Here is a 50,606-nt window from a genome sequence, read left to right as displayed (position 1 = left end):
GGGCGGAGGGCCTGGGGTGGGGTGGGTACAAGGTCCCGGAGAGGACAGGGGGTTCGGCCCTGACCGGGGGCGTCCATGATCGCGCACGATATTGCTCGACACACCGACGCGCCCCTTACGCCCCCTCGGGAGATACCAGATGAAGCGCCGCACCCTCGACCTGCTGCTCAGCATCGGCGGGCTGGGCCTGACCGTCCTGCTGCTCGTCGCCGGCATCGTGCTCACCACGAACGCCAACTTCGCCAACGACTACGTGCGTGACCAGCTGGGCGCGCAGCACATCTCCTTCACACCGGCCGACAAGCTCAGCGACGAGGAGAAGAAGGCCGACTGCCTGGTCGAGTACGCCGGCCAGACGCTGACCACCGGCAAGCAGGCCGAGTGCTACGCCAACGAGTACATCGGGCTGCACCTGAAGAACATGGCCGGCGGCAAGACGTACGCCGACCTGGGTGAGCCGCAGAGCGAGCTCAAGGCGAAGGTGAAGGCCGCCACTGAGGCGAACGACCCGGCCCTGGCCGACCTGCAGAAGCAGCTCGCCGAGGTGACCGGCCAGCGGGACACCGTCTTCAAGGGCGAGACGCTGCGCGGCCTGCTGCTCACCTCGTACGGCTTCAGCGAGTTCGGCCGCAAGGCCGGGCAGGCGGCCCTGGTCACCTTCATCGCCGCCGGGCTGCTCCTGCTGCTGTCGATCGCCGGCCTGGTGCACGCCTTCCGCACCCCGGCCAGCGAGGCCTTCGCCGCCCCCGCGCCGACGAAGGACCGGCTGAACGCCTGACCGTCCCGACCCGGCCGCCCCCGCTCTCCCCGACCCCCTCGGGAGACCGGGGGCGGCCGCGTGTCCGGCCCCGGCAGGTCCGCCCGCCGCGCAGAATCGGGCTTGACCCTCACGCAGCGGGAGGCGGGAGCCTTGGTCGCGGAAGGGAGGGAACCCATGGCGTACACGGTGGGGCAGGTGGCGAAGGCGGCCCGGGTGACGGTCCGGACGCTGCACCACTACGACGAGATCGGCCTGCTGTCGCCCGGCGGTCGTACCCCGGCGGGCTACCGCCGCTACGACGACGCGGACCTGGAGCGGTTGCAGCACATCCGCTTCTACCGCGAGCTGGGGTTCCCGCTGGAGGAGATCGCGGCGATCCTCGACGACCCGGACGCGGACCCGGCGGCGCACCTGCGCCGGCAGCACGAGCTGCTCACCGACCGGATCGGCCGGCTCCGGGAGATGGTCGCGGCGATCGAGATCGCGATGGAGGCGAGACGGATGGAGATCAGGCTCACGCCGGAGGAACGCTTCGAGGTCTTCGGCGACTTCGACCCGGACGCGCACGCCGAGGAGGCGGAGCGACGATGGGGTGACAGCGACGCGTACCGGGAGTCGACCCGGCGCACGGCCGGCTACTCCAAGGAGGACTGGCTGCGCAACAAGGCCGAGAACGAGGAGTGGGGGCGGCGGTTCGTCGAGGTGATGGCCTCCGGCGTGCCGGCGGACTCGCCGGCGGCGATGGCGCTGGCCGAGGAGCACCGGCAGCTCATCACCCGCTGGTTCTACGACTGCTCGTACGAGGTCCACACCGGGCTGGCCGACCTGTACGTGGCGGACCCCCGGTTCACCGCGCACTACGAGCAGATCGCGCCCGGGATGACGGCGTACCTCGCCGAGGCGATCCACGCCAACGCGATCAGCCGCGCCTGACCGATGAGTCGGGTGCCTCCCCGACGTTTATCCTCGGGGAGGCACCCGCCTTCCGACCAGGCCCGTACCACCGGAGGTCCGCAGTGCTCATCGTCGCCGGCACCCTGTACGTCGACCCGACGGGGCGGGACGCCTACCTGGCCTCCTGCGTGGAGGTCGTCCGGCAGGCGCGGTCCGCGCCCGGCTGCGTCGACTTCGCGATCAGCGCCGACCTGGTCGAGCCGGCCCGAATCAACGTGTACGAGCGCTGGGAGAGCGACGAGCGGTTGCTCGCCTTCCGGGGTGCCGGGCCCGCCGAGGAGCAGGTGACGGCGATCCGTGGCGCGGAGGTGCACAAGTTCCGCATCTCCGGCGTCGAGGCCCCCTGAGGTGGCGTCGGTCGGACCCGGTTGCGGGCCCGACCGACGCCGGTCATGGCGTGCCGGTCCGGTGCAGGAAGGTGCGGATCAGGCCGGCGATTTCGGCGCCGTGGGTCTCCAGCGCGAAGTGGCCGAGGTCCAGCAGGTGGATCTCCGCATCCGGCAGGTCCCGGGCGCACACCTCGGCCCGGGCGACCCCGGCAGCCCCGAGCCGGCCCGCCAGGCCGCCGACGTGGCGCGCCGCCTGCTCGCGCCCGCCGCCGGTCAGGGGACCACGTAGTCGTAGACCGTGCGGGCGAGCCGGCGGACGAGATCGGCGCCGGAGGGCTCCGGGCCGGAGGTGAGGAAGGCGACGGCCGTCTCCGCGCCCGGGATCAGGTAGTAGCCGACGTCGTGCGAGGCGTCCGGCAGCTCACCCGTCTTGTGCGCGACCGGGGTGCCGGGCGGCAACGCGGCGGGGATCTTGCTGTTGAGCGTCTGCTCCCGCATGAAGCCGATCATCAGGTCGCGGGAGGCCGGGGTGAGGATCTGCGCGTCCCAGACCGCGCCGAGCAGCGAGATGACGTCGTCCGGGCTGGTGTAGTTCTCCTCGCCCCGGGCGGCGGCCTCGGTGTCGAGCATCTTGCGGGCCAGCACGGTCTGCCGCTGGTTCATCGAGTCGGCCAGCGCGTTCATCGGCGCGAACCCACCCAGGTAATTGATCAGCACGTTCGTGGCCGTGTTGTCGCTGTACTCGATCATGTACTCGGCGAGCTTGTGCAGGGTCGCCAGCTGCGGGATCTGCTCGAACTGCAACTGGCCGGTGCCGCCGACCACGTCGGCCCGGGTGACCAGCACCCGCTCGTCGAGCGACACCTGACCGCAGTCGACCCGACGCAGCAACTCGACCAGGATCCACAGCTTGATCACACTGGCCGCCTTCGGGCGCAGCGTGCCGTTGACCGCGACCTGCTGCATGCCGTACCGGCCGGAGAGGTCGCGGACCGTCGCCCCGGCCTGGTTACCGGTGGCCGGCGCGCCGGCCACCACCGACGCGAGCCGGCCGGTCAACGGGAGCAGAGCCCGGCCGGCCGCCGGATCGGTGGGCGGCATCGGGTTGGTGACCACCTCGCCGACGTGCCAGTCGAAGCGGGCGTGCGGCGGGAACACCATGAGCAGGCCCCGGGAGCGGCCGACCAGCGGCACGTCGTACCGGTAGGTCGTACCCCCGACGGTGAGCCGGCCGCTGGCGGACCCGGCGGTGACCCGCATGCCCGGGTCGGCGATCCGGCCGGTGTCGCCGTCGCAGGCCCGGTAGCGGACGGTGCGCGCGGCGGCGTCGACCGAGAAGACCCCGCCGGGGAAGGCCAGCCAGGCCACCGTCGCGGCCGGCGGGCGTGGCGCCAGCGGTCCCGGGCCGCCGTCGGCGACCGCCGGGGCGGCGACCAGCGCCACCGTCGCGGCGGCGACCAGCGCCACGAGCCCTTTCCCGGGTACGCGACGCGGTGAAGACGAGCACCGCTTGTCTGTTTTGCTCACGTTCGCACGGTAAGCGGATCGCTGTCCGGTCCACTCTCTACCGCACCGGGGTCACCCGACCGAGGGCTGTCCGCTCTTCCCTGCCGGACGTGAATCGACGCGGCGGCTCCGCCCAACGTGCGCCGATGGATCCACCGATCGGGTGAAAGATCGGCAATGCCGGTTCCGCCCACGCTGGTCCGCTGTTAACCCGTACGACACCCCGGTTGGTGGCTCGCGCGGCGGAGGAGTCGGCGTGGCAGAAACTGATTCGACGGGTTCCACCTGGCGCTACACGTGGGCGCGGAAGCAGAACGAGCGCCGGCAGCACACGTACCGCGAGGCCGAGGCGGCCTGGCGGCGGCGCGACGACGAGTTGCGCCGGCTGCGCGGCCTCGCCGCCGACCTACGCGGCTCGGTGGCGGCGGGCAGCGGGCTGCCCCTGGAACTGGTCCCCGGCGAGCTGGTCTTCCGGGCCTGGCCGGCCGCCCAACTGGTCGAGGTGCGGCACACGGCGGTGCTGCCCGCCCCGGACCTGACCGTCGAGCCGCACCCGGCGCCGCTGCGCCTGCGACCCCCCGACGGGGTCCGCCCCACCGACGCCGGGATGGCCGTGATCACCAACCGCCGTCTGGTGTTCGTCGGTGGCAGCGGCCGGCGCGACTGGGCGTACGGGCGGATGACCGGCCTGTCCCACGACCCGGCGGCCCCGGTGAGCCTGGTCCAGGTCCTCGACCGCAAGCAGACCGGCGGCCTGCTGCTGCCCGCCACCGAGGCGGCCGACTTCCGGTTCGTGCTCACCCTCGCCTTCGCCGACGCCATCGAGCAGCGCGACACCGTCCTCGCCCAGCTCGACGAGCTGATCGCCGAGCACGACCAGACCCGGCCGTTCCGCCCGGCGATCGCCACCCCCGGGCAGGCCAGGATCACCGCCCGTGTCCCCGGTGGACGCCGCACCGTCGCCGTCGCCGCCGCGCTGACCCTGGTCGTGCCGGCGGTGCTGCTCGACTCCGACCCACCGGTGCGGCCCGGCTCCGAGGTCGCCGCCGCCGCCACCCCTGCACCGCAGAGATCGGCCGCGCCGAAGCCGAAGCCCGCCGCGAAACCCCGGCCGAAGCCCGCGCCGTCGCGCAGCGCCGAACCGGCCGAGCAGCGCTGCGGCGCCCCGGCCAACCCCATGGGGTACGACTACTGCGGCGGCCAGCGGATCCGCCGGCCCGACCACCGGGTCTGCGACCACTTCGACTGCGTGCAGGAGTTCTACTCCGGGCGCGGCTACCTGGTGCTGTGCAAGGACGGGTCGGTCAGCCTCACCGGCGGGCGGCGCAACGCCTGCGCCGGCCACGAAGGGGTACGCCGCACCATCTTCACCTGACCGGCCTGCGGGTCGCCGGCCTGCGGGTCACCTCGGCCCGGGGTGCCGGCTCCGCCGGTCAGGTCGACGGCGGGACGTCGAAGTCCGGCACGGTCAGGGTGCCGTCGGCGGCGAGTGGGAAGCCCGGGTTCCAGGCGATCTCCCACACGTGCCCGTCCGGGTCGGTGAAACAGCCGGCGTACCCGCCGTAGAAGGTGTCGGCGGCGGGACGGGTGACCCGCGCCCCCGCCTCGGCGGCCGTGGCGAGGATCGCGTCGACCTCGGCCCGGGAGTGGACGTTCTGGGCGAGGGTCGCCGCGCCCGGCCCGCTGTCCGGCACCCCCGCGTCGGCGGCCAGCTTCTCCCGCCCCCACAGCACCAACGCGAGGCCGCCGGCCTGGAAGAAGACCGTCTCCTCGACCTCCTGGCCGCGCCAGCCGAGCCGCTCGTAGAAGGCGCGGGCGCGGGGCAGGTCGGCGACGCCGAGGGTGACCAGGCTGATCCGCTGCTCCATGCCTCGGACGGTACCGGTGCGCTCCGACGCGGTCAGCGCGTCCGGCCCGTGCCCCGGGCGAGCGGGAGCAGGCCGACCAGGACGAGGGCCGCACCGACCGGCAGCAGGTCCAGCTCGACCGCGATCGCCACGAACCCGACCAGGACCAGCACCGGGCTCCACGGCGGCAGCAGGCGCGGCCGGACCAGGACCGCCCGGAGCAGCAGCGTCAACAGACCCAGCTCGAAGAGCACCGGCCCGAGGAGGAAGACCGGGTCGGGGATCTCCGCCACGTCCTCCAGGCCTGGGAACAGGTCGTAGACGATCACCCAGAGGAAGGCGGCCGCGCCGAGCAGGGTGGCCGCCGTCGCGACCGCCAGCCCCGCCCGCCACCCGGCCGGCAGCAGTACGCGGCGCAGCCGCAGCGCCAGCGCGACGAAGACCAGGATCCCGAGGCCGAACGCGACGTGTCCGACGTCCCAGGCCCAGCCGTTGCCCCGGTCGCCGTCGAGCCCGTCGGCGACGCGGAACAGGCCGTAGACGAGCAGCAGCAGTGGGGCGACGAGAGCGGGCAGGCGGAGCGACGAGGTGGGGCGGGCATCGGTGAGCGTCATCAGCCCAGGCTGGCAAGACGGCCGCCGCCGGGCATCCGGGCGTACCCGTAATCGGCCCCTGAGGACGCCCCGGATTCCACCGTCCGGCCGGTGGCGGGGCTGTCGCATCATGTACGGCGTGATCAACCTCAAGCACAGGCACAAGCGACACCCTTCCAAGAAGAAGAAGCGCGACTGGTGCGACTGGTGCGACTGCGACGGCCCGGACTGCTGCGACTTCGGGCTCTTCTCCTTCATGCTCACCCTCGGCGCGACCACCGCCCAGGTCAGCCGCGCGCCGATCGTCGACCGGGCCGGCCGCGCCGCCATCCTCGGCTACCGACGCTGGCTGTCGCACCGCTGGCCCGGCCAGTGCCGCTACACCCCGACGTGCAGCGCGTACGGCCTCACCGCCGTCGAGAAGTACGGCCTGGCCATCGGCGGGCGGATGGCCGCGGACCGGCTGCGCCGCTGCAAGCCGCACGTGCCGCGCGGCACCCACGACCCGGTCCGATAACCGCTCGCCGGCCCACGCCGGTGGCACTACCGTCGGCGGGCGTGACCCGCACCGTGACCCTCGTCCTGGTCGACCCCACCGGCCGCCCCCTCGGGGCGCTACCGGAGTACCGGGTCGAGTCGCCCTGGTGGCAGGAGGTCGATCCGGTGGTGCAGGGCGCGCCCGTCGAGGTGACCGTGCTGCGACTGCTGGACGGACACGGTGACCGACCGGGCGTCGGCGGCACGGTCCGCTACCTGGCCGAGGTCGCCGAGCCGCCCGCCGTACCGCTACGTCCGGTGACGGTGGATCTGGCGCCGCATCCGCTGCGCGCCCCGTACGCCGAGCCCGGCGGCCCGGCCGCCAGCATCGCCTGGGCGCGGGCGGCGCTCGACCGCCTCGACCGGCCCGCCACCGAGGTGACGCAGCGGCGCACCTGGAACCTGTCGGCGATCTGGCGACTCGACTCCCCGCACGCGACGGCCTGGCTCAAGCAGGTGCCCGGCTTCTTCCGGCACGAGGCGGCGGTGCTGCGCCGGCTCGGTGCGGTCGCGCCCGGGCGGGTACCCGTCCTGCTGGCCGACGACGGCGACGGCCGGATGCTGCTCGACCACGTGCCGGGTGAGGATCGCTACGCCGCCGACCCCGCCGAACGCGCGGCCATCGCCGCCGACCAGCACGACCTCCAGGTACGCGCGCTCCGCCTCGTCGACGACCTGGTCGCGGACGGGGTGCCGGACCTGCGCGGGCCGGCGCTCGCCCGGTGGATCCGCGCGACGATCCCACCGTCGGCGCTGCCCACCACCGACCCGCTCGACGGGCTGGAGGAGCGGCTGGCCCAGGTGGCGGAGTGCGGCCTGCCGGACACGCTGGTCCACGGCGACCTGCACCCCGGCAACGTGCGCGGTGACGGTGTACGGCGAGTGGTCATCGACTGGGGGGACGCGTTCGTCGGGCACCCGGCGTTCGACATCCTCCGGCTGACCGAAGGACTGCCCGCGTCCTCGTCCGCCCCGCTGCTGGCGGCGTGGTGTGCGCGGTGGCGGGACAGCGTGCCCGGGTGCGACCCGGAGCGGGCGGTGGAGCTGCTGCGGCCGGTGGCGGCGCTGCGGATGGCGGCCGTGTACGCGATGTTCCTCGCTGGCATCGAACCGAGCGAACGGATCTACCACGCCGATGACGTACCCCGATGCCTGGCGGAGGCCACGCCCTTGCTCAGTGCGAGCCAAGACGCGCACCGGTCATAGGCGCTCGGGCCCTCGGACCCTCGGTTGTTGTCAGACTACGGGCGGAGTACGTCGATGATCGAACGTACTACGTGGACTTGTTGACGTAGTACGTTCTACAAAGTACTTTTGTCTCTGCATCCACAGAGGACGGAGTATGTCGTCGATGTTCTTCTCTGAGCTGGGCCTAACCCAGCACGACTCCCTCACTGCTGCTCAGCAAGCCGCGAGCGAGGCCGCCTCGGCCTCGGGCGGGCGATCCTTCACCTGTGTGGTTTTCCAGCAGGGTGGACGTCTCATGCTCACCACCGCCTTCTCGAACGCGTTCCTCGTCAAGCACGTCGTTGCTGAGCCTGCGACCAAGGGCGGGAATCCGCGCATGGCGACCAACCGGCCTATGGATACCGCGCACGTGCGCGCCATCAGCAAGTATCTTGCTGAGAACGAGCGCAACTACATCCTTCCGCCGTTGACCCTGAACGTTCGCTCGGTGCCCGCGATTCACATCCCTCGCGGCAACTTCGCGATGACGGTCGGGTTCGTCGTGATCGGTGACGAAACCAAGTTTTCAGTGACTGACGGGCAGCACAGGCTCGCCGCCATCATGAAGGCGAGCGAATCGCTGACGGACCCTGACTCGACGTTCATGAGTGACAGCGTCTCCGTCGTGATCGTCGTTGAACCCGACCTTGCTCGGATTCACCAGGACTTCGCCGACGCGGCGCAGACCAAGCAGATTCCGGCCAGCCTCCTGGCTGCCTTCAATACTCGAGAGCCGTTGAACCGTGTGTTGACTAAGATCGTGGACGGGTCAAGGTTGTTCCACGGGCGCATCGACGAGACCTCCAAGAGTTTGTCAAAGAATTCCCCGGCTATCTTCTTGCTCAACCAGGTTCGCGGCATGGTCAAGGAACTGCTGTTCCATGACTACGCGCTGAGCGAGTCCAGCATCCCCGCTCGGAGCAACCAAGTGATTGGTTCCACCGAGAGGCAGGACGCCTTCGTTGAGCGGACTCTCTCGATGATGCAGATCCTTACCGAGCACATGACCCCGTGGCGGGCGATTGCACAGCTCCCCACCTCGGGCGGCCCTGCCAACCAGGTGGTCGATTACCGCAAGCAGTACATCAACATGACTGCTACCGGGCTGGTGATCATCGGTCATGTGGCATACGAGATCGAAAAGAACCCGGACCTCACCTGGCGGACCGATCGCTACGTCGACCTTGCCACCAAGGTCGACTGGCGTCGCGACGCGGAGATTTGGCAGGGCACGATCATTTCCGGTGACAAGATCAGCACCACTCGGGCGCCGGGACGCCTGGCGGCGAAGAGGGTCATGGCGAGCATTGGCCTTCCTGTCGCCGATGTCGATAGCGCGTTGTCGGGCATGGAGCCCCTCCTGGGCGCCGGAGTCTGAGACGCCTTTGTAAGCCCGAGCGCTACATCGAGCTCGGCCTCCCTTTGGTGCAGGGAGGTCGAGCTCGATGATTGACGCCATGACGCTGGCCCGGCCTGGCACTTCACAACTGTTTACTCACTCCGGGGCGTGGCAGACCGCCTCGACGTTGTTGCCGTCCGGGTCGCGGACGAACGCGCCGAAGTAGGTCGGGTGGTACTCCGGCCAGACCCGCGGCGCGTGCAGCACCTCCGCGCCGGCCCCGACCGCCGCGTCGTGGAACGCCTGCACGGCCGCGCGGCTCGGGGCGGTGAACGCGACGTGCGTCTCGTACCCGTTCCCGGGGGAGGTCGCGGGGCTGATCCAGAAGTCGGGGTGCTCGACGCCGTAGCCGATCACGTCGCCGAACTCCATCATCCGGCGAGCGCCCAGCGTGGCCAGGACGGTGTCGTAGAAGGCGCTGCTGGCGGGGATGTCGCGGGACTGGATCCCCAGATGGTCGAGCACGTCGTGTCTCCTTCGCGTGGCGGGTCCCGGCCAGGTTAGGACCGGCCTACGACTTTTCCGGCCGCTTGTCGCCGGCACCGCCTCTACCAGGACCGAAGGTCCCGCCCCGTGGTGACCTCGCCCCCTGCCGCATCCCCGTGACGCCGCGCAGGCTGGAGGGAGACAGGACCGGCGCCACGCCCGCCGGCAGCAGGGTCGGGAGGCATCATGGCCACGCAGCTCACCACCCACCCGGCAGCACGGGCCGTCGACCGGTGCCGGCCGCTCAGTATCGCGCTCACCGCCCTCGCCCTGGCGATGGCGACCGCCTCGCTGGTCGGCCCGCTCGGGCTCGACCTGATGCGCTACCGCACCTCACCGACCACCCTGCACCAACTCCTCGGCAGCGACGCCGCGGCGCTGTTCGTGATGGTGCCGCTGGCCCTGGCCGCCGCCGTGCTCGCGTACCGCCGGCACCCGGTCGCGCCGCCGCTGGCCACCGGCGTCGCCGGGTACGCCCTCTACACGTACGCCCAGGTGATCATCGGGCAGGAGTACCTGCGGCTGCCCGGCACCGTGGAACGGTTCTTCCCGCTGCTGCTCGCCGTGTTCCTGCTCGCCGAGGCGGTGCTCGTGCTGGCCTGGCGGGCGCTGCCGTCGTCCCTGCCCGCGCCGTCGACGCGGCTGCGGCGGGCCACCGGGACGACCCTGCTCGTGGCGGCCGGGTTCCTGACGTTCGGGCTGCACCTGCCGTCCATGCTGACCGCCTGGTCGGACCCGGCCGCCATGACCGAGTACGCCTCCAGCCCCACCCCGTTCTGGATGGTCAAACTGATGGACCTCGGCATCGTCGTCCCGGCCGCCGTGGCCGTCGGCGTCGGCGTGCTGCGGCGGGCCGGCTGGGCGCAGCGGGTGGCGTACCCGTTGCTGGTCTGGCTGACCTGCCTGGCGGTGTCGGTGACCTCGATGGCGGTGGTGATGCTGGCCGACGGTGACCCGGACGCGTCGCCGGTGCTGGCGGTCGGGTTCGGCGTGGTCACCGTGGCGCTCGCCGGGCTGACGGTGGCGGCCCACCGTCCGCTGGCGGTCCGCCGTGCGGCGGCGAGCAGCGCGCTCTGCTACTGCGCCCCGGACATTCCCCGGGAACTGCTGACCCCGCCGGTGCCGGTCCAGCGCGGGACCCGCTCCCCGGCGCGCAGCGCGCGACGGTGAACCGGTCGAGGTCGTCGGTGACCGGTCATTCCGCCACCTGACCGGCGGCGCCGGCCGGCGTCCACGTTCCTTCCACCGAGTTTCCACAGGCCACCGGGATAGTCGACAACAGTCGATCCCGGCCGGTCAGAGCGGCCAGGGTGGCCCGGCAGCGGCGCACCGCCGTGCCTGGAGGAGAACGGGGAAGGACTGATCACCGTGCACCCGACATCGTCCCTGACCAGAAAGCCCCACCTGCGCAGCCTCGCCCTGGTGACCGCCGTGCTGACGGCGGTCACCCTGCCTGTCACCCCGGTCGCGGCGCATACCCACACCGCGCCGGCCCCGCCGGCCGTGACGGCCGCCCCTCCCGCATCTGCGGTGGTCCCGATCGCCGCGTCGGAGGTGCGCAACTACGCCTGGTTCAACAGCAAGGCGGAGGCGGGGGACATGCACGCAGGGGTCGGTGCCCACGTGGCCCGGCTGATCAACGCGGCGCCGGCCGGGGCGACGCTCTCGCTCACCCTCTACTTCTTCAACCGGCAGGAGGTCCTCGACGCCCTCAAGGGCGCCGCCGCCCGAGGCGTGAAGGTGCGGATCGTCATCAACGGCAGCCAGGTCTGGGACGGAGACGCCTACTACAAGGCGCTCAAGGCCACCTCGGGCATCACCGTCGTGGAGTGCGGCACCCGGCGTCCCGACAAGCAGTCGACCCGAGGCTGCATGACCCGCCGCACCGAAGCATCGCCGCTGCACAACCCGCCGCTGCTGCACAACAAGTTCATGACCATCTCCAGCGTCCGGCTGGCCGGCGGCGGGACGGCGAAGAACGTCCTCTACGTCTCCTCGGCCAACCTCGACCACTACCGCGCGTACGAGAACGCCATCACCATCAGCCACGCCGGCCTGTACGCCGACTACCTGCACTACTTCAACGCCCTGATGGCCCAGGGCCGGTCCGGGGCGAGTGACGCCAACGCCGGGCGTACCTACACGGCCGGTGGCCACCGCCTCTACACCTTCCCGCGCCGCGAGGCCGCCGGGACCAAGCCCAGAAGTGGCAGCAACGACCCGATCGTGAGCATCCTCAAGGGGCTGACCTGCTCCGGCAGCACCAGGATCGACCTGGCGAACTTCCGGATCCAGCGCCGCGCGGTGGTGAACGAACTGATCGCCGCCCGCAAGCGCGGCTGCCAGGTCCGGGTCGTCACCGGCGCCAGGACCGGCAGGCCGCACGATGTGGGCGCACCCATGGCGGCGCTGGTGACCCTCGCCAAGGCCATGCCCGTGCACCTCTGCGGCTACACCGAGGCCGGTGGCATCCCGATGCACGAGAAGTTCATCATCATCCGCCAGGCGGGCACATCGACGCTCTACCTGGGCAGCCACAACCTGACCTACCGGGCGCTGCGCCAGAACGACGAGAACATCCTGGCGTTGCGCAACCACCCGCTCGCCAAGCCGTTCCAGCAGCGGTTCGACTCGCACCACAGCACCTGCCGCGTCTACGACCCGAGCAAGGACCCCAACATCCCCGCCTCGGGTGACATCGCCGACGAGTCCACCGACTGACTACCGGCAGTGCCGGGGCCGGGGCCGACCCGAGCAGGGCCGGCCCCGGCACCGCCGCAGAAGCGTTCCCGGTCGGCGTCGCACCCGGTGAAGAGGGGGCGGGTGCGCCGTCGACCGGGGCCGCGTCAGGCGGCGGTGTCCAACAGCGCCCGGACCCGCTCCGCGTCCGGGTGTTCGACCTCGGTGAGGATGTCGAGCGCCTGCCGCCAGGACCGCCGGGCGGCGTCGACGTCACCGACGGCGTGCTCGGTCTCACCCAGGTGCCGCAGCGTGAGCCCCTCGTTGAGTCGGTCCCCGAGCTGCCGGTACAGCGTCAGGGCCTGGCGGTAGCAGGCGATCGCCGCACGGAGGTCGAGGTGGCGGTAGGCGTACCCGAGGCTGTCCCAGGCGCCGGCCATGCCGACCGGGTCACCGAGGCGTTCCAGCAGCGCCAGCGAGCGGCGACAGTGGATGATGGCCTGTTCGTGGTCGCCGAGCAGGGCGTGACACCAGCCCACCGAGTTCAGCGTGTTCGCCTCGCCCCGCTCGTGGCCGGCCCGCCGGAACAGCTCCAGCGCCCGCTGGTCGTGGCGCAGCGCCGCGCCGACGTCACCCTCCTGCTCGCAGAGCCAGCCGAGGCTGCGGCAGGTGAACCCCTCGCCGACCGGGTCGCCGAGGCCCGCGAACAGGTCGAGGGCCTGCCGGTAGTGCCCCCGCGCCTCGTCGAACTCCCGCAGCCGCACGTACGCGCCGCCCACGATCCGGTGCGCCTCCGCCTCGGCGGCCCGGTCACCGTTTCGCGCGGCGGCGGCCACCCCGGCCAGCCCGGCGCGTACCCAGTCCGACCAGTGACCGCGACGGGCGAGGAAGTTGGTGACCGCCCAGGCCAGCCGCCAGCCGTGCCCGTCCAGGCCGGCACGTGCCGCCTGCTCCAGCCCGGCCAGCAGCACCGCGTGCTCGGCGGTGAACCAGGCCAGCGCGTCGTCCCGGTCCGCGAACACCTGCGGCGTCACGCCCTCGGCGGGGGGCGGCGCTGACAGTGGGTCGCGGTGCGGCCAGAGCAGGGCGTCGGCGGCGAGCGCCGTGTGCAGGTAGTGGTCCAGCACGCGCCGTACCGCTGCGGGCCGCTCACCGTCGTCGCGCCCCAACTCGTCGGCGTACGCCCGGAGCAGGTCGTGCAGCGCGTACCGGCCGGGGGTGTGCTCGACGACCAGGTGCGCCGCCGCGAGGTCGCGCAGCGCCGGGCGTACCTGATCGGCCGGCGTGCCGGCGAGAGCGGCCGCGGCGGCGACGGTGAGGTCCGGGCCGGGGTGCGCGGCCAGCAACCGGAACAACCGGGCCGCCGGCGGGCCGAGACTCCGGTACGACCAGGAGAAGACCGCCCGGACGTCGGCGCTGCCGTCGCCCCCGGCGAACCCGTCCAGTCCACGCAGCTCCCCGGCCAGCGCGTCGAGGGTGAACTCCGGGTGGGTGGCCGCCCTGGCGGCCACGATCGCCAGCGCCAGCGGCAGCCGGCCGCAGGACTCGACGATGCGCGCCACCGCCGCCGGCTCGCCGGCCAGCCGCGCGGCCCCCACCCGCCGGGCGATCAGATCCCGGGACTCGCCCTCGTCGAGCAGGTCGAGCCGCAACGGACGAGCGCCCTCGGCGACCACCAGGCCGGGAAGCTGGTTGCGGCTCACCACCACCGTGGCGCAACCGGGCGCGCCCGGCAACAGCGGGCGGGCCTGCTCGGCGTCACGGACGTTGTCCAGCACCACCAGCACCCGCCGGTCGGCGAGCAGGCTCCGGTAGAGCCCCACCTGCGCGTCGAGGGTCGCCGGCACCCGCTCCGGCGGCACCCCGAGCGCGTCGAGGAAGCCCCGCACCGCCTCACCCGCCGTCATCGGCACGCCCGTCGGGTCGAACCCACGCATGGTGACGTAGAGCTGCCCGTGCGGGAAGTCGTCGCGCACCGTGTGCGCCAACCTGGTGGCGAAGAGGGTCTTGCCGACCCCGGCAGCCCCGCTGACCAGCACCGTCGCCGTACCGTCGGCCAGCAGCCGGCGGGCCGCTCGCAGCTCTGCGGCGCGGCCCACGAACTGCGGCGGGTCCGGCGGCAGCAGGCAGGGCCGGACCGGTTTCGCGGAATCCGCCGACCGGCGCGGCGACGGCAACCGCCGGTGCAGGATGTCCCGCTGCAACTCCTCCAGCTCCGGCGCGTCGAGACCCCGCTCCCGCAGCAGCACCAGCCCGTCCCGGCACACCTCGGCCGCCTCGTCCACCCGCCGCTCGGCGTAGAGGGCCACGGCGAGCATCCGGCGTACCCCCTCGTCGTAGGGGTCGTCCACGACCGCGCCGGCAAGCTGCGCGACCGCCTCGGCGTGCCGGCCCAGCGCGGACAGCGCCGCCGCGTGGTCGCGCCGCGCCGCCCGCCGGGCCGCGTCGAGCCGGGCCACCGTCGGCAGCACGAACGGCCGGTCCGCCACGTCGGCGAAGGCCGGGCCGCGCCACAACGCCAGTGCGTCCGCCAGCAGGGCCGCACCCCGCTCGGCCAGGTCCGGCTCGCCCGCCGCGACCAGCCGGCGGCCGTCGGCACACCAGCGCTCGAAGCGGTACGCGTCGACGGCATCCGGCGGGACATCGAGCCGGTACGCGGTCCCCACGGTAATCAGCGCCCGCTCCGCTCCCAGCGCCTGGCGCAGGTGGGAGACGTGGCTGCGGAGGGTGGCCCGCGCCCCGGGCGAGCGCTCGTCGCCCCACATCAGGTCGACGATCCGGGTCGCGGGGATCGCCGCGCCCGGCTCGACGAGGAGGATGGCCAGGAGTTCGACCTGCTTCGGGCCGAGGCGTACGGGTCGGTCGTCGCGCTCCACCTGCACCGGCCCGAGCACGTTGATCCGCAGCACCCTCACACTCCCATCCGGTCCGCCCGGTAACGGTAGTCGCCGGGATCCTCACCGAGTGTGCATCCACTGTGGTGTCCCGGATGCCGGTCCGGAGTCGGGCAGCCGATTCAGGCGGCCAGGGGCTGGCCCTTGAACACCTCACGGCGGTGCCAGGCGATGTGCTTGCCGGCCGGTAGCGGCGCGACCCTCGGCGCTTGGAGGAATTAGTCCGGGGCGAGGCCGGCGGCTGTCAGTACGTCCGGGGCGATCCCGGGCGGTGACGTCAGCCTTCATGGCAGAGCTCCCTACCGTAGTGGGGCTGACCGTGCTCTCCGGTGTCGTGAAGTATTGCCGACTCAGGGGTCCCGTCGGCAGGACCGGCGCAGGTAGGGTGCGGGGACCGCCAGTGGGGAGGTGGGTCGGATGTGCGCCAGGTCAAGGCATGTGCGGGTGGCTGAACGAGCTGAACCGCGAATAGGTGGGAATCCTCGGGCCGCTGTCCGCAGGCGGGCCGTGCGCGGAGGTCCGTCGCTCTGCCTGGCATCAGGTCGGGGCCCGAGCGCCTGAGCTGTCTCGGCGTTCCGCTTTCTCGACCTGCACACTCCCAGCCACCAAAGGTGTTGCATGCTCTCCCGCTCTACGTCCTCCATCGAATCGCCCGCCCTGATCCTCGACCGGGCCACCGCACTGGTCGAGTACCTGATGGCCGTGCGTGCCCAGATGGAGAAGCCGGCCCGGACGGTGCCCTCGGCGGACGCGTTCTGGCAGCAGGACCTGCCGGCCCACACCGACTGCGAGGTGGGAGCCTCCACCGACGGTGTCAGCTGGCTGCGGGTCGGCCTGCCCGCCGCGTCCCGACAGATCACGACACCTGCCGAGTTCGCTCCCTACCTCACCGGGGCGGTGTCTCACGCGACCGAGCCGCGGCTGGCCGGGGACGAGGCGACGGTCGACCTGCTCCGGACGCGCTTCGAGCAGTGGCGGGAGCGGGACTGGCGGCCGTGGGCCGAGCAGGCCCGACGTACCGAGCAGGTGCGGGAGCTGCACCGCAGCCTGTTCGACCTGAAGCACCGCGTCGACATGAACGCCGCCACCCACGAACTCGTCTGGGGGCACGGCGTCATCCGGACCGAGGTCGCCGGGCACCGGGTGCAGTACCCGCTGGTGGTGACCCCGGTGGCCATCGAGTTCGACGCCGACCGGTCGATGGTCCGGGTGGTGCCGCAGGGTGCCGCCCGCCTGCAGACCGACCCGCTGACCGGCCTCGACGAGCGTTACCTCAGCCAACTGCTGGCACTGGCCGGCTCAGGCGGCCAGCTCGACCTCGACGTCTGGGACGAGTTCACCCGCCGCGAGTTCTTCGAGCGGGCACTGCGCCGGCTGGGACACGACCCGGTGCTCCGGGACGCCGACGCGACCCCGCCCAGCGGGCCGTACGTCCACGACACCGGCGTGCTGTTCGTCCGGCCGCGCCAGCGGATGCTGCGTCGCTTCCTCGAAGAGCTGCGGGCCCGGCTGTTGAAGGGTGACACCGCCAGCATCGGGGCACTGGCCGCCATCCTGGCTCACGAGCCGAGCAAGCTGGAGATGCCGCAGGACCAGCCGGCCCAGTGGAAGCCGCTGGGGGAGCGGCTGCTGATGCCGCTGCCGACCAACGAGGCGCAGGAGTCCATCGCCCGGCGGCTGGCGCAGCATCGCAACGTCGCGGTGCAGGGCCCGCCCGGCACCGGCAAGACCCACACCATCCGGAACCTGATCTGCCATCTGATGGCACACGGCAAGCGGGTGCTGGTCGTCGCCCAGAAGGAGGACCCGCTGCGCGTCCTGCGCGACGGGCTGCCGCAGGAGATCCAGTCCCTCTGCCTGGCGGTTCTCGGTCGCTCCACCGATCAGCTCGTACAGTTGCAGCTCGCCGCCCGGGAACTCTCCGACCGCGGTGCCACCCTCGACAGGCGGGGCGAGCAGCAGCGGGTGGACCGGCTGCGCCGCCAACTCGAAGAGGCCGAACGGGACCTCGGCCAGGCGCTCGGTGCACTCTGCACGATGGCGGAGAACGAGTCCGCACAGTACGAGATCGACGGCATCCGGCTGTCGCCGAGCGATGTCGGTAGCTGGCTGCGGGACCGGGCCGACCGGTACGGCGACATCCCCGACGAGATCGCGCCGCACCTCGACGCCACGCTGACCGTCGAGGAGTTCACCGAACTGCTCGACATCGCCCGGCGTACCGTCCGACAGGACCGGGCCCAGGCGCTGCGGCACCTGCCCACGGTGGCCGACCTGCCGGCCGCCTCGGCCATCCTCGCCGCGCGGCGGGAACTCGCCGCCGCCCGCGGCGAACTGGAACGCCTCGCCGCCGCGGGCGTGGTCCTGCCGGAGGTACGGGCGTTCGGCCAGCCCGCACTCGGCGAGCTCGCCGGACACCTGCGGGAAGCACTCACCGTGCTCACTGCCCGTGAGGGCGCCTGGACGGACCGGCTCGCCGCACTCCTGCAAGCCGACCCGAACTGGCGGGCCATGTGGGAGGACCACGTCGGCGCCTGCCAGCGGGTGCTCACCGACCTGACCGCGACGGCCCGGATCGTCGCCGGCCACCAGGTGACCGTCCCCGAGGCCCACCTGGCCGAACCGCGTCGGCTCCTGGCCCAGCTCGGGGAACTGCGTCAACGGTTCGCCGCCGGCAAGGGCGTCAACCGCCTCTTCCAGGTCACCCTCGCCAAGCTCGCCGCCGACTGCCGCATCGACGGCGAGATCCTGCGCACCACCGACGACGTCGACATCGTGATCGCGTACGTCAACCGCCTCCGGTTGCGGCAGGAGCTGACCACCCGGTGGACCGAGTGGCGGCAACTGCTCAACCTTACGCAGGAGCTCGGTGACCAGCCGGAACTTTGGGCAGGTCGGCTGCTCGCCGACGCGGCGACCGCGCTGGACTGGGACCGCCGCCGCTGGCCCACCCTGCTCGCCACCGTCCGCCGGTTGGTGCCCCGAGCGGAGCAGACCGTCGACGTACGACGACTGACGGCGCTCCTCGACGTGGTCGACCGGTGCGCGACGGTGTTCACGCATGACCAGCTCGTGGCCGACGAACGGAACCTCGACGCGGTGCTGCAGGCCGGCATGTCCACGGCCAACGCCAGTGAGCTGTGGCGACTGCTGGACCAGACCCGCCAGCACGCGGACCTCGCCAACTGGGACGGCCTCCTGGACGAGGTACGCCGGCTCGCCGCCCTGCGCCCCGACGCGCAGCGCTTCGCCCAGCTCACCGACCTGCTCCGCCCCGCCGCTCCCGGCTGGACCGGCCAGATCGAGGACGGCACGGCAGCGGCCCTCGCCGGCACCAGCGCCGACTGCCTGCACCGATGGCAGTGGCGTCAGGCGCAGAGCTGGTTCGACACCGTCGTCGGCAGTGTCGACCCGGTCGCTCTGGGGCGCCGGATCGACCGGACGCGGGAACGGATCCGACAGCTGACGCAGGAACTCGTCGTCGCCTCCTCCTGGCTGGAGGTGTCGCTGGCGCTCGACGACCGGCGTCGGGCCGCGCTGGCGGACTGGACCACCGCACTCCGCAAGATCGGAAAGGGTACGGGCAAGAACGCCGCGCAGTGGCAGGCCCACGCCCAGCGGGCCATGACCGCCGCCGTCGACGCCGTACCCGTCTGGGTCATGTCGGTGGACCGGGCCATCGAGCAGTTCGCCGGCGGCGCCCACTTCGACGTGGTCATCGTCGACGAGGCATCCCAGGCGGACATGTTCTCGCTGCCCATCCTCAGCCTCGCCGAGCGGGCCGTGGTCGTCGGCGACGACCAGCAGATCGGCCCGCAGCTCTCCTTCGTCGGCACGGTCACCGCGCTGATCAACTCACACCTGGTCGACGTGCCGTCGGCCGAGCACTTCGACCCGGAGAGCAGCCTTTACGACCACGCCGTCCGCCGCTCGCCCGAGCGGATCCTGCTCACCGAGCACTTCCGGTCCGTCCCGGCGATCATCGGCTTCTCCAGCGACACCTACTACGGCGGGGAGATCGAACCGCTGCGCACCGACCGGCCCGCCGGCATCGGTGACCCGGTGATCGCCGTGCACGTCCCCGACGGCATCCGCCAGGACCTGCCCGCCCACGGCAACGTCAACGTCGCCGAGGCGGAGGCACTGGTTGCGCGGGTCGCCGCGATCGTCGCCGACCCCGCGTACGAGGGACGGACGATCGGCGTGGTGAGCCTGCTCAGCACCAGCGGGCAGGCCCTCTACCTGCTCGCCCGCCTCCGCGAGGAGATCGGCGAGGAAGAGATGGAACGACGCCGCCTGCGCGTCGGCGACTCGTACACCTTCCAGGGCGACGAACGGGACATCGTCCTCGTGTCCACGGTCGTCTCACCGCACAACGGTGTCGTCTCCGCCTTCACCAAACGCGACCACCACCGACGGGTCAACGTCGCCGCCTCCCGCGCCCGCGACCAACTCTGGGTCTTCCACTCCGTCCAGCCCGCCGACCTGCGCGACGACGACGCCCGAGGGCTGCTGCTGACCTACTGCCAGAACGTCAACACCGCCGAGGAGGCGTACGACGACCTGGAGAAGCGCTGCGACAGCGACTTCGAACGCGAGGTGCTGCGCCGCATCCTGCGCCGCGGGTACCGTCCCCTGCCGCAGTTCCGCATCGGCGGGTACCGGATCGACTTCGTGCTCCCCGCTCCGGACGGCCGGCGACTCGCCATCGAATGCGACGGCGATGCCTACCACGGGCCGGAGCAGTGGGAGAGCGACATGCGCCGGCAGGCGGTGTTGGAGCGGGTCGGCAACTGCGTCTTCGTGCGGATCCGGGGGAGTGTGTTCAGCCGGGACCCGGAGGCGGCGCTGGAGCCGCTGTGGCAGCGGATCGAGGAGCTGCGCATCGGCGCCAACTCCGCTGTTCCTCCGGTCGTCGACGGCTCGGTCGTCGAGTCCGCGCAGGTAGCTGTTGAGCCTGCCCGTCAGCCAACGCCCGTCGGCTCGCCGGACGTGCCCCTACCAGCCCCGTTGGTCGGCGAAGTTCACGAGCCGACGGTGCCCGCCCTGGTCCTGGACGAGCCTGAGACATCTGCTTCCACCGAGCCGGTAGCGCCGAATCCACCGCTGGAGTCCCCGGCACCGGCAGCGCCGCTGCCCGTGCCGCCGTCCCCATCGGCTCCGCCGTCCACCGCGACACCGGCCCCTACCCGGCCCTCCAGGACCGCCCCGGCGGCCCCACCGCCGCGTCCGGCCGCAGCCCAGCAGCCGGCGGTGACCGTACCGGAGGAAAAGGCCGCGCCGGTTTCCAACGCACGGTCGGGGGATGAGCCAGCGGCGGCCGACGACGGAACCGTGCCCGTGCCAGTCGGCTACCGCAACGTCGCCTGGCTGCGGCCCTACGAGGCGGTGGCCGCGATGGACAGCTACCAGCACTGCCGGGACGTGCCGATCCGGCACGAAGGCAAGGTGCTCGGCTGGGCCCGCTACTACGACAGCGCGTCACCCGAGGCCCGCAAGTACCGGGCGAACGTCCGCGTCGAACGGGCGCACCCGTCGGGCGCACGACTCGTCTGCTGGGTACGACCGCACGAGGCGAAAGCCGTGATCGGCGCCGCCTCCATGAAGCGAGACGTGCCGGTGGACGACAGTCGGGGGCGGCACACCGGCTTGGTCCAATTCTTCCCGACAGGCAGTCCGGCGGCCACCCGGTTCCGCAGCGTCACCCGGCTGTTGCGGCTCTCTGGTGGTGGCGAGCCCGCCCCCAGCGCACCGGCATCGGCACCAGCGGCGCTGGCGCCGGCGCCGCGCGAAGTGCCCGACCGCGCGGCGCTTGAGGAGTCGCTGGACCGGGCGATGGAGCGCGCCTACGCCGGGGCGGACCCCGACCCTGCGCAGGCGGACGGTCAGGCGGCGGACCGGCGGGCGCTGGAGACGGCCTTCCACCAGGCGATGGTCCGCGTCTACGAGCGAGCCCGCGACGAGGTCAACTATCAGGCGACCCTGTTCCTGCGGATGGTCACCGAAAAGGGTGGCCTGGCGACGGCCCGGCAGTTGCTGCACCACCCGGTCGTCTCCGACGGGTTCACCGCGCTGTGGGAGCGGGGGCGGGTCGACCTGACCGTGGAGGCGCTGGTGATCCGGCCGCGGTTCCGGCCGCTCTTCACCGACGAGGAGTTGGCCATCGCCAGCCGGCGGGTCGTGGACGCCTCCACGCGTACGTCCTGAGCAACGGTACGAGTCGCTGCTCGAAGTGGCGGCCAGTGATTGCTGGCCGCCACTTCGGCTGCGGATCAGGCCGCGATCGCCCGAGCAGCGGCATACATGTCCGCTGGCAGCGGCGTCTCCAACTCCCAGATGATCCGCATGGGCCGCTCACCCGAGTGGCTTCGGTACACCATCCTCCCGGCGTACAGGTACGCCGGTGCCCCCAGGTCCCGCTCCGGGATCCGCGTCTCCCGCACGAACAGGTGCACCGTCGACCCCTGCGTCTCGTGGTTGACGTACCGCTGTCCGGTCGCCGACGCCGCTGATGTCGTGCTCTGCGACTCCCACTGGAACAGCCGCTCGGTGATGGCCCGGTCGGCGTACATGGTGGTGGGGGAGTAGTGCTGCTCGGACTTGACCAGGGTGACGAAGAAGAGGTCCGCCTGGGCATCCGGCAGCCACTTCACCCCCTCCCGCAGCGACCCCGGGTTCGCCATCCCGAACGCCGCGCACGCCTCGTTGCGGCTGTAGCGAGCGTGCACCCGCAATGCCCCCAGCGGCTGTGTCACCCGGTGGATCCGGTCCCGCAGCACCTCAGCGACCTGCCGCAGCTCGATGCAGCGCGCCGTCTCCTTCCACAGCCGCGCCAGCCGTTCGTCCCGCGAGGTCAACGCCGCGTTCGGTCCCCACAGGTCGAAGTGCAGCATGTCCCACAGTCGGCCGCGCGGCGGCTGCTCGCCCGCCGCGACCCGGGCCAACAGGTCGAGCCGGTCGACGTCGTCGAGGTGCAGCATCCGCCCGATGGCACGGCCCAACTCGCGGTCATCCGGCCCGGGCAGTGAGGTCTCGATGCCCGCGAGCCGGCGCAGCCCGGTCCAGCCGCCGAGCGCCGCCGACCGGTACACGTCCTCGACGTCCAGGCCGGTCTCCCGCAGGAACTCGGCCAGGCTCACGTCCCCGAGCTGCCGCAGCTCCGCGACCAGGCCCTTGCGGGACGTTGGCATCGCCGAGCGCAGGTTGTCGAGCACGATCTCCTTGGCGACCCGGTCGAGCTGGACGTGGCAGCCGCTCGGCAGCATCGGGAAGTCCTGCTCGACGGCGTCTTTGATCGCTCGCCGGGTCACCCCGGTCAGCGCCCGCCACCGCAGGTCGAAGCGGAAGTTGGCGTGCTGGCCGCCGATGAAGTCGAGCACGGTCAGGCAGGGCTTGTCGTCGTCCAGACGCAGGCCACGGCCGAGCTGCTGAAGGAAGATCGTCGCGCTCTCGGTGGGCCGCAGCATCAGGATCGTGTCGACCATCGGCAGGTCGACACCCTCGTTGAACAGGTCCACCGTGAAGAGCACGCGGAGCTTGCCGGCCTTGAAGTCCCGCAGCAGGCCGTCCCGCGCCGCGCGGTCCGCCCGCGACGTCACCGCCGCCGACGGTACGCCGTGCCGGCGGAACCAGTCCGCCATGAACTCGGCGTGCCCGATGCTCACGCAGAACCCGAGCGCCCGCATTCGGCCCACGTCGACCGTGTCCTGGACCGCCTTGAGCACCATCCGGGCTCGCGCGCTGTTGCCGGTGTAGAGGCCGTCCAGCTCCGCGGGGTCGTACCCCTGGCCGCGCTTCCACCGCAGGTGAGACAGGTCAACGTCGTCGTGCATTCCGAAGTACTGGAACGGTGCCAGCAGTTGCCGTTCCAGGGCGTCCCACAGGTGCAACTCGACTGCGGCGCGGTCGTCGAACCATCGCCGTACGTCGCCGCCGTCCGCCCGGTCGGGAGTCGCCGTCAGCCCGAGGAGCACGCGCGGTCGCAGCCGCTCCAGCAACCGGGCGTACGTCGGTGCCTCCGCATGGTGGAACTCGTCGACGATCACCATGTCGTACGCCTCGGGGTTGATCTCCCGCCGGTGCAGCGACTGGATCGAGGCGAAGACGTGCCGCCAGTGGGTCGGCTCCTTGCCGGCCACCAGCATCTCCCCGAAGCTGCCGTCCGCCATCACCTGGCGGAACGTCGAGAGGCTCTGCTTGAGGATCTGCTCCTGATGGGCGACGAACAGCAGCGAGTCGACGCTTCCGCTGCGGTGCAGTCGTCGGTAGTCCAGCGCGGCCACCACCGTCTTGCCGGTGCCGGTCGCCATCACCACCAGGTTGCGGTGCCGGCCGTGCACCTGCCGTTCCGCGTCCAGGTCGGCCAGGATCTCCGCCTGATACGGGTACGGCCGCACATCGAGATTCGCGATCTGCGTTGGTGCGTCAGCGCTGCGTTCTCCGCTGAGTGCCTGCCTCAGCCGGTCGGCGTTCGTGGCGGGGTCGTAGTCCTCGAACGCCGGATCGTTCCAGTAGTCCTCGAAGGTGGCGGTGAACGTGTCGATGACGTGCGGCTGCTCGACGTTCGAGATCCGGACGTTCCACTCCACCCCGTCGACCAGCGCGCTCTTTGACAGGTTGCTAGAGCCGACGTATGCGGTGGTCATGCCGTTGTTGCGGCGGAACAGCCACGCCTTGGCGTGCAGGCGGGTGGTCCTGGTTTCGTAGGAGACCTTGATGTCGGCGCCCAACTCGGCGAGCCGATCGAGGGCGCGCTGGTCGGTCGCGCCCAGGTACGTCGTGGTGATAACCCGCAGCTTGCCGCCTCGGTCGACCAGGTCGCGGATGGCGGGCTCGACGATGCGCAGGCCGTGCCACTTGATGAAGGCGCAGAGCAGGTCGACGCTCTCGGCAGACGCCATCTCGTGGGTGACCTCGTGACCGATGCGGGGTTGGTGCTTGCCGTTGACCAGGAGGGCGCCGGTGGAGAGCGGCGCGGTGGGGCGTGCCGGGAAGGTCGGCTGGGCCGGTGGGGTCGGTGGGGCGGCGATGGCGTACAGGAGGTGCTTGGCGTCGGCCACCTGGTCGTCGTGGCTGGCCGCGCTTGGGTTGAGGTCTGCGATGGTGGCGGCGAGTCGGTTGGCCAGGTCCACCTGGCGGTGGAGCTTGTCATCGCCGTTGGGGACGGCTTGTAGGGCGCGGCTGATGAGGGCGGCGAGGTGACGGGACAGGATGTCATGGGAGTCGGCGGGGTCTAGGGCACGTTGCTGCACAAGGGCGGCATCGTGGTGGTGGAGCTGCCGGGCGAGCTGATGGGTGATCAGGTGCTCGTAGAGACCCTGCTCAAGATCCGTCACCCGCTTAAGGTAGCCACCCCTCCTTGCGGCGTCAGCCTGCTGAATCCGCCGTTCTGGCCGGCTGTCGGATCTCTGACACGCCTCGCACTCGCTGATCGGCATGCCGCCGGTGATCGGCGAATAGCTGCTTGATAATGAGGACCGCGTGAAAGAGCTACTCGTCGGTCGACGCTGCCCTGCTCGGCTTACGCCCCGCGATGCGTAGACGGTCCGCGACCACGCGCCAGTCCAGCTGTGCGGTCAGAGGTGTCACAACCACGCGGGCCTCCTGAAGCAGCTGAAGGTGCCGTGCATAGCTGGGGTGAGCGGCAAGCTGCGCCTTGACGTTGGGGAACGCAAACACCGGGATGTCAGCCCCAAGTGCCTCGTTGAGGATGCCGAGCGCGAGCGTGTCGTTGATTCCCAGCGCCCACTTGTTGATGGCGTTGAACGTCGCGGGCACCACCGCTACAGCAGTCGCCGGCGGGTGCGGCTCCGGATCACCGGGCATTCGCCACTCGACCCGCACCGGATATCCGGTCTGCCGTGCCAACGCCTCCCGGTCGATCCAGGTCGCAGCGGTCGGCGTAGCGGTGAGACACACCGTCCAGCCGTCCTCCTGCAATAGCTCGATCAATTCGCCGACTCGCAGCACCGGAGGGGCGGCGCAGACGACCAGGGCCAGGACGCCACGCGAGGTCATGCGATCGTCGTCTCTCATGGTCTGCACCTCAATATGCTGCCGATGGCAGGGCGAGCTGTTCGAGCGAACGGTACGTGGGTGCAGCGCGTTGGCTGATACCTAGACCCGGGCGAAGGGGGTCCAACGCGCATCCCGCTCTCCCGCAATGACGGTCCGAATCCTGTGGTGGAACTCCGCCGCCACGGCTTCCGAGCCGGCGAGAAGAGGCGCAGCGGCGGCGATCATCTTCAGCTCGCGCACGGCACACAGCAGGGGCCAGTCAGGGTCGGCCGTGACGTCGCGGCCATACGCGGCGGCCAGTGCCGCATGTGAGCCGCTGCGGCCGAAGCGCCGCTCGCCGACTGCTATCGCAGCCAGGTCCACGCCCGATGGCCCCAGGGAAGTGGCGTCGAAGTCGCAGAGCACCACTCGACCACGGCGCTCTCGCAGGAGGTTGCCCACATGGGCATCCCCGTGAATGACTTGGGTGCCCGCTCGGTGCCGGAGGTCCGAGACCGGACCATCCAACCGCTCGCACCAGTCGAGCAGAAACTCGCGGTCCTCGTCGCCGAGCCCATCCGCGTCGGCCAGACGGAGCCGTGCATCGCCGACCGGGTCCCATTCCGGCAGTGGGAACGGAGGCGGACCGAGGGAATGGAAGTTGCGGAGGGCCGAGCCGAGATCTTCCACTCCGGGTGCCGGTGGGATCGGCGGCAGGTACTGCCAGATCGAAGCCAGCAGGTCGCCGACCTCCATCGGCTGAGCGATGTTCGGTGCAAGACGAATGGTGGGCGCGTCGACCTGCTCGAACCATCGGCCGAGCTCGACAACCTTTCGCACCCGATCCTGAAGACGGTGTGATCGCGCGATCCGGATCACAATCCCCGCAGAGGGCAGCGCGAACACCGCATTGTTCGTGAGCTGGAGCAATCGCGCGTCATCGGTCTGGACCCCGAGCCCGTCGGCGACCTGACGCATCGAAGCCGTCATATCAGTCTCGCCGAAGCGACCGGTCCCACTCACGCCGGCACGGCTCCGAACGTAGCAAGCTCGTTCGACAGGGCGGCGACCTCGGGATCCGTGCGATATGCGGCCAAGTCTCGCCTGACGTTGCGAATGCGGTCGACCGTCCGTCTGGAGGTCAGATTGTCTGCCCGATGGATGACGCGGCGCCCCACAGATATCGCCCGCCGATGGTCGCCGGCCAGAAACAGCGCGCTGCACAGACCCACCTCGTTCAGGACGGCGCTGCGGACGTTCTGCTGCCCGAAAGCTGCTATGGCTTCCTGTACCCAGCGGACTGCCGCCGGCGCGAACTTCCTGTCGGCGCGGGCCAGATCCCGGTAGACCCGGCCGTACTGTGCCAGGAGCTCACCCCGGTCGTAGAAGCGCATCCATTCCGGCTCCCGGCCCCCAGTGATCCGGTCGAACGCGTCAGTTGACCTGCCGAGTGCGGTCAGCGCTTCCTTCGGTTTCCCGAGGGCCGCGAGGGACGCGGCCTCCGCACCCCACAGCATCGCCGATACCGCAGGAGTGGCCGAAGCGCCGAGCTGGGTTCGCGCGAGCTGCAGGGTGGCGAGTGCGTCCCGGTTGTGCCGCTGGTGCTGCAACTGCCGAGCTTGGCAGTAGCGCACCCTTGCCGAGAGCAGCGCGTCATCGGCGGCCAGGGCAGCCTGCTCGGCCGCCGCAAAATGCCGCTGCGCCTGGTCGTGCATTCCCGCGTCGAGGGCGGTCCACCCGGCCAGTTGTCGGGCTGCTGCCACGGAGGTGACCAACCTGGGCGTCAGTGCCTCCGGGTGCGACCAGTCGAGCAGCGAATACACCGACTGCGCGAAGCGGTCGACCTCTCGGTGGAGCAGCCCACCGCCGCACTCGTAGTCCACCGACCGGTACAGCTCCAGTACGGCGTTGAGTCGTGCGATGTCCGCCGAGCCGAGCCGGCGGGGCCGGGGGAGCGCTACGGTTCCGAGCAGACCGGCGCTGGCGGCGACGGCGGCTATGCCGGCCAGCAGAGCTCGGCGGCCTTCATCAGTTGCCATTGGTGGATCCAGATCAGGAGGAGTGGTGTCGGTGGGCTGCGGTGAGGCGGCCGGCGGTGCCCCCGGAAGCGCGAACCACAGCTGCGCGCCCGGTATCCCGAGCACCTTCGCCCAGTGAGCCAACCGGTCCAGGTGCACCACCGGCGGCCCGTTTTCCACCCGGCTCAACTGCGCCTGCGTGATTCCCAACCACCCCGCCACCACGGTCTGCGGCAACGCCGACCGCCCGTGATACGGATGGCACCGGTATGCCCGGATGACCCGCCCCAGGTGCCGTGACGCCAATGCCTGCCGTACCGGCTCGTGCTGCCAGAAGGATGCCGGCACCACCGGCGGCGCGCTCATCCGGTCCCGCTCGGCCGCCTGGCAGGGCGCGCAGCGTCCGCTGTCGTTGTCGCGGGCCAGGCGTCCGCCGCACCGGGGGCAGTTCGCGTGTGTCACCGGCAACCTCGCCATCGGCAGGTGGCTCCCGTCCGTGTCGCCTCATCGAGCCTATCCATTCAACCCGCTGAGTGGGGGAGCGGTATACGCAGCGCGCATATCGATGATGCTCGCGCCGAAGCCTCCGAGCGTGCGGTGACCGCCTTCACCGACGCCTTCGTCCGCCTCTGGGAACGCAAGCAGCGCACCCTGCCGGCCCCACACCACGGTCCGATCCTCAAGGCGGCCCGCCGCTGGACGGCCTTCCGGGCGCGTCACCACGTGCATACGCAGCGCGCATGACCGTCGCGATCATCGCGGCATAACGGCACTCCCTCCCGGCAGCCAGGGTCGACGCATGGCCCGGGGCGGGTGCCGGGCTCCGGAGCTGCGTCGACCCGAACGACGCACCTCCGTCCCCGCCCGCCCCGGCGCCCCTCCACCAGCCCCAGCCACCGAGGGACGACCATGAACGCCATCACGACCGCCTGTCCGCGCCGGCACAAGGAGCAGGGCGGATGGGCGTGACACCGGATGAGATCGCCAGGACCTGGCTGCGGCTGGTGATCGCGGACGCGGAAATCTCGCCGTACCTCATCGGGGTTGATCTGGAGCGGCTGGCCGCGCACCTGGCCGCGGTGCTCGACAACCCGACGGCGGTGCACGGGTGGCCCGGCCTGGGCCTGTCGGAGGCGCAGCACCGGCGCATGGTCGACTACCTGACCGGCGTGCTGTGGGCGCTCGACCTACCGGAAGACCGCATCGCCCAGGTCACCACGGCGGTCAGCGGATGACCGACGCCGACCTCCTGCGCGACGCGCTGCGCCCCCGGCTCGCGGAGCACGACGCGCAGCTCCTGCTCGCCGCGCTGCGCCGGCACGCCGCAGGCGGCGACGACGAGGCGGGCTGGCGCGCACTGCTGACGGTCCTCGGCCAGGCCGTCAGCCACTTCGACCTGCTGCCGCACGCCGACCGGATCGCCCGGCTCACCGGCTGCGCCGTCCCTGCCGCGCCCGGCGGAGGCGACGACAAGCCATGGCGGCCCGCCGAGGTGATCGTCCACGACCGCCCCTGCGCCGGCATCGCCATCCTGACCGTCCGCCCCTGGCACCGGCTGCACTGGCGACCCGGCCAGGCCGTCCCGGTCAGCACCCCACGGCACCCCGGCCGCTGGCGCTGGTACTCCCCGGCCAACACCCCACGCCCCGACGGCACCATCGAGCTGCACGTCCGCGCCGTCGGCGCCGTCTCCGGCAGCCTCGTGCACGAGGTACGCCCCGGCGAACTGCTGCACCTCGGCCCACCCCGCGACACCGGCCTACACCTACGCGACGGCGACCTGCTGCTGATCGCCGGCGGCACCGGCCTGGCCCCGCTACGTGCCATCGTCGAGCAGACCGCCGCAGCAGCCGAGTATGGGCAGGCCGCCCCCGCACCCGGGCAGCAGCACGCCACCACCGGACACGAGCAGCAGCAGGACGCCACCGCAGCCGAGCACCAACACGCCACCACCGCACCCGGGCAACGGCAGGTCACCCTCATCGTCGGTGCCCGCACCTTCGCCGACCTGTACGACGCGGTCACCCTCGATGAGCTCCAGTGCGCCCACGACTGGCTGACCCTGGTGCCGGCCCTCTCCCACGACCTCGGCGCGGAGCCGGTCGAGCGGGGTGACGCCCTCACCCTCGCCCTGCACCACTACCGGCCGCACCAGCGGGTGTACGTGTGCGGCCCGCCCGCGATGGTGGCCCACGCCCGTCGCTGGCTGCCGATCGCCGGTGTCCCCGCCGACCGGGTGCACCTGCCGGTGGTGCCCTGATGGCCGTCTACCGCAGCCGCCACGCCCTGGCCGGCCCGCTCACCCCGGACCGGCTCACCGCCGTCACCCTGCCGCGCACCCCGCTCGGCCGGCGCGGCTACCGGCCCGCCGACGTCGACGCCCTGCTCCACCGCCTCGCCCACGAGCTGCGCGAACGCACCCGCGAGCGGGACCGGGCGTACGCCGAGAACCAGCGCATCAAGGACGCTCTGCGTACGTGGCAGTCCGCCCGGACGGCGGTGCGGCAGGGCCACGACACCAGACGAACCCCTCCGGAGACCTAGTGGACTTCCCCGATGTCCCGGTGACGCCGCCGTTGTTAGCGTCCGTCCAGACCGGACAACCGACACACGGGGAGGACGTCCGATGACCAACCACCAGCAGGAGGCCGCCCGGTGAGCCGGCCCGCGCGCCGGCTCGGTGCCGCCGCCACCGCCCTCGGCCTGTTCGCCGCGGCCCTGACCGTCACCGCGAACCCGGCCGCCGCCGCACCCGGCCACGGCGGCTACCAGGCCCTCATCCAGCGCGCCTCGTACGGCGTACCGCACATCACCGCCCGGAACTTCGCGGGCCTCGGCTACGGCGTCGGGTACGCCCAGGCGGAGGACAACATCTGCCTGATCGCCGAGACGGTCGTCACCGTGAACGCCCAGCGCAGCCGATTCTTCGGCGGCACCGAGGACGACGTCACCAGCGACCTGTTCCACCAGAAGGCGATCGACGGCCGGGTGGTCGAGCGGCTGCTCACCGGCCCCCGCGACGGGGTGCACTCGCCGTCGAACGAGGTCCGCGACCAGGTGCGCGGCTTCGCCGCCGGCTACAACGCCTACCTGCGCCGGACCGGGGCGGCGAAGCTGACCGATCCGGCCTGCGCCGGCAAGCCGTGGGTACGCCCGATCAGCGAGACGGACCTGTGGCGGGCGCACTGGGCGCGGATGGTCCGGGCCAGCTCCGGCGCGCTCGCCGACGGCATCGTCGCCGCCGCCCCACCCCGCGCAGACGGGACCAGCACCCCGGCGAACGCCCCGCAGGCGAAGGCCGTGGTCGACGCCCGCGACGGCGCGCCCGCCGGGGTGGGCAGCAACGCGTACGCCCTCGGCCGGGACACCACCGTCGGCGGCACCGGGATGCTGCTGGCCAACCCGCACTTCCCGTGGGACGGCGACGAGCGGTTCTACCGGATGCGCCTCAAGATCCCCGGCCGGTACGACGTCGAGGGTGCGGCCCTGGTCGGTGACCCGCTGGTCGAGATTGGCCACAACGGCCGGGTCGCCTGGACGCACACCGTCTCCACCGCCCGCCGCTTCGTCTGGCACCGGCTGACCCTGGTCCCCGGTGACCCGACCAGCTACCTGCACGACGGCCGACCCCGGAAGATGACCACCCGCACGGTCACCGTGCAGACCCCCGGCGGGCCGGTCAGCCGCACCTTCCACGACACCCACTTCGGCCCGCTCGTGGTGGTGCCGGGCCGCTTCGACTGGACCGCCGACACGGCGTACGCGATCAGCGACCCCAACGCCGCGAACAACCGCGCGCTCGACGGCTGGCTCGCCATGGGGCGGGCCCGGTCGGTGGGTGACCTGCGGGCGGCGCTGGACCGGCGGCAGTTCCTGCCCTGGGTCAACGTGATCGCCAGCGACGACCGGGGTCAGGCCCTCTACGCCGACCACTCCGTGGTGCCCCGGGTCACCGACGACCTCGCCGCCACCTGCATCCCCGCGCCGTTCCGCCCCCTGTACGCCAGCAGCGGCCAGGCCGTCCTCGACGGCTCGCGGTCCGCGTGCGAGCTGGGCGCGGACCCGGACGCCGCCGTGCCCGGCATCCTCGGCCCGGCGCGCCTGCCGACCCTGGTCCGCTCCGACTACGTGACCAACTCCAACGACAGCTACTGGCTGGCCAACCCGGCGCAGCGGCTGGAAGGCTTCCCGCGCATCGTCGGCGACGAGCGCACCGAGCGCAGCCTGCGTACCCGCCTGGGCCTGCACCAGGTCGCACAGCGCGTCGCCGGCACCGACGGGCTGCCCGGCGCCGGCTTCACCACCGGCAACCTGTGGCAGGTCACCCTCGGCAACCGGGCGTACGGCGGCGAACTGGTCCGCGACGACCTGGTCCGGCTCTGCGAGGCGAACCCGCACGCCGCCGCCTCCGACGGCACACCGGTGGACCTGACCGCCGCCTGTGCTGCCCTGCGCGGCTGGGACCTGCGGGTCGACCTCGACAGCCGGGGCTCGCACGTGTTCACCGAGTTCGCCCGCGAGGGCGGCATGCGCTTCGCCGACCCGTTCGACCCGGCGGCCCCGGTCACCACGCCGCACCGGCTCGCCGTCGACGACCCGAAGGTGCGCACCGCCCTCGCCGACGCCGTCCGCGCGCTGGACGGTGTCCCGCTGGACGCCCGCCTCGGCGACATCCAGACCGAGCCGCGCGGCGACGAGCGGATCCCGATCCACGGCGGGTGGCCCGAGGCCGGGGTGTTCAACATGACCATCAACGTGCTGGAACCCGGTATCGGGTACCCGAAGGTGCGGCACGGCACGTCGTACCTGATGGCCGTCGAACTGGGCCGCAACGGGCCGTCGGGCCGGCAGATCCTCACCTACTCGCAGTCGGCCAACCCGAACTCACCCTGGTACGCCGACCAGACCCGGCTGTACTCGGGGAAGGGCTTCGACACGATCAAGTTCACCGAGAAGCAGCTCAGGGCCGACCCGAACCTGATCACCTACCGGGTGGGCGAGCGCCGCCACTGACCGGATCGGTGCGCGATTTGCGGCGTGTCGCGGTGTCCTCGCAGGCGGGCACCGCGACACGCCGCAAACCGCGGACGTGTACCTCTCCCGCCAGCCTGTCGATCGGTCACGCTGCGGGGAGTCGACCGACCTGTCGAGACGCTAGGTGAGGTCGCATGGTTGTCGGCCTGCTCACGCATCCACCTGCCGGACTCCGGCTACCAGGTCAGCTCGGTGGACGTGGGCTTCACGAAGCTGAGGTCGCTCTCCTTCCTGATCCGGAAGGGCAGCCCTTCTGGCATGAAGGTGACCTCGTTCTCCGTTTCGTTGCCGAAGAACGACATCCGGTGCTCGACCGAGCGCGGTCGACCGGTCAGATAGAGCGCGAAGATGCGGTGGTGCGGCACCACCGATTCAGTGACGACGTTGCCGTGGATGGTCTTGATCGTGTAGAGCGAGGACGACTCCAGCGCTCCCCGCATGGCGATCAGCGGGACGTCGTACACGGTGGAGGGGTTGGCGATCTCCTCGGTGGTCAGGGCCGCTCCGGTGTTCTGCCGCTTGAAGTGTGCGAGCGCCGACGCGCTCTCGGTCCGGACCACGGTGAGAGTCTCATCGTTCTGGTTGTTCGCGGGAAACGCCGTGTGGCGCAGCAGCAGTTGGGTGAAGGCGTGCCAACTGACGACCGCCCTGCGCAGGTTCAGCTCCTGGCGTGCGGTGTCCCCGGCCGGCGGAAGGCCGAGCCGCTGCATCCGCAGCTGGCTGATGTCGTTCTTCGCCTCCGCCCACGATTTCGCGTTGTCGCTGATCTGCTTCCAGAAGTAGGCCTCGGGTCCGGGCCGGGTCCGCTGCCGTACCAGGAACTCCTTGACGATCTGCACCATTGGCGCCCACGAGGAGTCCTGCACGCCGGAGGCGTACGCGACGACCAGCTCGATGATGGTGTGGGCGTCATCGCCGAAGGTCTGGCTGACGTAGTTTTCGTAGGCGGCGATGGCCGACCCCGGCCCGCGTAGCGAGCCGAACGGACGCCCGGCGGCGGTCTTCAACAGGTAGGCGTCGTTGGGTTCCTGCACCAGCGTCTGGGTCAGCAGGGCGTCCAGTCCGGCGTGCTGCATCTGGATGATGTGCGTCAGGAGTTCCGTGACGTAGTCGCGTTGCCACCGGTCGTTGATCATCTTCATTTCGAGCGACATCCGGCCTCCCTCGTCGGCGCCGGCTCGCCCCGGCACGGGTACAGGATGCGTCGCGGTGGCCGCACCGCACTGTCGTCATCCGGCGTGAGAGGTGTCGGACCGGCGATGCCACGATGGCGTGCATCCGCCACCGGGCCGGCGCGCTGTCGGGGCGGGCTCGTATGGTGGCGGGACCGCTGCCAGGGGTGGCAGCCGTGCCGGGAGGTGGTCGATGCGCGCCACGTTGGCGGTCCCGCCCGCCGTCGAGGCGGAGCAGGTCATCACCGCCGTCCTCGCCGATCTGCGCTCCGGCGCGCACCGCGGCGTGGTCGTCGACTCGCCGCCCGGGGCCGGCAAGTCCACCCTCGTCGTCCGCGCCGCTGTCGAACTGGCCGCCGCCGGCGAGCCGCTGATCATCGTGGCGCAGACCAACGAGCAGGTCGACGACCTGATCGACCGGCTCGCCCGCAAGGCCCCCGAGCTGCGCATCGGCCGGCTGTCCGCCGGTGACTACGAGCCGTCCGCACGGGTGAAGGGCCACGACAACGTCCGGGTCGCCGCCAAGGTCGCCGACCTCGGCGGCCCGGCGGTCGTCATCGGTACGGCCGCCAAGTGGGCCACGGTCGTCGAGGGCTGTTGGCCGTGGGCGATCGTCGACGAGGCGTACCAGATGCGCTCGGACGCCCTGCTGCGCGTGGCCGGCAGGTTCGAGCGGGCGCTGTTCGTCGGTGACCCGGGGCAGCTCGACCCGTTCTCCACCGTCGAGACCGTCCGCTGGACGGGCCTGACCTGGGATCCGATGCAGGCGGCGGTGGCGGTGCTGCTGCGGCACAACCCGCAGCTGCCGGTGCACCGGCTGCCGGTCTCGTGGCGGCTGCCCGCGTCGGCGGCCCCGGTGGTGGCGGAGGCGTTCTACCCGTTCACCGGCTTCCGCGCCGGCACCGGCCCCGCCGAGCGGGCGTTGGCGTTCACCGGGCCCGGGCCGGGCGACGCGCTCGACGCGGCGGTGGAGACGGCCGCGGCGACCGGCTGGGCGCTGCACGAGCTGCCGGCCCGGCACACCGTGCGTACCGACGCGGAGGCGGCCTCGGCCTGCGCGGCGCTGGCACTGCGGGTGCTGGCCCGGCGCGCGATCGCGGTCAGCGAGCACGCGCCGACCGGCACGCCGGTCACCGCCGATCGGATCGCCATCGGCGCCGCGCACCGCGACCAGGTCGCCGCCATCCGCGCCCACCTCGGCGAGGCCGGGGCGGGCGTCACCGTCGACACCGCCAACCGGCTCCAGGGCCGCGAGTACGACCTGACAATCGTGCTGCACCCGCTGTCGGGGCGGCGCGACGCGACCACGTTCCACCTGGAGTCGGGGCGGCTCTGCGTGCTGGCGTCGCGGCACCGGCACGCCTGCGTCGTGGTGGCGCGGGCGGGCATCGGTGAGCTGCTGGACGCGCACCCGTCGACGGAGACGGTGCACCTGGACGTGCCGGTGAAGTTCCCGGACGGGTGGGCCGCCAACCGCACCATGCTCACCCACCTGGGCGGGACGTAGGTCGCCCGTCGCGGCTCGACCTAGCATGACCGAAGGCATGTCCGTCGATTCGGCCTCGGGCGTTCGGGGGACGGTCGGGAGGCGTGCCCCGCCGGTAGCGTCCGGGGATGCCCGACGCCTCCCTCAATGACCTGCTCGCCGACTTCAGCCCCGCGCGGCCGTACACGACGGAAACGGTCGCCGCCGCGCCTGCCGCACCCGGCGTGCACGTGGTCCTCGACGGTGCCGAGATCATCTACGTGGGGTTCACCAATCGGCGGTTGCGTGACCGGATGCGGCAGCACCTGACCGGTAGCCGGGGCTCCTCCGTCCTGCACCAGCAGGTCGGTGGCGAGCTCGACCACGAGCTGGGCCGGCACGCCACGGCCGCCGAGATCGCAGCCTGGCTCAACCGTTGCGAGATCCGCTGGCGGGAGTCCGACGACCCGGAGCGGCTGAAGGAGACGTTGCTGTCGCGGGTGACACCACGGCTCAACCGGATGCTTCCCGGGCAGCGCCGGCCGTCCGGCCCCACCGTCGGTCGATTCGACCGGCTCGTGGCCGGGCCCTACTTCGACGCGGTCGTGGCGGCCAACCGTGCGTACCTCGATGCCGCCGTGCCGGACGCGGAGGCGACCGAGCGGGAGCACTGGGCGCTCTCCTGCCTGCCGAGCACCCGGACGAACCCGCCACGGCTCTCGGCGGTCTCCATGAAGACAATGGAAACCTTCGTCGTGCACGAGCCCTTCGACCCTGCCGTGGATCCGACGCCAGCGGGCTTCGTAGTCGTCCATGGGTCACTGCTCGGCCGGCACTGGTCCGCGCGGGCCTTCCGCAAGGAGTTCCCGAGGCTGGAACGGGAGCCGTCGGGTTACGCGGACGGCGGCGCGGACCAGGAGCGGGTCGCCGGCCCGGTCGACGCCCTGATCACCGCGCTCGCCGACGAGCGGTTCGCCGCAGCGGCCCGTGCCCTCGCCGCGTCCCTGCTGCCGGCCCGCACCATCCACAGCCGGGGCCACAACAGCCGCCTCGCCGACCAGGTGCTCGGTCGGACCGCCCGCACCAGCGACTGGATCTATCCGGTGAACGAGCGCAGCCCGTTGTGGGGTGAGGAACGCACCATCTGGGAGTACTTCGCCGCGCCGGAGGAGGTGGTCGACTGGCGTCTCGGATCCAGCTACCACCAGATCGCCGCGGGTGACCGGATCTGGGCGTACGCCACCGAGCCGGTCGGCCGCCTCGTCGCCGTCGGGGTCGCCTGGGATGACCCGTACCAGCAGGCCCATGGTGACACGCTCGGCTGGCGGGTGGCGATCCGGTGGGACGCAGACCTCACCCGATACCTCCTGTCCGACGAGAACGCCGTTGCGGGTGTGCCGGCGGGCTCGGTGCGCAGCGTGCGAGGGCTGCTGCCACAGGAGTCCGAGCTGTTGGCGGATGCGTTGAACCACCACCACGCACCGGAGCCGGAGTCGCTACCGGAAGGTCGGCGGCGTCGACTCGCCGAGGTCACCGCCCGACAGGGGCAGTCGGAGTTCCGCCGCAAGCTGATGGTGGCGTACGGCGGGCGGTGCGCGATCACCGGTTGCGACACCGAGGCCGCGCTCCAGGCAGCGCACATCTCCCCGTACGACGGGCCGGCCACCAACCGGATCACCAACGGGCTGCTGCTCCGCGCCGACCTGCACAACCTCTTCGACCGGGGTCTGATCTGGGTCGACGGGGAGCTGCGAGTGCACGTCAAGTCCCATGTGGTGCACTACGCCCCGTGGCACGGTGAACCGCTACGCCCCCCGGCCCGCGACGCCGATCGCCCCGACCCGGACGCTCTCGCGCTGCACCGCCGGAAGGTGGCAGGCATCGGCTGATGTCTTTTCCTCACGCCCCATGCGTGAGATCGTCATCTCTGGGTGACTGATCGAACGCAGGGGGTGAGCGGCGTGGGGGTTGCTGACGGCCCGTCGCGCTGGGCGATCGACAAGTTCGGCTTTGCCAACGCGGTCACGCTGCGGAAGCGGATACCGGCTGCTCTGCAGCGCACCGTGGAGCGGGCGATGGACGCCCGTGAGGCGTCGGAGCTGACCAGTGATCATGCGTTCGGGCCGGTCCGATGGAAAGTGCAGTACGAGGAGCTGTGCGCCCAGCTCCGGGGGCTCTCCGACGTCACCGAACTGCATCCGCCCGGCGCGCAGATCCGGATCACTCTGTGCGCGGGGCAGCTATTGCTGCCATGGCACTACTCCGAGAAGAGCGACGTCGAGGTGCAGCGGGTACGCCCCGATCGGCGGCTGAGCCGTCTCGCCCGCGACCTGCTGGCGCTCTACGGGCCGACGCCTCGCTACGAACAGCCGGCGTTACCGCTGCCGCAGCTCGACCCACCGGAAGTCCGGGACCGCGCCGAGTTGCGGGAGCTCGTCGAGCGGCTGACCGTTGCGCCGGGGGTGGTCCTGATCGCGTACGCCTGCAACTCCGACGCCGGACTGCTCAGGGTCTCCTGGGGTGAGGCGGCGTTGACCCATGAGGACCGACTGGAGTGGGAGCACGTCGAGGAACTTCCGTTACCGGGTGACCCGTCCGAGGGCAGGCGCGGCTTCGCGGCCTGACGTACGCGGCGCAGGTTTCTGTCGATGCCCCGGCGTGGAAGTTTCACGAGTCCCGGCCTCTTCTCCGGCTGATTCATTATCGGTATGTCGACACCTGATCGGTGCCCCGCCAGCCTGGTGATCAGGCAGGACGGCTTCCTATCCTGAGTCGGACGAAGAAATCCATCGATATCTTGTCGCTGTCCGGAGCTTTCCTCTTCCCGTTCTGCGCGCTCACCACAAGCGAGGTGCCGAATGGTCCTGTCCCGTCTCCTGCGCACGGCGCTCGCCGCGCTCTCCGGCGCGGTCCTGCTCGCGCCGGCCGTGCCCGGCCCGGCCCTGGCCGCGTCCGCCGAGCGGGTCACCGCCCGTCGGCAGGTGGCGGCGTACCTTGCCGCCCACCCCGGCGGGGTGGCGATCAACGACAACGAGATCAGCTACGGCGGGGGCGCGCTCGTGATCACGTTGCGCGCCCCCGACCGCAGCTACGCCGTGGCGGACTGCCCCTGGGGCTGGTACTGCTTCTACGACCGGACCGACTTCGGCTATCCCCGGGGCAAGCTCTCCTCGTGCGGGCGGCAGAACCTGGCGACCTGGCAGTGGCAGTTCCGCGTCGAGTCGGCCCATTACAACCTGAGCAGCGGGTCGGTGACCTTCTCCTACTACGACACCCCGCTGTTCAGCGTCGGCGCGGGCAACCGGATCCGGGCCGACGCCGCCCCGTACCGGAACTGGGCGAACTACGTCAACCGCCTCTGTTAGGGCCGGGTGTCGGCCGAGCCCGCGTCGCAGCGGGTGTGCGCCGTGCTGTCCGTCCGGGTGGTGGACAGCAGCAGGAAGTAGCTGAGCTGGTTGTTGCCCGGGCCGGTGGACTCGTGGCTGAGCAACTGCCCGGTCCTCGGGTGGAACGTCAGGACCTCCCGGCGTCCCTCGCCGTCGTCGGCGCTGACCGCGTGCCCGACGCGGTCGGCCCAGTCGGGATAACTGCCCTGGTAGGTGACGCCCGGCGTCTCGGCCAGCAGAACGAGCAGGGCGGCGCGCTGCCGTGGCGTGAGCGGGCGGTACCGGTAGATCCACGCGACGGTGCTGAGCACGCCGGCGGCGTTGCGCAGCTCCGGCGGCTTCCGGTCGAGCTGCGCGGTGACCTGCCGGCGCAGGTCGGCCAGGTCCGTCGCCGGATTCGGTGGCACGTCGGTCAGGTCACCCTCGTCGTACCGGGTGACGACCGGCTCGGCGCGCCGGCCGTCCTCGACCGCGGTCACCGCCCGACGGCCGGAGCGCCGGGTGGTCCACCAGAGCAGCTCCTCTCGGTACCGGTCCGGGTCCTCGGAGCCGTACGCCAGGTCCTTCGGCGACCACACCCGCAGGCAGGTGAACGCGTACCTGCCCTGCGCCACGGGCTCCGGCAGGGCTGCGACGGCCGCGGCGAGCTGATGCAGCTTGCCCGGCGGGGCCGCCACGTCGAGGACCGGTGTCGTGGTCGACGCCCCGTGCCCGTGCCCCTCGCCCTCGTCGCGTACGGGAGTCCTGGCCACCGACCCGGACCGTCCCGGCTCGACGGTGACGCCCGGCAGCAGCAGTGGAAGCAGGCTGGTGCCGAGGATCGCGACGAACCGGGTCAGCGGCACCCTCCGGCGTACGCCGACGCGCAGCGAGCGGACGTTCAGCCGCCTGCGGGGACGGGGGGCCGGGCCGCCGGGTGTGGGGTTGCGCGGCCGGAGCTCCGGCGTCCCGACCGGTAGGGCGGTCGCCGGGCGCGGCGAGGTCCGGTCGCCGGCGATCGGAGCGGCGTTGCGGGCCCGGGCGTGGGGGGCCGCCGGACCTGCCGGCGAGATGGCGGAGCCGGCCCGGTGCCGTCCCGGTCGCGCCCCGGCAGTGGCCTGCCCGCCGCCCGGGCCGGCGGCTGTCTGCCCGGAGACCGGCTCGGTGCCCTGCGGCCGCACCGGATCGCTCCGGACGGGCGGGTGCGGGGTGTCCGGGGTGGACTCGCGTCGGGTCGTCGGAGGGGACCCGTCGGACGGGGGGACCGGCACCGCCTCCGGTGGTGGGGGGACCGTCGCGGGGTGGTGCGCCCGGCGATGGGCCTCGGCGGCGTGGGTGGCCAGCCGGAAGCACCAGGTGCGGCCGGCATCCGTGACGCTGTCGAACGTCATGCAGGTGAGCGCCTGGCTGACCAGGGAGAGGCGGTACTGCTGGCGCCACTCCGGCTTCCAGTTGTCCCGCCCGGCGTAGGCCATCCCCGCCTCGTGGACGATCCCGACCAGGGTGGCGAGGACGGACGGCAGCCGGGGTGACGGCTTGTCGTCCGGACTGACGAGGTGGTCGAGCAGGCTCTCGGCCTGGTCGGGCGGTAGCCCGGGGTGGGTCACGCCGTCCTCGTCGGGTGGCGGTGCGACCCAGCGCAGCACCGTGGTCAGCAGCAGGCAGACCAGGTCCCGGGTCAGCGGTGCGTCCTGCTGGTAGTTGTCGAGGTCGACCAGCCAGAACCGGTGCGGGTCGACCGGGCCGCCGGGGGCCGGGATCAGGGCGTTGCCCCCGTGCAGGTCGCCGTGGGAGAAGCCGCACAGGTGGTCGAGGGTGAACCCGGCGAAGAGGCAGTCGTCGTCGGCCAGGCGCAGCGGGTTCGGCAGCACCCGGCCGTCGAGGCGTACCCAGTCCGCGCCGGGCGTGACCAGCCCCAGCTCCGTAGCCGCCGCCCGGGCCTCCGGCAGCGCCCGCATCACCGCCAGCTCCCGGCCGACGTACGCGGGGAGGCCGGCGCGTCGGATGGACGGCCCACCGCCGGGGTGCTGCTTGACGTCGCCGTTCCAGTCCGTGAGCAGGCCGGTGACCACCGCCCGGACGGCGCTGACCAGGTTTTCGTCGTCGGTCAGCTCGGTCAGGGTCGAGACCGGGTCGCCGCCGTTCGCGACACTCTGGAACATCAGGTGCCGACCGTCGCCCACCGGATACCAGCCGTAGGGCTGCCGGACCAGGTGGCGGGCGGCGAAGTCGGGGGCGGACGACCAGGCCCGCTCCTGCTGGCCGGGCTCCGGTGCGTCCCGGCCGGCGGGCAGCACCTTGACGAACAGCTTCTCGCTGCGTCCGGCTCGCGTGAAGGCGATGGTGAACAGGACCGCGCCGCTGTAGCCCTGGGTACGCCGCGGCTGGGCGAGCCGGCAGACCGTGCCGTCGTACCCGGCGGCCCACCGGCACAGGGCGGCTGTCACCTCATCGTCCTGGATGTACTCCGCCAGGCCGGCGTGAAGACCGTGGTTCATCGTCGTCGTTGAACCTTCTGCAAGAGGGGTGGAGCAGGCAGGGGCGACCCGGGGGTACGTCGCCGGGGGAGGAGTGCGCGGGTACGCGCGGAAGGAAGCTACCTCAACTCGGCCGTTAATCGGTACTAGTTCGCGTGTCAGCCAAAAGCCCTACTTACCGGTAACCATCCATTCACGATCGGGATTGTCTCGGCCACCAAAAGTGACATCTAGCAGGGTGGATATAGAATCGGTCACCGAACCGGGAGGCTGATGTGACGCAGCGTGCTGATTCCCTGCTCAGGCACCAGTGCGATCCCGAGATGATGGCGTTGCTCCGGGCCATGTCGGTCTGCCACGCGCGTGCCCAACGGCTGGACGGCCTGCGCATGTACCTTTCGATCGCGGTCTGCGTGGCCGGCGCGGTGGTGGCGTTCACCGGAGTGTCGGCCACCGCGGTGACCGCCGTGGGCGCGCTGTGGGCCGTCGCCAACGCGGTGGGGCTCGCCTCGTGGTCGAACGGGCAGATCCGGCGGGCCGCCACCCTCCAGGAGATGTTCGACGTCGATCTCTTCGGTCTGCCGTGGAACACCGTGGCCGCCGGTGAGCGGATCGGCCCTCACGAGGTGAGCCGACTCGACCGTCGCTACCGGGGCGGCGAGGTCTACCTGCGCGACTACTACGAGATCCCCGACCTGCCCGCCCCGTACGACGTGCTGGCCTGCCAGCAGCAGAATCTCGGCTGGGGCGCGCGGCTGCGCCGCCGGTACGCCTACACCGTGCTCGGTGGGGTGGCGGCCTGGGTCTCGGTCGGTGTGGTCTTCGGCGTGGTCGCCGAGCTGACCGTCGCGCAACTGCTGTTGCAGTGGTTCGTCCCGTCACTGGGTGCGCTGCTGCTCGGCCTGGAGATCTACCGGGGGCAGCGGGACGTCGCGGTCGACCGGGACCGCGCCATGAGCATCCTGCAGGACCGGATCACCTCGGCCGTGCGCCGCCCGCACGACCCGGCCGCCGAGGCGGAGCTGCTGACCCTGGCCCGGCAGGTGCAGGACCTGATCCTGCACAGCCGCCGGGGGCAGGCGCGGGTGCCCGACTGGTTCTTCCGCCGGTTCCACGCCGCCGACCGCGTCGACTTCCAGTCCACCATGGCCAGCCTCGCCGAGCTGCTGAACCGGCCCGCGCCCGCGACCCGACTCGACGGCTGAGCGGGCTCGGACCGACGCGGGCGGGTAGCGATGTGCGTCGGGCGGTCGGCGAGCATCCAGCGGGCCGGGACGCGCGACCTGCGGCGAGGGTGAGCGTCCGCGTACCTGTGGTGTGCGGCTGAACTGGTGACCGTCGATGACCCGTATCCATGGGTGTGCGGACGACGGAGTTGGTCACCTGCCCCCGGAACACGTTCGACTGGCTCGGCCCGGCCGGCGTACGCGATGTGGTGATCCGCTGGTTGCGGCTGGTCGCGGCGGACGCCGAACTCGCGCCGTACCTGATCGGGATCGACCGCCCACGGCTCGCCACCCACCTCGCGGCCCAGCTCACCACGGCGCTGGGCGGCCCGGGCGGCGGCCGGGCGGTCGGCGGCGCCTGGCGGCGACTGGGACTGACCGAGGAGCAGCGCTGGCGGGTGCGGGACTACCTGGCGGCGGTGCTCTGGGCGCTCGACGTGCCGGTCGACACGATCGTCCGGGCGCAGCGGGAGGTGGGCGCGTGAGCGGCCGTGCCCCGTAGGCACAGGAATGCCTGTTCACGCCGCCGTCGATCACCGGGTTTGCTGTCGGTGTCCCGATAGCGGAGCCATTCAGGTGATCTATATCGGTCTATAGAGTCCGGCGCATGGACCACAACGGACACCCGCTCTCCCGTCGCCGGCTGCTCGCCGGCGCGGCGGCGGCCTCGGCGGTCACCGTCGCCGGCGTGGCCGCCGGACCGACTGCCGCCACGGCGGCCCCGACCCGCACCACCACCCCGCTGGTCGCCCGCGACGGGATCGCCACCGCCCAGCTGCGCACGGCGGACGGCGTGGTGGCCCGCTTCCAGACCGACTTCCACGAACGCCTCGGCGCCTGGCTGGCCTTCTGGTCGGCCAACTCGCCCCGTTCGTGGAGCGTGCCGGTCGAGGTGGTCGCCTCGGTCGGCGCGGACGGCGACACCCTCACCCTGCACACCGTCCGCCACCGGTACCGCGAGGAGCTGCGCGACGGCTTCGCCGCCGGCCGGGTCGACGCCGCCTGGTGGGGCACCCTCGCCAGCCTGCACCACCACTTCCCGACGGTCCGCGCGCTGCCCGACGGCAGCCTGCGGGTGGTGGACGGGGCCGCCGGCTGGACGGGCTCGTCCGCCCAGGTCGCCTTCGCCGGTGCGGCGCTGCGCGAGCTGTGGGGGGAGCGGTCGACCGGCTGGCAGGAGCACGCCAACCGGGTGCTCCGCCGGGCCGGGCACCGTGCCGACGTCGCCTCCCGGGCCGGCTGGGCCGCGTTCACCAGGGTCAGCCTGCGCCGCGGGCTGGGCACCGAATCGTACGAGTGATCGGAGACACGACATGGCCCGCAACGAATTCCGCTTCGTCGTCGACGGCGTCGAGCTCACCCCGGATCAGCAGAGCCACATCGCCGGAGAGATCCAGAAGGCCGGGCTGGCCGCCCTGTCCAGCGCCGGGGCGAAGCTGGCCACCCCGCTCGCCCTCGGCCACGCCAACCTCAAGCTCCGCCCCGAGTGGTACGGGATCTGGGTCATCGACGGCCCGTTCGCCGAGGAACTCGGCCAGAAGATCAACGACATCGGATTCTGGATGCCCCGGTGACCGAACCGGCCCGCCGGCCGGACCCGCCGGAGCGGATGTGTCCGAGCACCACCGCGGCCAACGCCACGGTCTTCCTCGGCATGATCACTCCGGCGGGCCGGGTCGCCTACGTCACCCCGCAGGTTCCCGCCGAGGTCGCGCTCGCCGTGCCTGTCGACGCGGACACCCCGGTCGAGGCCCGGTACCGGCTCGCCGGCCCCTGCGTCACCTCGTCCTGCGGCTTCTGGACCGGTGACCACTGTGGGCTCGGGGCCCGCGTCGTGGCCTCCTATCGGGAGGTGGTCGGCCCGGCTGCGCCGGAGCTGCCCAAGTGCGCGATCCGACGCACCTGCCGCTGGTACGCCGAGCAGGGGCCGGCGGCCTGCCCCGCCTGCTCTCACGTGGTCACCGACGCCCGCTGAGTAGTGAACCCGTCACCGTGATCATCCGTATCCCCGGCCGTGGGGATCACGGGGCGCACGAGGGTGGACGGGTTCGCGGGCCGACGGGTGGGGCGCTGACGTGGGGACGTACCGCAGCCGCAACGTCCTCACCGAGCAGCTGACCCCCGAGCAGATCGCCGCCGTGCGGCTGCCGCCGGCCGCGTGGTACGAGCGCGGCTACCGCCGCGAGGAGGTCGACGCGCTGCTGCACCGGCTCGCGTACGAGCTGCGCGCCCGTGGGCGTGAGCTGGAGGAGGCGCGGGCCGAGAACCAGCGGATCAAGCGGGCGCTGCGGACCTGGCAGTCGGAGCGGGCCAGCGGCGCGAAGTCGAGGCGGGCGACGACCGGGCGGCGGGTGCGCCGCACCCAGCCGAGGAAGGCGCCCGCCGAGGCGGCCGACGCTGACCCGGCCGCCCGGGCCGCCGCCGGAGGTCACGCCCCGGGCGGCGAGTAGGCGGCCATCCGGCGGGTCGCCTCGTCGACCTCCTCCGGGGTCAGCACCGGCGTGACCTGCACGCGCAGGCCGCCCGCCGCGCCGATGGCGATCGCCAGCGAAGCGGCCGTCGGATGGTCCGGCAGCTCACACACCACGTAGGTGTCGTCCTCGCCGAAGGCGAAGTACATCGACTCCAGTCGACCGCCGGCGTCCTCGACCATCTTCCGGACGACCTCGGCGCGTCGGCTGCCGCCGTCGCCGGCCAGGCCCTTGAGCCCATCGGCGGTGTAGGTCGACCTCAGCAGGAACCTGGACATGCGGCATCCCTCCCTGGTACCCGTCAGGCCCCGCCCTGCCGGTTCACCCGGTCACCGTGTGCCAGCGTGGACCGGCCGTGGTCGCGCTCGCTGCCCGACGTGCCGGTCGCCGCGCGCAGGTGCCGGCGCTTCGGTGAACGCTCGACCTCGGAGCCCTGCCGGCCGCGTGCGCCGCTGCCCGGGCTCCGGCCGGCGCGGGCCGACTCGCCGCCGGGGTCGTGCTTGTTCTCCTTGTGGCTACCCATGGCCCGCGCGTACCCGGTGCGGACGTGGCTAGTCATCGGTGGCCGGTCAGATGCCGGTGACCGGCGCGGACGGCGATGTCGGCTGCCCCGCTCAGGCGTACGTGTCGCCGAACTCGCGGACCCCGTCGACGTCGAGGGTGATCCGGTCGTTGCGCGTCCACGCCCCGACGGCCGCCTCCCAGCTCGGGTCGTCGCGCTCGTCGAAGGCGGTCCAGTTGTGCCGGTGCAGGCGGAGCTGGATCGGACCGGTCGACCCGCCGGGGACGAGGACGCCGTCGGTGAAGGTGACCTCCACCCAGCCGGGGACCGGTGTCCCGGGCGGCGGGAAGACCGTCGGTGTCGGGCTCGGCATGGGCGGGCCCGGCGGCGGCGCGGGCGGCGGGAAGTACTGGAGGGTGCGCCGGATCGTCGCGCAATCCAGCTGCGCCCAGTCGCACTCGGGCACCAGCGAGGTGTTCCCGTCACCGAAGCGCACGTGGTAGCGGATCCGCACGGTGCTGAGGTCCAGCGGGCCGTCCCCGGTGTTGGTCACCCGCAGCACGAACTGCGCCTGGTTGTCCGTCGGCGACCAGTCCAGGTTGAGGTAGTCGACGACCGCCCGCCCGTTCACGGTCCGCACGACGGTGACCGGTGAGGTGTCGGAGTACCCGCCGATCGCGTACGCCTGCACGGCGATCCGGTACTCGGTGCCGGGGGCCAGGTTGGTCAGCGTGATGGTGGTGTCCTGTGTGCTGCCGAGCCCCCGGTACACGTTCGCGCCCAGGGGTGAGCGCACGTCGTAGGTGATCGGGCCGCCCGGCTCGCCCTTCCACAGCGCGGGTGACCAGGCCAGGGTGAGCCGGTGCGGCTCGTTGGCGACCACCACCGGGGCGCTCGGGGTGGTCAGCGCCGGGGTGTCGTCGGCGCGGGCGACGCCGACCGCCAGGCCGCTCAGTAGCACGGCGAGGGCGGCGACGAGGGTGACGCGGCGGGCACGCATGGTGAGGATGCTACGGATAGGCATGCATCCTTATCAATCGTTTGGTCGGCCGCCCCGCGCGTGCTTGCGCTTCGACCGGGGCATCGACACCGGGCCGACGGACCGTGGGCGCGGTCGTGATCCACCGTACGGCCGGGCCGTCAGGCGGTCCTTCAGCCGACCGCCCCCGACGACGAGCAGCCCGACCAGCGGCACCGCCAGCAGCACGAAGCCGACGGCCCCCAGCACGGCCTGAATCCGGCCACGATGGCCGCTGAGCTGGCCGTAGTCGGTGACGAAATTCCCCGGGTCGGTGCGGCTCACCCAGATCGGCACGGTGCTGCGCCAGGCCGGGCACACCTCCATGCAGGCGACCTCCTGCTCGTGGGTGACACCGTCGAGCTCGTACCGGACGTACGCGGTCGTCCGGCTGCGCCTGGTCTGCACGTCGTACACGTACGCCTGCGCCGGTCGGCCCCGCTCGCGCAACTCGACGGCCCACCGGTCCTGCTCGCGCGACGTCTGGAACGGCAGCCAGAGCAGCACCGCGCCGAGAAGCAGCACCGTGGGCAGGACGACGGCGGGCCGGGCCAGCCGCGCGAGCCGCCCCCGGGCGGCTGACTCTTCGGTCCGCGTCACGGTCGGCACGCTAACGGTGCAGGTCAAGTGACACGGACGGAGACTGTCGGTGGTGGCTGCTTCACTCAGGGCCGGACAGCCGGACGGGGGATGGGATGACGCAGGTACGCATCACGCCGTGGGGCCGGGACGACCTGGCGTTGCTGCGGCGGCTCAACGCGCCGGAGATCCGCCACCACACCGGCGGCCCGGAGACCGACGAGCAGGTGCTCGCCCGGAACGAGCGATACGCGCGGTTGGCCGGCACCGGCCAGGGCGGCATGTTCACAGTCGTCCTGCCCGACGGAGGGAAGGCCGGCAGCGTCGGCTACTGGGAGCGGGTCTGGCACGACGAGCCGGTCTACGAGATGGGCTGGGCGATCCTGCCCGAACACCAGGGGCACGGCCTGGCCACCGCAGCCGTCCGGGCGGTCGTCGCCGAGACCGTCGCCCAGCGAAGGCACCGCTGGGCGCACGCGTACCCGTCGGTGGACAACCCGGCCTCGAACGCGGTCTGCCGCAAGGCCGGCTTCACGCTGCTCGGCGAGACCGAGTTCGAGTACCCGCCCGGGCACCTGATGCGCTCCAACGACTGGCGGATCGACCTGAGCGCCTGACACCACGGCGCGGCGGCGACACTGACGCCACGCCGTGGTGCCGGATCAGCCGACACGGGCCGGCGCTCAGCGTGCCTCGTCCAGCCGGGTCCGCTGCGCCTCGGTCAACTCCAGGTCCACAGCTGCCAGGCTCTCCTCCAACTGCGCCACCGACGACGCGCCGACCAGCGGGATCGCCGGTGTCTCACCGCCCATCAGCCAGGCCAGCACCACCTGGTTCACCGTCGCCCCGCTCTCGGCGGCCACCTCCCGCAGCGCGGCCAGCCGGCCGGGCGCGCCGGGCAGGTCGTACGCCGGGCCGAGCGGCCGGTCCGCCCGGGTGTAGCCGCCCTTGGCCAGCGGCGAGTACGCCACCAGGGTCAGTCCCGGCTCCACCCGCAAGTAGCTGGCCAGGTCCGGACCGACCGAGCCGACGTCACCGTCCGGGTCCAGCTCGCTGGGCAGGTCGGTACGGCGGTGCAGGTAGGTGTGGTGGTACTGGAGCACCTCGTACCCGGGCAGGCCGGCCGCCGCGGCCAGCGCGCGGGCCCGATCCACCCGCCAGGCGCGGTGGTTGCTCGCTCCCAGCAGCCCGACCGTGCCCTCGGCGACCAGTTCGCCGAACGCGCCGACGGTCTCCTCCAGCGGAACGGTGCGGTCCTCGATGTGCGCGTAGAGCAGGTCGAGCCGCTGCATGCCCAGCCGCTCCCCGCTGCGCTGCGCCGACTCGCGGATCACCTTCGCCGACAGCCCCTCGGCGTTGTCGGTGTAGCTCGTGCCCGGGGCGAGCGGCCGCGCCCCCACCTTGGTGGCGACGACGATCTCGTCGCCGACGCCCCGGCTGCGCCGCCAGCGCCCGAGCAGCTCCTCGCTCTCCCCGCCCTGCTTCCCGTTGACCCAGAAGGCGTAGTTGTCCGAGGTGTCGATGAACGTCCCGCCGGCCTCGACGTAGCGGTCGAGGATCGCGTACGAGGTGGCCTCGTCGGTGGCGGTGCCGAAGAGCATCGCGCCGAGGCTGAGCACGCTCACCTCCCGCCGGGTCGCCGGGTCGGTGCCGATCGTGCGGTAGCGCATGGATCTCCCCTCCACCCGGCCCCCGCCGGGCGTCCGCACTCCACCCTGGACGTTGGAGCGCGCTCGAGGTCAAGCCCTCACCAGGGCAGCACTCCGGACGAGTCGTCGGGATCGAGGTGGCCGCAGAGCAGGTGCGCCCGTGACGCCTAGTTGACGCCCGTCGGCCGGCGGTCCGGCGTACGACCGGCGACCGTCGTCCCGACGGTGCGGCCCGGCACGATCGGGGCGTCCCGGCCGGTGCCGCGCCGGCCGTCGCCGCTGTTCTGCTCGTGGTAGTCCTGCTCCACGTTGACGGTCCAGACGTCGTGACCGGCGCCGTGGACGATGTTCTCGGCGGTCAGCATGGCCGTCAACATCGAGTGGTCCTGGTTGTTGTACCGGTGCATGCCGTTGCGCCCGACGGGGTGCACGTTGGGCAGCTCCCGGGCCAGCCAGCCCCGGATGGTGTCGACGTTGTGCTGGTAGCGCTCGTCGTAGACCGGGTAGGCCTTCGGCATCCGCACCACGTACCCGCTCTCTACGCACCCCGGTCGGACCAGGCCGAGCTGTTCCAACTCGGCGGTGGCCAGCGCCACCAGCTCGTCGTCGGCCCTCCGCCAGGTCTCGTCGTCCTCGAAGACGAAGTACTCCAGCCCGAGGCAGGTGCGCCCGTCCTTGACCAGGTAGGGCGACCAGGAGCCGAAGTTCTGGATCCGGCCGACCTGCACCGCCGGGTCGTGCACGTAGATCCAGTTGTCCGGGAACGAGAACTCCTCCGGCACCACCAGCGCCACGGTGAGGAAGTCGCGGTAGCGCAGGTCGGCGGCGCAGGCCAGCACCTCGGCCGGAGCGGCCGGCCGGACCGCCGTCACCAGCTCGGAGATCGGCATGGAGGAGATCACGTGGTCGGCGGGGACCCGGCGCTCGCCGCCCGGCCCGTCAACGGTGACCGCGACGGCCCGGCCACCCTCACGGTGCACCGCCGTCACCCAGGTGCCGGTGGCGACCTCGCCGCCGCGCCGGCGGACCTCGTCGGTGCAGCGCTCCCACATCATGCCGGGCCCGAACTTCGGGTACTGGAACTCCTCGATCAGGCTGGTCACGTCCTTGCGGTTGCGGCGGGGCAGCAGCGCGTTGAGCACCGCCCGGGCCAGCGACAGGTTCTTGATCCGCTGGGCCGCCCAGTCGGCCTGCAACCGGTCGGCCGGCATCCCCCACACCTTCTCGGTGTAGGTCTTGAAGAAGATCGAGTACAACCGCCAGCCGAAGCGCGCCGACACCCAGCCCTCGAAGTGCGACTGGTCCCGGGGCGGGCGCAGCCGCGCCTTCGCGTACGAGCCCATGCATCGGGCCGCTTCCCGGACCCCGAGGTTGCGCAGGGCGTTGCCGGCGTTGAGCGGGTAGTCGTAGAGCGCGCCCTGGTAGAAGATCCGGCTCATCCGGGGGCGCAGCAGGAACTCCTCGTCGGCGAGCACCTCGTGCCAGAACGCCTCGACCCGCGGCACCTTCGTGAAGAACCGGTGCCCGCCGATGTCGAACCGCCAGCCGTCGCGCTCCACCGTGCGGCTGATGCCGCCGACGACCTGGTCGGCCTCGAACACCCGCACCGTCGCCCCGTGCCGCAGCAGCTCGTACGCGGCGGTCAGTCCCGCCGGGCCGGCGCCGATGACCACCGTGCCGTGACGCTCGTCCATCCCCGTGCGCTCCCTGCGGTCGGTCCCTGCGGACAGGCGCGGATACCCCGTCCCCGCGTTCTCTCACGTCCCCTGCGGGGGAAACTCCCGATCATGCCGCTCCGCGCCGTCGGGGGGCTCATCCGTCCGGGAGGTGTCATCGGGGCCGGGTGGGGGATGACGGGGCAGGTTCGCGGTCCGTCCCGGTCGGCCGCGGGTCCGGACCCGACCTGCGAGGAAGCGCTGATGGCCGACGGCACGACCCAGGAGACGCCTGCGCCGGGCGGCCGTCGTCCCGGCGTAGGCGAACGGGTGGACCGGCTGCGGTCGCGGGCCGGCGGCCTGGTCGCCCGGGTGCCGGAGCGCTGGCGGCACGTCCTGGCGCTCTTCGTCGGCGCCAAGGTCGTCTTCGCGGTCCTCGGCGTGATCGCGCTGGCGGCGTGGGACGGGGTGCCCGGCGCGCCGCCGGCCGACGAGGCCGGCATGCGGACCGCCCAGGAGGCGATCTCCGCGCAGCGCTGGATCTCCCTGTGGTTCGCCTGGGACGCCCTGATCTACGACCACCTGGCCCGACAACCCCTCACCGGGGCCTGGGACGACTTCGGCTTCCCCCTGCTCTATCCGTTCCTGGCCCGGCCGGTGGCGGTGCTGCTCGGCGGGAACACCGCCCTGGCGCTGCTGCTCATCGCCAACGTGGCGTTCCTGCTGCTGCTGTACTACGCGCTGCGGCTGGGGGAGACGGTGCTCGGC

45 protein-coding genes and 1 pseudogene (1 of these 46 only partly in view) are annotated in these 50,606 nt (G+C 72.1%); 27 read left to right on the top strand and 19 right to left on the bottom strand.

The genetic code is table 11. The features are described 5' to 3' along the window. Nucleotides 1–139: 139 nt before the first annotated feature. The 3 genes from ACPFP2_RS04365 (at nucleotide 140) to ACPFP2_RS04355 (ending at nucleotide 2,061) form a co-directional block, all read left to right on the top strand. Nucleotides 140–778 carry a hypothetical protein gene (locus tag ACPFP2_RS04365; RefSeq protein WP_424086310.1) on the top strand — a complete coding sequence of 213 codons (639 nt, stop codon included), beginning with the start codon at nucleotides 140–142 and terminating at the stop codon, nucleotides 776–778. A gap of 156 nt (nucleotides 779–934) precedes the next feature. Beyond that, complete coding sequence (locus tag ACPFP2_RS04360; protein ID WP_424086308.1) at nucleotides 935–1,693, top strand: MerR family transcriptional regulator; 759 nt, start codon at nucleotides 935–937, stop codon at nucleotides 1,691–1,693. 83 nt (nucleotides 1,694–1,776) lie between these two features. Then, nucleotides 1,777–2,061, top strand: a complete 285-nt coding sequence (locus tag ACPFP2_RS04355; RefSeq protein WP_424086306.1) for a putative quinol monooxygenase — start codon at nucleotides 1,777–1,779, stop codon at nucleotides 2,059–2,061. A 43-nt stretch (nucleotides 2,062–2,104) separates the two neighbouring features. Here ACPFP2_RS04355 and ACPFP2_RS04350 read toward each other — a convergent pair whose 3' ends face one another. After that, on the bottom strand, nucleotides 2,105–2,233 hold the full coding sequence (locus ACPFP2_RS04350) for a hypothetical protein (RefSeq protein ID WP_424086304.1): 129 nt from the start codon (nucleotides 2,231–2,233) through the stop codon (nucleotides 2,105–2,107). Nucleotides 2,234–2,316: 83 nt separating this feature from the next. Further along, nucleotides 2,317–3,570: a serine hydrolase gene (locus ACPFP2_RS04345; protein WP_424086302.1), complete on the bottom strand. Its 1,254-nt coding sequence runs from the start codon at nucleotides 3,568–3,570 to the stop codon at nucleotides 2,317–2,319. Nucleotides 3,571–3,805: 235 nt separating this feature from the next. On the opposite strand from ACPFP2_RS04345, the gene ACPFP2_RS04340 reads away from it, so the two are divergent. Further along, nucleotides 3,806–4,924 carry a hypothetical protein gene (locus tag ACPFP2_RS04340; RefSeq protein ID WP_424086300.1) on the top strand — a complete coding sequence of 373 codons (1,119 nt, stop codon included), beginning with the start codon at nucleotides 3,806–3,808 and terminating at the stop codon, nucleotides 4,922–4,924. Between the two features lie 58 nt (nucleotides 4,925–4,982). Here ACPFP2_RS04340 and ACPFP2_RS04335 read toward each other — a convergent pair whose 3' ends face one another. Continuing rightward, nucleotides 4,983–5,417 (bottom strand): VOC family protein, encoded by a 435-nt coding sequence (locus ACPFP2_RS04335; RefSeq protein WP_424086298.1) that lies wholly within the window; start codon nucleotides 5,415–5,417, stop codon nucleotides 4,983–4,985. A 32-nt stretch (nucleotides 5,418–5,449) separates the two neighbouring features. Continuing rightward, nucleotides 5,450–6,010, bottom strand: a complete 561-nt coding sequence (locus ACPFP2_RS04330; protein ID WP_424086296.1) for a hypothetical protein — start codon at nucleotides 6,008–6,010, stop codon at nucleotides 5,450–5,452. A gap of 109 nt (nucleotides 6,011–6,119) precedes the next feature. On the opposite strand from ACPFP2_RS04330, the gene yidD reads away from it, so the two are divergent. From yidD to ACPFP2_RS04315, 3 genes are all read left to right on the top strand, one after another. After that, nucleotides 6,120–6,506, top strand: coding sequence for a membrane protein insertion efficiency factor YidD (gene yidD, locus ACPFP2_RS04325; protein WP_424086294.1), 387 nt, complete (start codon nucleotides 6,120–6,122; stop codon nucleotides 6,504–6,506). A 41-nt stretch (nucleotides 6,507–6,547) separates the two neighbouring features. Further along, nucleotides 6,548–7,732: a phosphotransferase family protein gene (locus ACPFP2_RS04320; protein WP_424086292.1), complete on the top strand. Its 1,185-nt coding sequence runs from the start codon at nucleotides 6,548–6,550 to the stop codon at nucleotides 7,730–7,732. Between the two features lie 136 nt (nucleotides 7,733–7,868). Then, nucleotides 7,869–9,131, top strand: coding sequence for a DNA sulfur modification protein DndB (locus ACPFP2_RS04315; protein WP_424086290.1), 1,263 nt, complete (start codon nucleotides 7,869–7,871; stop codon nucleotides 9,129–9,131). A 117-nt stretch (nucleotides 9,132–9,248) separates the two neighbouring features. Here the strand turns inward: ACPFP2_RS04315 and ACPFP2_RS04310 are convergent, their stop codons facing one another. After that, nucleotides 9,249–9,617, bottom strand: coding sequence for a VOC family protein (locus ACPFP2_RS04310; protein ID WP_424086289.1), 369 nt, complete (start codon nucleotides 9,615–9,617; stop codon nucleotides 9,249–9,251). A 207-nt stretch (nucleotides 9,618–9,824) separates the two neighbouring features. Here ACPFP2_RS04310 and ACPFP2_RS04305 point away from each other — a divergent pair, with 207 nt between their 5' ends. Continuing rightward, nucleotides 9,825–10,808, top strand: coding sequence for a hypothetical protein (locus ACPFP2_RS04305; RefSeq protein WP_424086288.1), 984 nt, complete (start codon nucleotides 9,825–9,827; stop codon nucleotides 10,806–10,808). Nucleotides 10,809–11,060: 252 nt separating this feature from the next. Beyond that, the gene (locus ACPFP2_RS04300; RefSeq protein ID WP_424086286.1) at nucleotides 11,061–12,359 is read left to right on the top strand and encodes a phospholipase D-like domain-containing protein; all 1,299 of its coding nucleotides are present in this window, start codon (nucleotides 11,061–11,063) and stop codon (nucleotides 12,357–12,359) included. Nucleotides 12,360–12,484: 125 nt separating this feature from the next. Here ACPFP2_RS04300 and ACPFP2_RS04295 read toward each other — a convergent pair whose 3' ends face one another. Both ACPFP2_RS04295 and ACPFP2_RS04290 read right to left on the bottom strand, forming a co-directional pair. Then, on the bottom strand, nucleotides 12,485–15,226 hold the full coding sequence (locus ACPFP2_RS04295) for a BTAD domain-containing putative transcriptional regulator (protein ID WP_424086284.1): 2,742 nt from the start codon (nucleotides 15,224–15,226) through the stop codon (nucleotides 12,485–12,487). 149 nt (nucleotides 15,227–15,375) lie between these two features. Then, a pseudogene (locus ACPFP2_RS04290) lies at nucleotides 15,376–15,483 on the bottom strand (phosphorothioated DNA-binding restriction endonuclease); the annotation flags it as partial. Nucleotides 15,484–15,829: 346 nt separating this feature from the next. On the opposite strand from ACPFP2_RS04290, the gene ACPFP2_RS04285 reads away from it, so the two are divergent. Next, complete coding sequence (locus ACPFP2_RS04285; protein WP_424086282.1) at nucleotides 15,830–21,418, top strand: AAA domain-containing protein; 5,589 nt, start codon at nucleotides 15,830–15,832, stop codon at nucleotides 21,416–21,418. A gap of 65 nt (nucleotides 21,419–21,483) precedes the next feature. Here the strand turns inward: ACPFP2_RS04285 and ACPFP2_RS04280 are convergent, their stop codons facing one another. The 4 genes from ACPFP2_RS04280 to ACPFP2_RS04265 all read right to left on the bottom strand — a co-directional run bounded on the left by ACPFP2_RS04280 (nucleotide 21,484) and on the right by ACPFP2_RS04265 (nucleotide 27,702). Then, complete coding sequence (locus ACPFP2_RS04280; protein ID WP_424086280.1) at nucleotides 21,484–24,546, bottom strand: DUF3427 domain-containing protein; 3,063 nt, start codon at nucleotides 24,544–24,546, stop codon at nucleotides 21,484–21,486. 154 nt (nucleotides 24,547–24,700) lie between these two features. Beyond that, the gene (locus tag ACPFP2_RS04275) at nucleotides 24,701–25,246 is read right to left on the bottom strand and encodes a flavoprotein (protein WP_424086278.1); all 546 of its coding nucleotides are present in this window, start codon (nucleotides 25,244–25,246) and stop codon (nucleotides 24,701–24,703) included. An 81-nt stretch (nucleotides 25,247–25,327) separates the two neighbouring features. Beyond that, nucleotides 25,328–26,185, bottom strand: a complete 858-nt coding sequence (locus ACPFP2_RS04270; RefSeq protein WP_424086276.1) for an aminoglycoside phosphotransferase family protein — start codon at nucleotides 26,183–26,185, stop codon at nucleotides 25,328–25,330. Between the two features lie 41 nt (nucleotides 26,186–26,226). Continuing rightward, on the bottom strand, nucleotides 26,227–27,702 hold the full coding sequence (locus ACPFP2_RS04265) for a helix-turn-helix domain-containing protein (RefSeq protein WP_424086274.1): 1,476 nt from the start codon (nucleotides 27,700–27,702) through the stop codon (nucleotides 26,227–26,229). Between the two features lie 120 nt (nucleotides 27,703–27,822). Here ACPFP2_RS04265 and ACPFP2_RS04260 point away from each other — a divergent pair, with 120 nt between their 5' ends. From ACPFP2_RS04260 to ACPFP2_RS04240, 5 genes are all read left to right on the top strand, one after another. Continuing rightward, complete coding sequence (locus ACPFP2_RS04260) at nucleotides 27,823–27,969, top strand: hypothetical protein (protein ID WP_424086272.1); 147 nt, start codon at nucleotides 27,823–27,825, stop codon at nucleotides 27,967–27,969. Between the two features lie 215 nt (nucleotides 27,970–28,184). Further along, complete coding sequence (locus tag ACPFP2_RS04255; RefSeq protein ID WP_424086270.1) at nucleotides 28,185–28,460, top strand: hypothetical protein; 276 nt, start codon at nucleotides 28,185–28,187, stop codon at nucleotides 28,458–28,460. Continuing rightward, entirely contained in the window at nucleotides 28,457–29,485 is a 1,029-nt protein-coding gene (locus tag ACPFP2_RS04250) for an FAD-binding oxidoreductase (RefSeq protein ID WP_424086268.1), read from the top strand. Before ACPFP2_RS04255 ends, ACPFP2_RS04250 begins: the two co-directional genes overlap by 4 nt. Continuing rightward, nucleotides 29,485–29,769 carry a DivIVA domain-containing protein gene (locus tag ACPFP2_RS04245; protein ID WP_424086266.1) on the top strand — a complete coding sequence of 95 codons (285 nt, stop codon included), beginning with the start codon at nucleotides 29,485–29,487 and terminating at the stop codon, nucleotides 29,767–29,769. The genes ACPFP2_RS04250 and ACPFP2_RS04245 overlap by 1 nt, the downstream gene beginning before the upstream one ends. A 111-nt stretch (nucleotides 29,770–29,880) precedes the next feature. Further along, nucleotides 29,881–32,238, top strand: coding sequence for an acylase (locus tag ACPFP2_RS04240; protein WP_424086264.1), 2,358 nt, complete (start codon nucleotides 29,881–29,883; stop codon nucleotides 32,236–32,238). A 197-nt stretch (nucleotides 32,239–32,435) separates the two neighbouring features. On the opposite strand, the gene ACPFP2_RS04235 is transcribed toward ACPFP2_RS04240, so the two are convergent. Further along, entirely contained in the window at nucleotides 32,436–33,413 is a 978-nt protein-coding gene (locus tag ACPFP2_RS04235; RefSeq protein ID WP_424086262.1) for a hypothetical protein, read from the bottom strand. Between the two features lie 211 nt (nucleotides 33,414–33,624). Here ACPFP2_RS04235 and ACPFP2_RS04230 point away from each other — a divergent pair, with 211 nt between their 5' ends. The 4 genes from ACPFP2_RS04230 to ACPFP2_RS04215 all read left to right on the top strand — a co-directional run bounded on the left by ACPFP2_RS04230 (nucleotide 33,625) and on the right by ACPFP2_RS04215 (nucleotide 38,261). Further along, nucleotides 33,625–34,938: an AAA domain-containing protein gene (locus tag ACPFP2_RS04230; protein WP_424086260.1), complete on the top strand. Its 1,314-nt coding sequence runs from the start codon at nucleotides 33,625–33,627 to the stop codon at nucleotides 34,936–34,938. 107 nt (nucleotides 34,939–35,045) lie between these two features. Next, nucleotides 35,046–36,785, top strand: coding sequence for an HNH endonuclease (locus tag ACPFP2_RS04225; protein WP_424086258.1), 1,740 nt, complete (start codon nucleotides 35,046–35,048; stop codon nucleotides 36,783–36,785). 72 nt (nucleotides 36,786–36,857) lie between these two features. Further along, on the top strand, nucleotides 36,858–37,520 hold the full coding sequence (locus ACPFP2_RS04220; RefSeq protein WP_424086257.1) for a hypothetical protein: 663 nt from the start codon (nucleotides 36,858–36,860) through the stop codon (nucleotides 37,518–37,520). A 234-nt stretch (nucleotides 37,521–37,754) separates the two neighbouring features. Then, complete coding sequence (locus ACPFP2_RS04215; protein ID WP_424086255.1) at nucleotides 37,755–38,261, top strand: hypothetical protein; 507 nt, start codon at nucleotides 37,755–37,757, stop codon at nucleotides 38,259–38,261. Here the strand turns inward: ACPFP2_RS04215 and ACPFP2_RS04210 are convergent. After that, the gene (locus tag ACPFP2_RS04210) at nucleotides 38,258–40,759 is read right to left on the bottom strand and encodes a hypothetical protein (protein ID WP_424086253.1); all 2,502 of its coding nucleotides are present in this window, start codon (nucleotides 40,757–40,759) and stop codon (nucleotides 38,258–38,260) included. The genes ACPFP2_RS04215 and ACPFP2_RS04210 overlap by 4 nt on opposite strands. Before the next feature lie 254 nt (nucleotides 40,760–41,013). On the opposite strand from ACPFP2_RS04210, the gene ACPFP2_RS04205 reads away from it, so the two are divergent. From ACPFP2_RS04205 to ACPFP2_RS04180, 6 genes are all read left to right on the top strand, one after another. Further along, complete coding sequence (locus ACPFP2_RS04205) at nucleotides 41,014–41,943, top strand: S-4TM family putative pore-forming effector (protein ID WP_424086251.1); 930 nt, start codon at nucleotides 41,014–41,016, stop codon at nucleotides 41,941–41,943. Between the two features lie 149 nt (nucleotides 41,944–42,092). Further along, nucleotides 42,093–42,449: a globin gene (locus tag ACPFP2_RS04200; RefSeq protein WP_424086249.1), complete on the top strand. Its 357-nt coding sequence runs from the start codon at nucleotides 42,093–42,095 to the stop codon at nucleotides 42,447–42,449. A gap of 122 nt (nucleotides 42,450–42,571) precedes the next feature. Further along, nucleotides 42,572–43,264, top strand: coding sequence for a hypothetical protein (locus ACPFP2_RS04195; RefSeq protein ID WP_424086247.1), 693 nt, complete (start codon nucleotides 42,572–42,574; stop codon nucleotides 43,262–43,264). A 13-nt stretch (nucleotides 43,265–43,277) separates the two neighbouring features. After that, on the top strand, nucleotides 43,278–43,538 hold the full coding sequence (locus tag ACPFP2_RS04190) for a hypothetical protein (protein WP_424086245.1): 261 nt from the start codon (nucleotides 43,278–43,280) through the stop codon (nucleotides 43,536–43,538). Then, nucleotides 43,535–43,939, top strand: a complete 405-nt coding sequence (locus ACPFP2_RS04185; RefSeq protein ID WP_424086243.1) for a hypothetical protein — start codon at nucleotides 43,535–43,537, stop codon at nucleotides 43,937–43,939. Before ACPFP2_RS04190 ends, ACPFP2_RS04185 begins: the two co-directional genes overlap by 4 nt. Before the next feature lie 100 nt (nucleotides 43,940–44,039). Further along, nucleotides 44,040–44,414 (top strand): DivIVA domain-containing protein, encoded by a 375-nt coding sequence (locus ACPFP2_RS04180; RefSeq protein ID WP_424086242.1) that lies wholly within the window; start codon nucleotides 44,040–44,042, stop codon nucleotides 44,412–44,414. Here ACPFP2_RS04180 and ACPFP2_RS04175 read toward each other — a convergent pair. From ACPFP2_RS04175 to ACPFP2_RS04160, 4 genes are all read right to left on the bottom strand, one after another. Next, a complete protein-coding gene (locus ACPFP2_RS04175; protein WP_424086240.1) occupies nucleotides 44,393–44,713 on the bottom strand; it encodes a GYD domain-containing protein in 321 nt (106 codons plus the stop codon). The two genes, ACPFP2_RS04180 and ACPFP2_RS04175, sit on opposite strands and share 22 nt — an antisense overlap. Before the next feature lie 23 nt (nucleotides 44,714–44,736). After that, entirely contained in the window at nucleotides 44,737–44,958 is a 222-nt protein-coding gene (locus tag ACPFP2_RS04170; RefSeq protein WP_424086238.1) for a hypothetical protein, read from the bottom strand. A gap of 91 nt (nucleotides 44,959–45,049) precedes the next feature. Next, nucleotides 45,050–45,937: a fibronectin type III domain-containing protein gene (locus ACPFP2_RS04165; RefSeq protein ID WP_424086236.1), complete on the bottom strand. Its 888-nt coding sequence runs from the start codon at nucleotides 45,935–45,937 to the stop codon at nucleotides 45,050–45,052. A gap of 33 nt (nucleotides 45,938–45,970) precedes the next feature. After that, nucleotides 45,971–46,555 (bottom strand): hypothetical protein, encoded by a 585-nt coding sequence (locus ACPFP2_RS04160; RefSeq protein ID WP_424086234.1) that lies wholly within the window; start codon nucleotides 46,553–46,555, stop codon nucleotides 45,971–45,973. Nucleotides 46,556–46,650: 95 nt separating this feature from the next. Here ACPFP2_RS04160 and ACPFP2_RS04155 point away from each other — a divergent pair, with 95 nt between their 5' ends. Then, the gene (locus ACPFP2_RS04155; protein WP_424086232.1) at nucleotides 46,651–47,151 is read left to right on the top strand and encodes a GNAT family N-acetyltransferase; all 501 of its coding nucleotides are present in this window, start codon (nucleotides 46,651–46,653) and stop codon (nucleotides 47,149–47,151) included. Nucleotides 47,152–47,217: 66 nt separating this feature from the next. On the opposite strand, the gene ACPFP2_RS04150 is transcribed toward ACPFP2_RS04155, so the two are convergent. Both ACPFP2_RS04150 and ACPFP2_RS04145 read right to left on the bottom strand, forming a co-directional pair. Next, the gene (locus tag ACPFP2_RS04150; RefSeq protein WP_424086230.1) at nucleotides 47,218–48,204 is read right to left on the bottom strand and encodes an aldo/keto reductase; all 987 of its coding nucleotides are present in this window, start codon (nucleotides 48,202–48,204) and stop codon (nucleotides 47,218–47,220) included. 146 nt (nucleotides 48,205–48,350) lie between these two features. Continuing rightward, nucleotides 48,351–49,877, bottom strand: a complete 1,527-nt coding sequence (locus ACPFP2_RS04145) for an NAD(P)/FAD-dependent oxidoreductase (protein WP_424086228.1) — start codon at nucleotides 49,875–49,877, stop codon at nucleotides 48,351–48,353. Nucleotides 49,878–50,102: 225 nt separating this feature from the next. Here ACPFP2_RS04145 and ACPFP2_RS04140 point away from each other — a divergent pair, with 225 nt between their 5' ends. Continuing rightward, a protein-coding gene (locus tag ACPFP2_RS04140) for a hypothetical protein (RefSeq protein WP_424086226.1) crosses the window boundary here: on the top strand, nucleotides 50,103–50,606 show its beginning. 750 nt of this gene lie beyond the right edge of the window; the window shows 504 of its 1,254 coding nt (coding positions 1–504); its start codon is at nucleotides 50,103–50,105; the stop codon falls past the right edge of the window.

The sequence above is a fragment of the Micromonospora citrea genome, from assembly GCF_049629545.1.
Taxonomy (GTDB): domain Bacteria; phylum Actinomycetota; class Actinomycetes; order Mycobacteriales; family Micromonosporaceae; genus Micromonospora; species Micromonospora citrea_A.
Note: the sequence above shows the minus strand (reverse complement) of the source record. Positions and strands in the feature narration are given on the sequence as shown.

Coding starts and splice junctions, on each gene's coding strand:
- ACPFP2_RS04155 (WP_424086232.1), top strand. CDS start 46,651: ATGACGCAGGTACGCATCACGCCGTGGGGCCGGGACGACCTGGCGTTG.
- ACPFP2_RS04150 (WP_424086230.1), bottom strand. CDS start 48,204: ATGCGCTACCGCACGATCGGCACCGACCCGGCGACCCGGCGGGAGGTG.
- ACPFP2_RS04335 (WP_424086298.1), bottom strand. CDS start 5,417: ATGGAGCAGCGGATCAGCCTGGTCACCCTCGGCGTCGCCGACCTGCCC.
- ACPFP2_RS04270 (WP_424086276.1), bottom strand. CDS start 26,185: ATGCGTCAGGTCGCCGACGGGCTCGGGGTCCAGACCGATGACGCGCGA.
- yidD (WP_424086294.1), top strand. CDS start 6,120: ATGTACGGCGTGATCAACCTCAAGCACAGGCACAAGCGACACCCTTCC.
- ACPFP2_RS04285 (WP_424086282.1), top strand. CDS start 15,830: ATGCTCTCCCGCTCTACGTCCTCCATCGAATCGCCCGCCCTGATCCTC.
- ACPFP2_RS04145 (WP_424086228.1), bottom strand. CDS start 49,877: ATGGACGAGCGTCACGGCACGGTGGTCATCGGCGCCGGCCCGGCGGGA.
- ACPFP2_RS04265 (WP_424086274.1), bottom strand. CDS start 27,702: ATGGCGAGGTTGCCGGTGACACACGCGAACTGCCCCCGGTGCGGCGGA.
- ACPFP2_RS04210 (WP_424086253.1), bottom strand. CDS start 40,759: ATGAACCACGGTCTTCACGCCGGCCTGGCGGAGTACATCCAGGACGAT.
- ACPFP2_RS04230 (WP_424086260.1), top strand. CDS start 33,625: ATGCGCGCCACGTTGGCGGTCCCGCCCGCCGTCGAGGCGGAGCAGGTC.
- ACPFP2_RS04365 (WP_424086310.1), top strand. CDS start 140: ATGAAGCGCCGCACCCTCGACCTGCTGCTCAGCATCGGCGGGCTGGGC.
- ACPFP2_RS04275 (WP_424086278.1), bottom strand. CDS start 25,246: ATGAGAGACGACGATCGCATGACCTCGCGTGGCGTCCTGGCCCTGGTC.
- ACPFP2_RS04315 (WP_424086290.1), top strand. CDS start 7,869: ATGTCGTCGATGTTCTTCTCTGAGCTGGGCCTAACCCAGCACGACTCC.
- ACPFP2_RS04360 (WP_424086308.1), top strand. CDS start 935: ATGGCGTACACGGTGGGGCAGGTGGCGAAGGCGGCCCGGGTGACGGTC.
- ACPFP2_RS04215 (WP_424086255.1), top strand. CDS start 37,755: ATGGTCCTGTCCCGTCTCCTGCGCACGGCGCTCGCCGCGCTCTCCGGC.
- ACPFP2_RS04235 (WP_424086262.1), bottom strand. CDS start 33,413: ATGTCGCTCGAAATGAAGATGATCAACGACCGGTGGCAACGCGACTAC.
- ACPFP2_RS04330 (WP_424086296.1), bottom strand. CDS start 6,010: ATGACGCTCACCGATGCCCGCCCCACCTCGTCGCTCCGCCTGCCCGCT.
- ACPFP2_RS04170 (WP_424086238.1), bottom strand. CDS start 44,958: ATGGGTAGCCACAAGGAGAACAAGCACGACCCCGGCGGCGAGTCGGCC.
- ACPFP2_RS04190 (WP_424086245.1), top strand. CDS start 43,278: ATGGCCCGCAACGAATTCCGCTTCGTCGTCGACGGCGTCGAGCTCACC.
- ACPFP2_RS04305 (WP_424086288.1), top strand. CDS start 9,825: ATGGCCACGCAGCTCACCACCCACCCGGCAGCACGGGCCGTCGACCGG.
- ACPFP2_RS04255 (WP_424086270.1), top strand. CDS start 28,185: ATGGGCGTGACACCGGATGAGATCGCCAGGACCTGGCTGCGGCTGGTG.
- ACPFP2_RS04225 (WP_424086258.1), top strand. CDS start 35,046: ATGCCCGACGCCTCCCTCAATGACCTGCTCGCCGACTTCAGCCCCGCG.
- ACPFP2_RS04165 (WP_424086236.1), bottom strand. CDS start 45,937: ATGCGTGCCCGCCGCGTCACCCTCGTCGCCGCCCTCGCCGTGCTACTG.
- ACPFP2_RS04175 (WP_424086240.1), bottom strand. CDS start 44,713: ATGTCCAGGTTCCTGCTGAGGTCGACCTACACCGCCGATGGGCTCAAG.
- ACPFP2_RS04200 (WP_424086249.1), top strand. CDS start 42,093: ATGGGTGTGCGGACGACGGAGTTGGTCACCTGCCCCCGGAACACGTTC.
- ACPFP2_RS04245 (WP_424086266.1), top strand. CDS start 29,485: ATGGCCGTCTACCGCAGCCGCCACGCCCTGGCCGGCCCGCTCACCCCG.
- ACPFP2_RS04195 (WP_424086247.1), top strand. CDS start 42,572: ATGGACCACAACGGACACCCGCTCTCCCGTCGCCGGCTGCTCGCCGGC.
- ACPFP2_RS04250 (WP_424086268.1), top strand. CDS start 28,457: ATGACCGACGCCGACCTCCTGCGCGACGCGCTGCGCCCCCGGCTCGCG.